The sequence below is a fragment of the Streptomyces lonarensis genome, assembly GCF_012033735.1.
Classification (GTDB): Bacteria; Actinomycetota; Actinomycetes; order Streptomycetales; family Streptomycetaceae; genus Streptomyces; species Streptomyces lonarensis.
In genome coordinates this window covers 1-48121 of record NZ_JAAVJD010000013.1, presented here as the reverse complement: position 1 = coordinate 48121, position 48121 = coordinate 1, and the positions used below count along the sequence as shown (strand labels likewise).

The 48121-nt window shown below is 72.5% G+C and carries 38 protein-coding genes, 1 tRNA gene and 3 pseudogenes; 27 read left to right on the top strand and 15 right to left on the bottom strand.

Translation table 11 applies throughout. The annotated features are described in order from the left end of the window. Positions 1-191 precede the first annotated feature (191 nt). Complete coding sequence (locus HCN56_RS03825; protein ID WP_167968027.1) at positions 192-1217, bottom strand: TerC family protein; 1026 nt, start codon at positions 1215-1217, stop codon at positions 192-194. 576 nt (positions 1218-1793) lie between these two features. Between HCN56_RS03825 and HCN56_RS03820 the strand changes: the two genes are divergently transcribed. Then, positions 1794-2714 carry an AEC family transporter gene (locus HCN56_RS03820; protein ID WP_167968026.1) on the top strand — a complete coding sequence of 307 codons (921 nt, stop codon included), beginning with the start codon at positions 1794-1796 and terminating at the stop codon, positions 2712-2714. Positions 2715-2765: 51 nt separating this feature from the next. Here the strand turns inward: HCN56_RS03820 and HCN56_RS03815 are convergent, their stop codons facing one another. After that, positions 2766-3407 (bottom strand): TetR/AcrR family transcriptional regulator, encoded by a 642-nt coding sequence (locus HCN56_RS03815; protein WP_167968025.1) that lies wholly within the window; start codon positions 3405-3407, stop codon positions 2766-2768. A gap of 111 nt (positions 3408-3518) precedes the next feature. Here HCN56_RS03815 and HCN56_RS03810 point away from each other — a divergent pair, with 111 nt between their 5' ends. Next, positions 3519-4844 carry an MFS transporter gene (locus HCN56_RS03810; RefSeq protein WP_167968024.1) on the top strand — a complete coding sequence of 442 codons (1326 nt, stop codon included), beginning with the start codon at positions 3519-3521 and terminating at the stop codon, positions 4842-4844. 81 nt (positions 4845-4925) lie between these two features. Here the strand turns inward: HCN56_RS03810 and HCN56_RS03805 are convergent, their stop codons facing one another. Beyond that, on the bottom strand, positions 4926-5735 hold the full coding sequence (locus tag HCN56_RS03805) for a carbonic anhydrase (protein ID WP_312871030.1): 810 nt from the start codon (positions 5733-5735) through the stop codon (positions 4926-4928). Positions 5736-6686: 951 nt separating this feature from the next. Here HCN56_RS03805 and HCN56_RS03800 point away from each other — a divergent pair. Both HCN56_RS03800 and HCN56_RS03795 read left to right on the top strand, forming a co-directional pair. Next, complete coding sequence (locus HCN56_RS03800) at positions 6687-7862, top strand: helix-turn-helix domain-containing protein (RefSeq protein WP_167968023.1); 1176 nt, start codon at positions 6687-6689, stop codon at positions 7860-7862. Positions 7863-8026: 164 nt separating this feature from the next. Then, the gene (locus HCN56_RS03795) at positions 8027-8317 is read left to right on the top strand and encodes a hypothetical protein (RefSeq protein ID WP_167968022.1); all 291 of its coding nucleotides are present in this window, start codon (positions 8027-8029) and stop codon (positions 8315-8317) included. Between the two features lie 127 nt (positions 8318-8444). Here HCN56_RS03795 and HCN56_RS03790 read toward each other — a convergent pair whose 3' ends face one another. Further along, the gene (locus HCN56_RS03790; protein ID WP_167968021.1) at positions 8445-9287 is read right to left on the bottom strand and encodes an alpha/beta fold hydrolase; all 843 of its coding nucleotides are present in this window, start codon (positions 9285-9287) and stop codon (positions 8445-8447) included. A 307-nt stretch (positions 9288-9594) separates the two neighbouring features. Here HCN56_RS03790 and HCN56_RS03785 point away from each other — a divergent pair, with 307 nt between their 5' ends. The 5 genes from HCN56_RS03785 (at position 9595) to HCN56_RS03765 (ending at position 14071) form a co-directional block, all read left to right on the top strand. Continuing rightward, entirely contained in the window at positions 9595-10155 is a 561-nt protein-coding gene (locus tag HCN56_RS03785; RefSeq protein WP_167968020.1) for an RNA polymerase sigma factor, read from the top strand. Further along, positions 10152-11183, top strand: coding sequence for a zf-HC2 domain-containing protein (locus HCN56_RS03780; RefSeq protein ID WP_167968019.1), 1032 nt, complete (start codon positions 10152-10154; stop codon positions 11181-11183). The genes HCN56_RS03785 and HCN56_RS03780 overlap by 4 nt, the downstream gene beginning before the upstream one ends. Before the next feature lie 139 nt (positions 11184-11322). Further along, the gene (locus tag HCN56_RS03775) at positions 11323-12129 is read left to right on the top strand and encodes an ABC transporter ATP-binding protein (RefSeq protein WP_167968018.1); all 807 of its coding nucleotides are present in this window, start codon (positions 11323-11325) and stop codon (positions 12127-12129) included. After that, positions 12126-13511: a hypothetical protein gene (locus HCN56_RS03770; RefSeq protein ID WP_167968017.1), complete on the top strand. Its 1386-nt coding sequence runs from the start codon at positions 12126-12128 to the stop codon at positions 13509-13511. Before HCN56_RS03775 ends, HCN56_RS03770 begins: the two co-directional genes overlap by 4 nt. After that, the gene (locus tag HCN56_RS03765) at positions 13508-14071 is read left to right on the top strand and encodes a hypothetical protein (RefSeq protein ID WP_167968016.1); all 564 of its coding nucleotides are present in this window, start codon (positions 13508-13510) and stop codon (positions 14069-14071) included. The genes HCN56_RS03770 and HCN56_RS03765 overlap by 4 nt, the downstream gene beginning before the upstream one ends. A 228-nt stretch (positions 14072-14299) precedes the next feature. Here the strand turns inward: HCN56_RS03765 and HCN56_RS03760 are convergent, their stop codons facing one another. Beyond that, positions 14300-14812, bottom strand: coding sequence for a CGNR zinc finger domain-containing protein (locus HCN56_RS03760; RefSeq protein ID WP_167968015.1), 513 nt, complete (start codon positions 14810-14812; stop codon positions 14300-14302). Positions 14813-14893: 81 nt separating this feature from the next. Between HCN56_RS03760 and HCN56_RS03755 the strand changes: the two genes are divergently transcribed. The 3 genes from HCN56_RS03755 to HCN56_RS03745 all read left to right on the top strand — a co-directional run bounded on the left by HCN56_RS03755 (position 14894) and on the right by HCN56_RS03745 (position 18945). Beyond that, positions 14894-15778 carry an alpha/beta fold hydrolase gene (locus HCN56_RS03755; RefSeq protein WP_167968014.1) on the top strand — a complete coding sequence of 295 codons (885 nt, stop codon included), beginning with the start codon at positions 14894-14896 and terminating at the stop codon, positions 15776-15778. Between the two features lie 1107 nt (positions 15779-16885). Continuing rightward, entirely contained in the window at positions 16886-18421 is a 1536-nt protein-coding gene (locus HCN56_RS03750; RefSeq protein WP_167968013.1) for a DEAD/DEAH box helicase, read from the top strand. 197 nt (positions 18422-18618) lie between these two features. After that, entirely contained in the window at positions 18619-18945 is a 327-nt protein-coding gene (locus tag HCN56_RS03745) for an SCO5918 family protein (protein WP_167968012.1), read from the top strand. A gap of 283 nt (positions 18946-19228) precedes the next feature. On the opposite strand, the gene HCN56_RS03740 is transcribed toward HCN56_RS03745, so the two are convergent. Next, the gene (locus HCN56_RS03740) at positions 19229-21724 is read right to left on the bottom strand and encodes a thioester reductase domain-containing protein (RefSeq protein WP_312871031.1); all 2496 of its coding nucleotides are present in this window, start codon (positions 21722-21724) and stop codon (positions 19229-19231) included. 21 nt (positions 21725-21745) lie between these two features. On the opposite strand from HCN56_RS03740, the gene HCN56_RS26125 reads away from it, so the two are divergent. Then, positions 21746-22015, top strand: coding sequence for a hypothetical protein (locus HCN56_RS26125; protein WP_245245881.1), 270 nt, complete (start codon positions 21746-21748; stop codon positions 22013-22015). 106 nt (positions 22016-22121) lie between these two features. Here HCN56_RS26125 and HCN56_RS03735 read toward each other — a convergent pair whose 3' ends face one another. Continuing rightward, positions 22122-23084: an AraC family transcriptional regulator gene (locus tag HCN56_RS03735; RefSeq protein ID WP_167968011.1), complete on the bottom strand. Its 963-nt coding sequence runs from the start codon at positions 23082-23084 to the stop codon at positions 22122-22124. Between the two features lie 94 nt (positions 23085-23178). Here HCN56_RS03735 and HCN56_RS03730 point away from each other — a divergent pair, with 94 nt between their 5' ends. Further along, entirely contained in the window at positions 23179-24012 is an 834-nt protein-coding gene (locus HCN56_RS03730) for an NmrA family NAD(P)-binding protein (RefSeq protein ID WP_209312314.1), read from the top strand. 141 nt (positions 24013-24153) lie between these two features. Here the strand turns inward: HCN56_RS03730 and HCN56_RS03725 are convergent, their stop codons facing one another. Beyond that, entirely contained in the window at positions 24154-25797 is a 1644-nt protein-coding gene (locus HCN56_RS03725; RefSeq protein ID WP_167968031.1) for an MFS transporter, read from the bottom strand. After that, positions 25797-26468 carry an NADPH-dependent FMN reductase gene (locus tag HCN56_RS03720; protein ID WP_167968010.1) on the bottom strand — a complete coding sequence of 224 codons (672 nt, stop codon included), beginning with the start codon at positions 26466-26468 and terminating at the stop codon, positions 25797-25799. The genes HCN56_RS03725 and HCN56_RS03720 overlap by 1 nt, the downstream gene beginning before the upstream one ends. Positions 26469-26656: 188 nt before the next feature. On the opposite strand from HCN56_RS03720, the gene HCN56_RS03715 reads away from it, so the two are divergent. Together HCN56_RS03715 and HCN56_RS03710 are read left to right on the top strand one after the other, a co-directional pair. Beyond that, positions 26657-30061 (top strand): AfsR/SARP family transcriptional regulator, encoded by a 3405-nt coding sequence (locus HCN56_RS03715; RefSeq protein WP_209312313.1) that lies wholly within the window; start codon positions 26657-26659, stop codon positions 30059-30061. A gap of 359 nt (positions 30062-30420) precedes the next feature. Continuing rightward, a protein-coding gene (locus tag HCN56_RS03710) for an IS5 family transposase (protein ID WP_376770836.1) occupies positions 30421-31238 on the top strand; the annotation gives its coding sequence in 2 pieces (ribosomal slippage) (positions 30421-30763 and positions 30763-31238; 819 coding nt in all). Positions 31239-31320: 82 nt separating this feature from the next. Here the strand turns inward: HCN56_RS03710 and HCN56_RS03705 are convergent. After that, entirely contained in the window at positions 31321-31803 is a 483-nt protein-coding gene (locus tag HCN56_RS03705) for an NUDIX domain-containing protein (protein ID WP_312871027.1), read from the bottom strand. A gap of 10 nt (positions 31804-31813) precedes the next feature. Continuing rightward, positions 31814-33034 (bottom strand): helix-turn-helix domain-containing protein, encoded by a 1221-nt coding sequence (locus HCN56_RS03700; RefSeq protein WP_167968008.1) that lies wholly within the window; start codon positions 33032-33034, stop codon positions 31814-31816. A gap of 191 nt (positions 33035-33225) precedes the next feature. On the opposite strand from HCN56_RS03700, the gene HCN56_RS03695 reads away from it, so the two are divergent. The 8 genes and pseudogenes from HCN56_RS03695 (at position 33226) to HCN56_RS03665 (ending at position 40401) form a co-directional block, all read left to right on the top strand. Next, positions 33226-34119, top strand: a complete 894-nt coding sequence (locus HCN56_RS03695) for an aminoglycoside phosphotransferase family protein (protein WP_167968007.1) — start codon at positions 33226-33228, stop codon at positions 34117-34119. Between the two features lie 79 nt (positions 34120-34198). Further along, on the top strand, positions 34199-35449 hold the full coding sequence (locus HCN56_RS03690; protein WP_167968006.1) for a methionine adenosyltransferase: 1251 nt from the start codon (positions 34199-34201) through the stop codon (positions 35447-35449). Continuing rightward, positions 35449-36381 (top strand): aminoglycoside phosphotransferase family protein, encoded by a 933-nt coding sequence (locus HCN56_RS03685; protein WP_167968005.1) that lies wholly within the window; start codon positions 35449-35451, stop codon positions 36379-36381. Before HCN56_RS03690 ends, HCN56_RS03685 begins: the two co-directional genes overlap by 1 nt. Next, a pseudogene (locus HCN56_RS27170) lies at positions 36378-36704 on the top strand (histidine phosphatase family protein); the annotation flags it as partial. The gene HCN56_RS03685 and the pseudogene HCN56_RS27170, both read left to right, overlap by 4 nt. 52 nt (positions 36705-36756) lie before the next feature. Further along, positions 36757-37092, top strand: a complete 336-nt coding sequence (locus HCN56_RS27165) for a hypothetical protein (protein ID WP_312871032.1) — start codon at positions 36757-36759, stop codon at positions 37090-37092. Beyond that, positions 37085-38377, top strand: coding sequence for a serine--tRNA ligase (gene serS, locus HCN56_RS03675; RefSeq protein WP_167968004.1), 1293 nt, complete (start codon positions 37085-37087; stop codon positions 38375-38377). Before HCN56_RS27165 ends, serS begins: the two co-directional genes overlap by 8 nt. Then, entirely contained in the window at positions 38378-39397 is a 1020-nt protein-coding gene (locus tag HCN56_RS27160) for a glycosyltransferase (RefSeq protein ID WP_167968003.1), read from the top strand. 329 nt (positions 39398-39726) lie between these two features. Further along, positions 39727-40401, top strand: a complete 675-nt coding sequence (locus HCN56_RS03665) for a hypothetical protein (RefSeq protein ID WP_167968002.1) — start codon at positions 39727-39729, stop codon at positions 40399-40401. Between the two features lie 42 nt (positions 40402-40443). Here HCN56_RS03665 and HCN56_RS26105 read toward each other — a convergent pair. Beyond that, positions 40444-40641, bottom strand: a pseudogene (locus HCN56_RS26105) (mobilization protein); the annotation flags it as partial. Positions 40642-40648: 7 nt separating this feature from the next. After that, a pseudogene (locus HCN56_RS03655) lies at positions 40649-40939 on the bottom strand (IS630 family transposase); the annotation flags it as partial. Positions 40940-40951: 12 nt separating this feature from the next. On the opposite strand from HCN56_RS03655, the gene HCN56_RS03650 reads away from it, so the two are divergent. Continuing rightward, positions 40952-41236: an integrase gene (locus HCN56_RS03650; RefSeq protein WP_245245878.1), complete on the top strand. Its 285-nt coding sequence runs from the start codon at positions 40952-40954 to the stop codon at positions 41234-41236. A gap of 127 nt (positions 41237-41363) precedes the next feature. On the opposite strand, the gene HCN56_RS03645 is transcribed toward HCN56_RS03650, so the two are convergent. After that, positions 41364-41437: transfer RNA gene (locus HCN56_RS03645), tRNA-Thr, on the bottom strand. Positions 41438-41540: 103 nt separating this feature from the next. Here HCN56_RS03645 and HCN56_RS03640 point away from each other — a divergent pair. Beyond that, positions 41541-42215, top strand: a complete 675-nt coding sequence (locus tag HCN56_RS03640; protein ID WP_167968001.1) for a histone deacetylase — start codon at positions 41541-41543, stop codon at positions 42213-42215. A gap of 122 nt (positions 42216-42337) precedes the next feature. On the opposite strand, the gene HCN56_RS03635 is transcribed toward HCN56_RS03640, so the two are convergent. Next, entirely contained in the window at positions 42338-45556 is a 3219-nt protein-coding gene (locus HCN56_RS03635; RefSeq protein WP_167968000.1) for a glycoside hydrolase family 3 C-terminal domain-containing protein, read from the bottom strand. Between the two features lie 734 nt (positions 45557-46290). Between HCN56_RS03635 and HCN56_RS03630 the strand changes: the two genes are divergently transcribed. Beyond that, positions 46291-47946, top strand: a complete 1656-nt coding sequence (locus tag HCN56_RS03630) for an extracellular solute-binding protein (protein WP_209312311.1) — start codon at positions 46291-46293, stop codon at positions 47944-47946. Positions 47947-48121: the final 175 nt, after the last annotated feature.

Below are 48121 nucleotides of genomic sequence, written 5' to 3'. Positions count from 1 at the left end.
GCCCTCGGCGCGGCCGCGTCCGGTCGGGGCCCGGCGCCGGTGCACCCCCCCGCCCCCGCGGTCGCAGCCGGGGCGGTCCGTCGGGCAGCGGGCAGCGGGCAGCGGGAACGCGGAACGCCCCGCACCGCGGGGTCGCGGTGCGGGGCGTTGCCGATGTCCGCGCGGGGCGTGGGGACACCGCGGACGGGCCGTCAGGGCGCGTGGGTGAGGCTGTCCTCGTCCTGCCCCGAGCCGTCCTCGCCACCGCCGACGGCGGCCTCCGCCTCGGCTCGCCGGGCCTTCTTGGAGGCGGTGAGGCTGGTGATCGTGGTGATGACCAGGACGCCGCAGATGACGGCGAGCGAGACCTGGGTGGGGATCTCCGGGACCGGGACGTCGTACTCGTGCAGCGCGTGGAAGAAGAGCTTCACGCCGATGAACCCGAGGATGATCGACAGGCCGTAGGAGAGGTGGACCAGCTTCTGCAGCAGTCCGCCGATGAGGAAGTACAGCTGCCGCAGGCCCATGAGGGCGAAGGCGTTGGCGGTGAAGACGATGTACGGGTCCTGGGTCAGGCCGAAGATCGCCGGGATGGAGTCCAGCGCGAACAGCAGGTCAGTGGTGCCGATCGCCAGCATGACGACGAGCATCGGCGTGATCAGCCGCTGCCCGTTGCGGACGATGGTCAGCCTGGTGCCGTGGTACTGGTCGGTGGAGGGGAAGCGCTTCTCCACCATCCGCATGAAGCGGTTCTCCTGGAACTCCTCGTCCTCGTCGTCGCCGCGCGCCTCCTCGATCAGCTTCCACGCGGTCCAGATGAGGAAGGCGCCGAAGAGGAAGAAGACGAAGGAGAAGTTCGAGATCAGCGCGGCGCCACCGGCGATGAAGCCGGCGCGCAGCACCAGCGCGATGAGGATGCCGATCATCAGCACCCGCTGCTGGTAGATCGTGGGCACGGCGAACTTCGTCATGATGAGGATGAAGACGAAGAGGTTGTCGACGCTGAGCGACTTCTCGGTGATGTAGCCCGCGAAGAACTCGCTCGACGCCTGCCCCTCGCCCATCCAGAGGAGGCCCAGGCCGAAGAGCGCGGCCAGGGCGACCCAGACGGCGGTCCAGATGCCCGCCTCCCTGGTGGTGACCTCGTGCGGTTTGCGCCCGCCGATGAAGAAGTCGGCGGCGATCAGGGCACACAGGCCGACGATGGTCAGGACCCAGATGTTCAGCGTGACGTCCATACAGCTCTCCTAGCGGCTGCCGGGCGACGTTTGCCGGCGGTGTCGAACCACGGTCCGGGGGGATTCCGGCCACGGTCCGGCGGCGCCGGTCGGGCCGCTGCCGGTGTCGCCACCGTGCGTGCCGTTCTCCGGACCACCGGCCGATTCTAGGGAGTCGAACGTGCGAAATGGGGGGTTGGGCCAGAGATATCCCCCACCTTCACGACGCCGCGTGACCCGGCGTGATCCCGGCGTGGCCGCATCGGCGCCGGGTGTCGGGGTGCAGCGACACAAGGCCCGTTCAGATGGGCGGAGGGTGACGGACCGGGCACCAGGGGCCCGACAGGCGTCCGACTGGTGGGCGGGGTGCGTGATGAAGGACACAGCGCGTCCGGTTCGTCGCCGCCCGAGCCGTGACCGCCAGGAAAGATGCGGGCTGCATGATGAATCGGCCGCCCTCGCGCGCCCGCGTGCGCGCCGTTCCCGGCGCGGTGCCGAGCGGGCAGGCGCTCGTCGTTCGCGACGCGCCCCGGGCGGCTCCGCGGCTGCCCGGCCCACGGGCGGCCGAGCAGGACGGATCGTGAGGAGCGACAGGTCATGGGCGGCGTCATCACGGGGTTCGCGACGATCTCGGTGATCATCGCGGTCGGCTACGCCGCCGGCCGGTTCGACGTCCTCGGCGACAACGGGCGGCAGGTCCTCACCCGGCTCGCGTTCTCCATCGCCACGCCCGCGCTGCTCTTCACCGTCATGGCCGAGGCCGACCTCTCGGTGATCCTCTCCGCCCCGCTGGTCGTCACGGCGCTCTCCACCTTCGCCGCGGCGCTGCTCTTCGTCGTCGTCGCCTCCGTGCGCCGCTGGGGCGTCGGCTACTCGACGATGGGCGCGTTGTGCGCGAGCTACGTCAACGCGGGCAACCTCGGCATCCCGATCGCGGCCTACGTCCTCGGGGACGCCTCCCTCGTGGCGCCGGTGCTGCTGCTGCAGCAGCTGTTCATCGCCCCGGTGGCGCTCACGATCTTCGACATCACCACGGCGGAGGAGCGGCCCGGGGTCTGGCGGCAGCTGACCTCGCCGTTCCGCAACCCGGTGGTGGTCGGCTCGCTGCTGGGGTTGGCGGTGAACGTGGCGGGGGTGCCGGTGCCGACGGTGGTGATGGACCCGGTGGCGCTCATCGGTGGGATGTCCGTCCCGGCCGTGCTGCTGGCCTTCGGCATCTCGCTGCGGGGGCGGGCGCTCCCCGGGCGGGGGCCCGACCGCTGGCCGGTGCTGCTGTCGGTGCTGATCAAGGTCACCGTGCAGCCCTTCCTGGCCTGGATCATCGGCGCCGGGCTCTTCGGGCTGTCGGGCGAGACGCTGTTCGCCGTCGTGGTGGTCGCCGCCCTCCCCGCCGCGCAGAACCTCTTCACCTACGCCTCGCGGTACGACATCGGCACCACGCTGGCCCGGGACTCGGTGCTGCTGTCGACGATCCTCGCCGCCCCGGCGCTGGTCGTGGTGACGGTGCTGCTGCGCTGACCCCGGGCCTGCCCGTCGGGACGGGGGGCGGGCACGGCGGGCACGGTGGGCTCAGCCCGGTTCGCCGCCCGCCGGCGCCGGCGCCGGTGCCGGATCGGGAGCCGACGGGCGCGTCCCGCCCGGCTCCCCGGGCGGAGGTGCCGCCGGCGCGGCGCCGACGATCAGCCGTGCCACCGCCGCCCGTGCCAGTCCCTCGGAGTACGGCCCCGGGTCCAGCGCGTGGTGGATGGACAGCCCCTCGACCAGTCCGTCGAGCTGCCGTGCCATCTCGGGCGCGACGTGGCGCTCCAGGGAGGCGCGGCTGCGCGCCATCCAGGCGCGGGTGATCCGGCGGAACTCCGGGCGCCGCGCGGCCAGCGTGTACAGCTCCAACGTGACGACCAGCGAGTCCCGGTCCCCGAAGGTGTCCCGCAGGATGATCTGCACCACCGCGTCGGCGACCTCGGGGAGGGACCGGGCGCCTGCCATCCGCCGCTCGAAGCGCTCGCTGATGCGCAGCGAGAACCGGGTGAACGCCTCATGGAGCAGCTCGTCCATGCCGGTGAAGTGGTAGGTGACCGAGCCCAGTGGCACGTCGGCGCGGGCGGCGATCCGCCGCGCGGAGGCGCCCACCACGCCGTCCTCCGCGATCACGTCGAGGGCGGCGTCGATGATGCGGTCCCGCCGACCGGGGTCGTTCCGCCGCGTGCTCATAGTCGCGTCAGTGTAGGGCGCGCACCGCGCCGGGCCCCCGCGCCACCCGTTGCCGCGACGGTTCCGGACGGGCCCTCCCGCCACCCGGGAGTCGTGCGTACGATCGTACGCATGCTCTCGACCTCCCCCACGCCGCAGGTGATCCGCCGCTGGCGGCTCTCGCTCTTCGTCTTCATGCTGCTGGTCGGCGTCTCGATGTCCTCGTGGATCGTACGGACGCCCGCGGTGCGGGACGCGATCGAGGCGTCGACCGCGCAGATGGGGCTGGTCCTCCTCGGTCTGTCGGCCGGGTCGATGTCGGGCATCCTCAGCTCCGGCGCCGCCGTCCGCCGCTTCGGCGGCCGGAACACCATGGCGGTGGGCGGGGCCCTCGTGGTCGCCGGTGTGCTCGTGGTGGGGCTCGGCAGCGAGGCGGCCTCCGCGCCGCTGGTCGCCCTCGGGCTCGCGTTCTTCGGCGGCGGCGGTGGCCTCTCCGAGATCGCGGTCAACATCGAGGGCGCCGACGTCGAACGGCGACTCGGACGCTCGGTGCTCCCGGCGCTGCACGGCTGCTTCAGCGCCGGAACGGTGGTCGGCGCGCTGGCCGGCATCCTCTGCACCTACCTGCGGGTGCCGGTCCTGTGGCACCTCGCCGTGGTCGCGGCGCTCGCCGCCGCGGCGGTCGCCTGGGCGCTGCGCTTCATCCCCACGGGGACCGGCCGCCGGGCCGCGGTTCCCGGCCACGGCGGCGGCTTCCGCGCCCAGTTGGCGGTCTGGCGCGACCGGCGAATCCTGCTGCTCGGCGCGGTGGTGCTCGCACTGGCACTGGCCGAGGGCTCGGCCAACGACTGGCTGCCGCTGATCATGGTGGACGGCCACGGCACGGGGCAGACGGTCGGCTCGATGGTCTTCGCCGCGTTCGCCGCGGCCATGACGGCGGGCCGGTTCGCCGGCGCCGCGCTGCTCCGGCGCTTCGGCGCGGTGCGGGTGCTGCGCGGCAGCGCCGTCATCTCCTCGGTTGGCCTGGCGCTCGTGGTGTTCTCCCCGAGCCCCGCCCTCGCCGGGGTGGCGGTGGTGCTGTGGGGGCTGGGTGCGTCGCTGGGCTTCCCCGTGACGATTTCCGCGGCCGGTGACTCCGACGACCCGGACGCCGCGGTGGGTGCGGTCGCCACCGCCGGGTACCTCGCCTTCCTCGCGGGGCCGCCGGTCCTGGGGTTCGTCGGCGAGCACGTGGGGCTGCGCGGGGCGATGGTGCTGGTGCTGCTGGTCGTCGCCACAGTGGTGGTGACCTCTGCCGCGGCGCGCCCCCGAGACGCGGGCGACGGCCCGGCGGGGGAGACGCCGCCACCGGGCAGCGCCGGGGAGGCGGTCGGCGTGCGACCCGCCGCCGACGGGGCCGACGGTGCGGGCGGCGTCGGAGACGAAGGAGCGGAGGGGCGGCCCGCCCCGGTGGGCTGACTCTCCGGGACGGGACGCCGCCGCTACTGCCCGGGCCGCCACCGGTGGGTGGCGGCCCGAGCGGCGCCGCGCCGCGGGACGTCAGGCCAGGCCGTGCACCCGCTGGGTGGTGAGTTGGTAGCGCGCGGATATGACCTTGATCCGCCCGTCCGCCACGCGCGGGGCTATGTCGACCTCGGCGCTCAGGGTGTCGCGGACCGAGCGGGTGAACGCGTTGGTGGTGGCGTCCACCTGCGCCTCACCGGTGGTCGTGTGGTCGATGGACGGGATGATCTGGTCCACCAGGTAGTCGAGGTGCACGGGCATCTGGGCGCCCGTCTCCTCCACCTGGATGGCGGCCTTGACCGCACCGCAGTGCTGGTGCCCGAGGGCGACCAGCAGCGGGATGCCGAGCTCCAGCACGCCGTACTTGAGGCTGCCGATCACCGCTGAGTCCAGGACGCAGCCGGCGGAGCGGATCACCATGAGGTCGCCGAGCCCCTGGTCGAAGACCAGCTCCGGCGGGACCCGGGAGTCGATGCAGGCCAGGATCAGGGCGAACGGCTGCTGTCCCGACACCGCCTCCAGGCGACGGGCCGGCGTCTCGTTGGGGTGCTGCTGGTTCCCGGCACGCCAGCGGTTGTTGCCGGCGACGAGGCGCTTGAGTGCCTGGTTGGGCGTCACGGTGGCCGGGGTGGTGGTCAGCGGGTAGGGGACGGAGACCGGGCGGGCCGGGGCGGCGACGGCCTGACCGGCGCCACCGAGCGTGAGGGCGGCGCCCAGCGCCGCCGTGCCGGTCAGCGCGGTGCGCAGGAAGGTCCGGCGACCGTTGCCGTGGGTGGCGGCAGTGGTCGGGGCGGACGAGTCGGAGGGGGTGGGGAGTGGACCTGTGGCCTCACAGTTCGAAATCACGATCGGAAACTAGATACTTGCTCAACTCTTCTGATTGATCTGGTAATTACTTGATCACTGCTTGGTGAAACCGTGGTCAAGGACCAGTGGGAATTGACCGAAGCTTGGCCCGCCCGGCCCTTGCGCCCCGCTTCGCCCCGGGCCGGCGGTGCTCCGCACCGCAGCGTCAACCAGCCAACTCACGGCCGCCGTTGGGTGCACGCTGAGCTACCGCCGCAGGGCATTCCGGCCGGTACGTCCCCGAGCGCCGCTCGCCGCGCCGTCCGCCGCCCGCGGACCGCCGACGCGCGTCCGTGGTCGCGCCCGCCGATCCCCGGCCGCCTGCCGGCGCGTCGCCCCGTGCCCGCCGCTCGGCGTCCCTGCGGGCGCCTCGCCGCCGACCGCCGGTGGGCCCGACGCCCTTTCCGCGGTGTGCCCTGTCACGGCCGGGCCGGCCGTCGCCGGTGAGCGCCAACTGTCGGTCGAGCGGCAGCGCCCGCGGTTGCGCCTCGTCTCGCCCGGTGTCCCACGCGGTCACGGAACCCCAGGTCAGCCCCGTGATCTCATCCCATCGTCCCTCCGAGGCCGACCCGCGTTGACCGCCGGTGAGACGGCGCAGCACTCTGCTTCCGGCGCCGATGGAACGGCGCCACCGGGCCCGTCCCGACCCCCTCGTGCGGGGTCCGGCGGGCGTGGGCGCCCGCCCCGTCACGGGGGGCGGAGGCGGGCCCCGCGGGGGAGCGTGGGCGGCGAGAGGAGGAACGAGATGTCCCGGATGACGCATCACCTGTCGCGCCGAACGGCGCGTGGTTGGAGCTGGAGCTGACGCGGCCGGCGGGGAACGGCTGACAGCGGAGTGCACCATGGGTATTTGACGCAAGGTCACCGCTTCGGTGACGCAGGGTAGTCAGGGGTCGGTGGTGATTGCTACGCTCTGCGGTGGATGACGACTATCACCGCCGGGGGTGGGTTGTGGCCGGCGTACGCGAGAACACCGCTGCCATCGAGGCCTTTGCCGAGAAGCTGCGCGAGCTCAAGGGCAACACGAGCCACAGCTTCGAATCGATAGCGCGCCGAACCGGCGTGAGCCGCTCCACGCTGCACCGCTACTGCTCCGGCAAGGGAGTACCGGCGGAGTTCGCGACCGTGGAGCGGTTCGCCCGGTGCTGCCGCGCCGACCGTGCGGACCTGACGGAGCTGCACCGGCTGTGGGTGCTGGCCTCCGAGCCGCTGCACCTCCCCGCCGATCCGGCCGGCGATCCGGCCGGCGAGACGTCCGGCACGCCGGGTGCCTCGACGGCCGGTACCGCGGCGGAGGGCGGCAGCTCCGCTGATGACGCCCCGGGGGAGGGCGGCGCCGAGGAGCAGGCTGCCGGCGATACCGCCGCCGCGGCGCGGCGGCTGCGGGGGCGCCTGCCGGTAGTCCTCCTCGTCCTGGCGCTCCTCGTCGGAACCGCCGTCGCCGTTGTCGCCCTCGCGGGCGGGGGACCGGACGACCGGGCCGGCGGAGACGAGGCACCGGGGTCCGGGGGCGGCGCCCTGGCCGGCACGAACGAGCAGCGGGCGCTGCTGCGCCACCCCTGCGACGAGCCCATCACCATGGGCCGCCACGACGGCTGCGTCGAGGAACTCCAGGAGCTCCTCGTGGAGCGTGGCCTTCCGATGGTGGTCGACGCCCAGTTCGGCCCCGAGACGCTGCGCCGCGTCACGGCGTTCCAGGTCTTCGCAGGCCTGGGGGTCAACGGTGTCGTGAACGACGAGACCAAGCTCGCTCTCTACGAGTCGGACGTCGCGATAGAGACCCCGGAGGAGGAGGAGCTGGCGGAACTCATCCGGGAGGTCTTCCCGGGCGAGGACGCCGACACCGCCGTCGCCGTCGCGGCCTGTGCCACGAAGTTCGACCCGCTCTACGTCCTCGGCAACGAGAACGGCACCCGCAACTGGGGGCTCTTCCAGATATCCGACAGTCGGCTCAACGACCTCCGGAGCAGTCCGCTCGAAGCGCTCGACTGGGAGACCAACGTCCGACTCGCCCACCAGCTGTGGGAGTCGGACCAGAGCTTCGAGCACTGGTCGTTCTGTTTCGCCGGCATCGACCGCGTGCGGGAGGAGATGGCGGCCCGCGAGAACGGGGAGCGGGAGGAGTAGGCGGGTGCCGACGCCCCGCGGCGACCGGCGCTCGACCAGGGGCCGAGGAGGCTTCCGGTGCGCAGGGCGGCTCGGCGTCCTATGCTCGGAGCCGCTGCCGCACGGCGGCGCCGGAGCCGTCCGCACACCCCGCGGCCGGACCGGACCCCGTCACGAGGACTCCCATGCCGGACCAGGAAACGGTCGATCCACCGGGGCAGCGCAACCGCCCCGGCGAACTGTCGCTGTCCCTCGGGCTCGTCGCCCTGGTCTTCTCCTTCGTACCGACGCTCGGTGAACTCATCGCCGTGCCGGCGGGATTGGCGGCGCTCGTGCTCGGCGTCATCGGGGCACGCCGCTGCGAGCGGGGCGAGGCGGGCAACCTCGGCTGGTCGCTGGCCGGCGCCACCCTCGGCGTCATCGCGCTGCTGATCGTGGTCCTGGTCATGGCGGTGGTGGGCAGCCCGGTGCGGTGACCCCGGCCCGCCCGCCCGGCCCGCCCGCCCGGCCCGCCCGGCCGCCCAGCCCGGCCGAACCGCGATCCCCACCGCCCGCTTTGCCACCGCCCGCCCGCTCCGCCGTGCCGGGATCAGGCCCCTGCCGCTACTGGGCGAGGAACCGGAGCAGCTCCTCGTTGAACCGGTCCGCGTGGGTGACGTTCAGCCCGTGGGGCGCACCCTCGATCACCACCAGCTGGCTGCCGGTGATCGCCTCGTGACTGCGCTTCCCGCTGACCTCGAACGGCACGATGCCGTCGGAGTCCCCATGGATCACCAGTACCGGCACGTCCACCGCCGCCACGTCCTCGCGGAAGTCCGTCCGCGAGAAGGCGCCGATGCACTCCAGCGTCGCGGTGGGGGAGGCGGGCAGCGCCATCTCGACCGCCTCGGCGTGCTGCGCCGGGGAGACCAGGTCGGTCCGGTCCCCGGCCTGGAAGAACTGGGTGACGAAGCCGTCGAGGAACCCGGCGCGGTCGGTGCGGACGCCGTTCTCGAACTCCGCGATCGTGGCGTCGTCCAGCCCGCCGTCGGGGTTGTCCCCGGTCCGGTGCAGGTACGGCGGCACCGCGGCCGCCAGCACGGCGCGGCTCACCCGGTCGCTGCCGTGGCGTGAGAGGTAGCGGACGACCTCGCCGCCGCCCATCGAGAACCCGACGAGCGTCGCGTCGCGGACGTCGAGCGCCTCCAGCAGCGCCGCCAGGTCTGCGGCGAAGGTGTCGTAGTCGTACCCGTTGGCCGGCTGCGAGGACTCACCGAACCCCCGCCGGTCGTAGGTGATCACCCGGTGTCCGGCAGCGGTCAGCACGTCCGTCTGCGCCTGCCACGACCGCCCGTTGAGCGGCCAGCCGTGGATCAGGACGACCGGGCGGCCGGAGCCGCTGTCCTCGTAGTGCAGTTCGACGTCCTCGACGCCGGGCCGTTCGCTCTTGACCGTGATCTGGGGCATGCTGCTCAACCTTTCCTCGGACCGCGGGACGCGGGGCGTGTCGCCCCGGCACGCGCCGGGTTCGCGGGTCCCCGGTGGTGACGGGATTCCGGTCCCGGTTACCCGCCTCACCCGCCGGGGGTTCCGGAAACCACCCGCGCCCCGCAGTGCCACCGCCCGATCGGACGCGCCGGCCACCCGTACGGCCCGCCCGGGCGGCCGCGCCGGCTCCGCCCGAGAGGGCCGTCGTGACCCACCGGCGCGCGCGACGGTGACGCACGTCACTCCCGAAGGAGAACCCCGCGGCCCCCTGCCACGTCTGGCGGGTGTGAGAGCACGCAGGAAAGCGCCGCACGAGCTGGACGAGGAACGCCTCGTCCGGCTGGTCGCCAAGGGCGACCGGGGAGCGTTCGACGAGTTGTACCGGCGCACGTCGCCCTGGCTCGCGGTCCGGCTGCGCCGTCGCTGCGCCGACGAGCAGATCGTCGCCGAGGTCATGCAGGAGACCTATCTGGCCGTCTGGCGGGCCGCCGGCGCCTTCGCGGGCAGCGCAGTCGGGGGTACGGCCGTCGGCTGGCTGTGGACCATCGCCGCCCGGCGGCTGGTCGACGCGTTCCGCCGCCGCGCCCACCACGCCGAGCCGCCGCTCGCCGCCGGTGAACGCGTGGCGGCGCCCGCCGCGGAGGACGAGGTGCTGGCCGCCACCGTCGGGGGCGACGTGGGCGACGCGCTGCGCGACCTCGCTCCGGAGCTGCGGCAGGTCCTCCAGGCGCTGGTTCTCGACGGGCTCTCCGTCCGGGAGACCGCCGTGCTGCTCCACCTGCCCGAGGGCACGGTCAAGACCCGCGCCCGCCGGGCCCGGGTCGCGATGAGGAAGGCGCTGACATGACCGGGGACCACCCCGCCGAACGCTTGCTGGCCGCCTACGTCTCCACCGGCGGACCTTCTCCCGGCCCGTCGGCCGCCGGTGACCGCGCCGGGCACGGTCGCGCCGGCACACCACCGCCCGTCGGGGCGCCCCGGGCCGGGGTCACGCCGGACGGGACGACGCCGGGCGGGACGAGCCGGGCCGGGGTCACGCCGGACGGGACGACCCCGGGCGGGACGAGCCGGGCCGGGACGAGGCCGGGCGGCCCGGAGGCCGCCCCCGGTGCGCTCACCGCCGACGAGCTGTGGGCGGTCGAAGCCCACCTGGAGGGGTGCGCGGCCTGCCGCGCGCGGCTCGCGGTGGTCGTCGGCGAGCACGAGCCGGCCGTCACCGCGCTCCTCACCGCCGTCCGCCTCGACCTCGAACCCACGCTGGCCGCCGTCCGCCCGGCCCCGCCGCGCCGTCGGCGCCCCTGGCCCGCCGCGTGGGCGACCCCCGCGATGGCGCCCTGGCTGGTGATGATCACCGTGATCACGCTGGCCGCGCTGCTGCTGGACCTGCTCGCCACGCACACCCTGCCGATCCCGCCGCTGCTGCTCGTGGCCCCCGCGCTGCCGCTTCTCGGCGTCGCCGCCGCCTGGTCGCGCGGTCTGGACCCGGCCTTCGAGCTGACCGCCGTCACCCCGCGCTCCGGACTCGGACTGCTGCTCGGGCGCACCCTCGCCGTGCTGCTCGTGCTGTTCCCGCTGCTGCTGGCCGGCGGGGCGATCACCGGCGTCGGGACGGCGCTGTGGCTGCTCCCCGCCCTGGCCCTCACCGCCACCGCGCTGGGACTGGGCAGCGTCATCGGGGTGACCCGCGCCGTCGTCGTGCTGGGGATCGGGTGGTCCGGCGCCGTCCTGGTCCCCGCCCTCGCGCTCGACACCGCTCCGGCGGTGCTCCAACCGGAGCATTTCACCGGCTGGGCACTGCTGCTGGGGCTCGGGGCCGGCGTGGCGGCGCTGCGGCGGCGTGCGTTCGCCCTCCCGGGGGCCGGCGGCCGAAGGTGACCCCGGCCCGCCCCTCCTCCCCTGCCACCGCCGCGCGAGCCGCGCCCGGACGGCGCTGACCGCCGTCCACCCGGCCCCGCCTCACCACCACCCCACACCCGAGCCATGCCCCGCCCCCTCCCACGAGAGGAACCCGCTCATGACCACCGCGACCGGCGCCGCCGACCTCGCGCCCCGGCAGTACGCCTGGGAGATCGAAGCCGACGCCCTGAAGGTCCGCGTCGGCAGGAACCGGATGGCCGTCGACGGCCTCACGCTCTCCCTCGGCACCGGCACCCACGGCCTCCTCGGCCCCAACGGAGCCGGCAAGACCACCCTGATCAGGGCTCTCGCGACGGTGCTGCGCCCCGCCGAGGGCGACCTGCGGCTCTTCGGCGCCTCGGTGCGCGGCGGAACCGAGCAGCGGGAGACGCGCCGCCGCATCGGCTACCTGCCGCAGGAGTTCGGCTACTACAAGCGGTTCACCGTCCGCGAGTTCGTCGAGTACATGGCCTGGCTCAAGGAGGTCCCGAAGCGCGACATCCCCGGTGCCGTGCAGCGCGCCGTCGAACGCGTCGGGCTCGCCGACCGCGCCGACGAACGGATGAAGGCGCTCTCCGGGGGCATGGTCCGCCGCGTCGGCATCGCCCAGGCCATCGTCAACGACCCCGCCGTGCTGCTGCTCGACGAACCCACCGTCGGGCTCGACCCGGCGCAGCGGCTCCGGTTCCGTGAACTCCTCCAGCAACTCGGCCGGGACACCTGCGTGGTGGTCTCCACCCACCTGGTGGAGGACGTCGCCGCGGCCTGTTCGGACGTCGTGCTCTTCGCCGAGGGCCGGCTCGTCTTCCAGGGCACCCCGGCCGAGTTGGCCGCCGCCGGCAGCGACGACCAGCCGGGCGACAGCCCGTTGGAACGCGGCTACTCGGCACTGCTCGACACCTCCCGCGGAAAGGGCGCCTGGTGAACCTGCGCGTACTCCGTACCGAACTGCTGCGCTCCGCCGCGCCCTGGGTCGGCCTGGCCGTCCTCGGCGGCGGCCTGGTCCTGCTGCACCTGCTCGGCGCCGCCGGGCCGAGCAGCGGAACGACCGAGTGGACCGGCCAGTGGAACTCGCTGGCGCTGTGGACCCGCACCACACTTGTCGTGCTGCTGCCGCTCGTCGTCGGCATCGGCGCGCTGCACGGGCTGCGGGACCACCGCTCCCGCACCGGCGAACTGCTCGCCGCCACCCCCCTGCCCGCGTGGCGGCGCGCGGCGCTGCCAGCGGCGGCCTTCGGCCTGGCGCTCGTCCTCGGCTTCGGCGGGCTCGTCGCCGGGGGCGCACTGCGGGTGGCGACGGGGGAGACCACCCACCACCACCTGGGGTGGCTCCCGATCACCGGGGTGGCGCTGCTCGCCCTGGCGGCGGGGGTGGTGCTCGGCGCCGGAGTCGCACGGGCGCTGCCCTCCCCGCTGACCCCGCCGGCGCTGGTCGTCGTCTGCCTCGTCGCCAACGTCCTCCTCGTGCAGCACGCCGACGCGGCCCATCCCACCTCGGGAATCGCTCCCCACCTCCTCTCACAGCTCACGCCGGCGGTCGCCGTGCCCCGCCAGGTGCTGCTGACGCTGACCGGCGCCGTGCACCTCGGCCAGACGGTGTTCTTCCTCGGCCTGCTCGTCTGCGGGTTCGTGCTACTGGCGGCCGCGTCGACGCGGGCTCGGCTGGTGGCCCTGGTCCCCGCGGTGGTCGGTGCGCTCCTGGCGCTGCACCTGCTCCCCGCCGCACCCCGCGACGGCTACCGGGTCGACGCGGCGGCTGCCGCCTGGGTGTGCGAAGGCGAGGTGTGCGTCAGCGAACTGCACCGCCACCGCCTCGCCGGACTGGCCCCGGAGGGAACGGAGGCGCTCGCCGTCCTGTCGGACGCCCTCGGCGAGGGCGCCCCGACCCGGCTGCGGGAGGAGACGGCCCTGCGCGCCGTCGGCACCGACCGGCCGCTCGAAGTCGACCTGCTCCTGGTGCACTTCGAGGACCCGACCGTCGCCGCGGCGACAGGGGACCAGCTGCTGCGCCGCCTGGTGGGCGAGGGCCTGGCACCGGACTGCTGGCCGCGCACCACGCGGGAGAGCGGCAGCGACACCTCGCTCGTCGTGCAGAGCGTGCTGGCGAGCTGGGCGCTCGGCAGCTTCGAGCTGATCGAGGCGGAGGTGTACGACGCCGACGACTACCGCAGTTCGGCCGAGGCGGCCTGGGCCGAGTTCGCCGCGCTGGGCCCGGAGGCACAGCGCGCCCGCGTCGCGGAGATCCGTGCCGACGCGCTGGTGTGCGAGTACACCTGGCCCGAGGAGCTCGCGGGCGGTCCGGCATGACCGCTCGGATCGTGCTCCACCTCCGCTCCCGGCGAGTGCCGTCCTCGGCTGCGGCCCTGGCCGCCGTCGCGTGCGCGCTGTGGCCGGTCGGCCTGCTGGTGGACGGCCCCGCCGACCCGCGGCTGGTGGCGCTCGCGGTGGCCGGCGGCGTCACGGCGGGGTCGGTCGGACTCGCCGGTCAGGACCCCGACCTGGACCGGACGGCGGCGCTGCGCTGGGCGCCGCGCCGTGCCGTGCACCTGCTGGCCGTCGGTGCCACGGTCGCGGCGGTTCTGCTGCTGGTCGGGGCCGTCGGGGTGCAACTCGGGACCGTGGAGGTGCTGTTGCGGACCTGCGCCGGTGCCGCCGGGCTGGTGGGGCTCGGCGCGGCCCTCTGGGGTGCGCGGCAGGCCTGGCTGCTGCCGCTCGGGTGGTTCGCCGTGGTCGTCTTCGCGCCGGTCCGGGACGGCTTCCCGGACTGGGTGCTGGCGCCCCCGGGCAGCACGGCCGCGAGCTGGACCGCCGCCGTGCTGCTCACGGCCGGGACGGCGACGTACGCGGTGTTCGGCCCGCGGCGGTAGCCGCCCGCGCGGGGCGTCCCGTGCCGTGACCACCCCGGCGCGCGAGGCCGCCCCGCAGGCGTCCCGGTCAGCGGGTGCGGCGCTCGGTGACCGGCCCCCGCGCGTCCGGGCCCCCGCGCGTCCGGGCGCCGGTGGGTCCGGGCGTCGGTGGGTCCGGCGGACCGCAGCACGCGGCGCCGGGCGTCCCGGTCAGCGGGTGCGGCGCCCCGGCGACCGGCCCGCCCGTGGTCACTGCTCCGAGCGGCGCTTGCGGGCGTGGGTGCGGGCCTTCATGCGGTTGCCGCAGGCGGCCATGGAGCACCACCGGGCGGTGGCGGGCCGGCTGCGGTCGACCAGGAAGAGGTTGCACTCCGCGTTGGCGCACGGCCGCAGCCGCCCCGGCAGGCCGGTGGCGACGCGCGACCACGCCAGGACGACGCGGACCGCGAGCTTCTCGTCGGCCGGCGTCTCCAGTTGCCAGGTGACGCCGGCGGGCGAGACCGCGGGGTGCAGCCGTGCCTGTCGGAGCACGGTGTCGAGGGGGCCCACATCGCGGGTGCCGCCGCGGATCAGCTGCTGCAGCGCGTCGCGCACCTGGCAGACCCGCTCGCGCTCCTCCGCCGAGCCGTCTCCCCCCAGCCCGCGCAGCCGGTCCTCGCCCCCGGCGGCGCGCAGTGCGTCGGTCGGGTGCCCGTCGACCACCGGGGCGCTGTTGAGCACGGCGATCAGCAGGTCCTCGTCCTCGATGACGGCGCCGGCCATGGATCACTCTCCTTGACGTGCCGATTCGGGGTGTGCATGATCAGCATAACCTAACCGTTTAAATTCGATTAAGGGGTTACCGTGGTTGCTGTCCACCACCGCACCGTCGAGGTCGACGGGCTCACCGTCTTCTACCGGGAGGCGGGGCCCGCCGACGCACCCGTGCTGCTGCTCCTGCACGGCTACCCGACCAGCTCGCACATGTTTCGGCACCTGATCCCGGCGCTCGCCGGCCCCTACCGGGTCATCGCCCCCGACCACATCGGCTTCGGCCGCTCCTCCGCCCCCGACGTGGACGCGTTCACCCACACCTTCGACGCCCTCGCCGAGGTGACCCGCAGCTTCCTCGCCGCCCTCGACGTCGACCGGTACGCGATCTACGTCCAGGACTACGGCGCGCCCATCGGCTGGCGGCTCGCACTCGCCGCGCCCGAGGCGGTCACCGGTGTCGTCTCGCAGAACGGCAACGCCTACGAGGACGGCTTCGTACCGGAGTTCTGGGCACCCGTCTGGGCCTACGGCGCGGACCCCGGCCCCGAGAACGAGGCGCGGCTCCGCCCCGCGCTGGAGCGAGAAGCCGTGGAGTGGCAGTACACCCACGGCGTCCCCGACCCCTCGCTGATCGCCCCCGACACCTGGGAGCACGACCTCGCGCTGCTCGCCCGCCCCGGCGTCGACCGCGCCCAGCTCGCCCTCTTCGCCGACTACCGCACCAACCGCGCGATCTACCCGGCGGTCCACCGCTGGCTGCGGTCGAGCGGCGTGCCGCTGCTGGCGATCTGGGGCCGCAACGACGAGATCTTCGGCCCGGCCGGCGCGGAGGCGTTCCGCCGCGACGCCCCGGACGCCGAGATCACCCTGGTCGACGGCGGGCACTTCCTGCTGGAGAGCCACCTGGAGACGGTCGCCGAGGCGATTCTGCGGTTCCGGCCCCGGGTGCTCGACCACCGCGCGAGGCAGCGGTGACGGAGGACGCCTGACCCGCGGACGAGGCCGACCTCGACGACGCCCCCGGGCAGGGGGCGGTCGCCGGCGATCACCCCGGCCTCGCTGCGCTGCGGGCGGTGGCGTCTGCCGCACCCCGCGCCACCGCGCCGGAGCACGCCTACTCACCGGGCCGCCGGTCTCCGGCCGCCGGTCTCCGGCCCCGGCCACGGCCGCCGTCGGCTCGGTGGTGGCGGAGGGGGGGCTGGACGCGGCCGCTGCGGCGGGCGCGATCGCCCGCAGGGCCGGGGAGCCGGGCGGGCCACGGAAATGCTGCGGCGCCCCCGCGACACGGTGTGACAGGATTCGGGGGTGAGGTCGTGCCCTGCGTATTTCCGGGCCGCGGAGTGAAATTCTTCACCGTACACCGCTCGCTACCTCGTGCTACTCTCGGTACCGGCTGTGTGGTTGTCGTCTCCCGGAACTCCGGGCTTCTTCGGCCCCATTCCTCCGCTCGGTCGGAGGTCCTTTTGTCACCGCTGTCCCGGCACGGGACGTCATCGCGACGAACATCGATGACCAGGTGTCCGCGCATCGCGGGTCGTCGGTGCAACTGCCCCGAAGGAGACGTGGCGTGGCGTCAGGTACGGTGAAGTGGTCCGGGACGGCGAAGGGTTCGCACCTCGTTGCGTAGGTCGACGGAACCGCTGACCGGTTCGAGCAGCGGCCGGACGCCGCAGCCGAAGGCCGCACCCGGCCGTCGGAACACCCAGGGGCCCGCGCCGCACGCGCTGTCGCCCCGGTCCGGTAGGGTCCGACGGACGACGACATCGGACACCCGCCCCGCAGCGCACCGCTCGGCGGCGGACCGAAGCCCTCGGGGTTCGCGCCCCGGTCACGGGCGCTCCCCCTGACGGCGCCGCCCAGGCGCCCGTCCCAGGCCCCGGAACCACGGGGGCCACAACCAGCACCCCGACGTCGGAACTCGATGTTCGCCTCGACGTCACCCCATTGTCCTGTGTGTTTCGCGCCGGTGTCATTGCGATCCGGAGCAACTCCGCATTCCACCCGGCTCGTACCTGTGATTCCCCGCGCTGCTCGATCGCTGCGGATATTCCTTGATGCGCGCCGTATCAAGGAAGGTTCTCCATGAACCCCGCACGTACGAATGGCCGCTCTTTCCGTTCTCGCCGGTCCGAGGGCGGGTCCTACGGCCCCGGCCCCGGCGCCGGCTCCCGGCGCGGCGGCCGCTTCGGCTCGTCCGGCAACGGCCGTTCCGAGGCGCCCAACCGCTCCGGCGGTGGCGGCCGCAACCGCCGACCCGCCGCCGTCCAGGGCGAGTTCGCCCTGCCGGAGACGATCACCCCCGCGCTGCCGGCCGTCGAGTCGTTCGCCGACCTCGACATGCCCGCGGCCCTCCTCACGACGCTGACCTCGCAGGGCGTCACGGCGCCCTTCCCGATCCAGGGCGCGACCCTCCCCAACACGCTCGCCGGTCGCGACGTCCTCGGCCGGGGCCGGACCGGCTCCGGCAAGACCCTCGCCTTCGGCCTGGCGATGCTGGCCCGGACCGCCGGCCAGCGCGCCGAGCCGCGGCAGCCGCTGGCGATGGTCCTGGTGCCCACCCGCGAGCTGGCCCAGCAGGTGACCGACGCGCTGACCCCCTACGCCCGCGCGCTGAAGCTGCGCATGGCGACCGTCGTCGGCGGCATGTCGATCGGCCGCCAGGCCGGCGCACTGCGCGGTGGCGCCGAGGTCGTCGTCGCCACCCCGGGACGGCTGAAGGACCTCATCGACCGCGGTGACTGCCGTCTCAACCAGGTGGCGATCACCGTCCTGGACGAGGCCGACCAGATGGCCGACATGGGCTTCATGCCGCAGGTCACCGCCCTGCTGGACCAGGTCCGTCCCGAGGGGCAGCGGATGCTGTTCTCCGCGACGCTCGACCGCAACGTCGACCGCCTGGTGCGCCGCTACCTGACCGACCCCGTCGTCCACTCCGTCGACCCCTCCGCGGGCGCGGTGACGACGATGGAGCACCACATCCTCTACGTGCACGGCGCGGACAAGCACCGCACCACGACCGAGATCGCGGCGCGCGACGGCCGGGTGATCATGTTCCTCGACACCAAGCACGCCGTGGACCGCCTCACCCGTGACCTGCTCAACAGCGGCGTCCGGGCGGCCGCGCTCCACGGCGGCAAGTCGCAGCCGCAGCGGACCCGTACCCTGGCGCAGTTCAAGACCGGGCACGTCACCGTGCTGGTGGCGACCAACGTCGCCGCCCGCGGCATCCACGTCGACGACCTGGACCTCGTCGTCAACGTGGACCCGCCGACCGACCACAAGGACTACCTGCACCGCGGCGGCCGCACCGCCCGCGCCGGCGAGTCCGGCCGCGTGGTCACCCTGGTGACGCCGAACCAGCGCCGCGACATGAGCCGCCTCATGACGACCGCGGGCATCGTGCCGGAGACCACGCAGGTCCGCTCCGGTGAGCAGGAGCTGACCCGCATCACCGGCGCCCAGGCGCCCAGCGGTATCCCGGTGACGATCGCGGCACCGCCCGCCGCGGAGCAGCCGCGCAAGCGCAGCAGCAGCTCGCGCGGGCGCCGCAGCCCCGCCTCCGGTGCCCGCCGCCGCGCGGGCGCCGGCCGGCAGTCCTCCTCCGGCAGGGCCGCCTGACCCACCCGGACGCGACAGGGGGCACGGCGCCCCCTCCGCCGAGGTCGAGCACACGACGTGCGACAGCTGAGTCGGTGCTCTGTCCGCAGCCGTGGACCACGGCGGTGTCAGGTGCCTTCCGGCACCCGGCACCCGGCGCCGACCGCCACGGCCGCGGTGGAACCATCCCACTCCGCCCCTCCACCCTGTGAGGCAACATGCGCTGTGTCATCGCCCGCTTCCCGTTCGAGCTCACCGAGAACAGCGTTCTCGCCTCGATGAAGGGCGTCGAGCCCGAGGAGGTCACGGGTGCCTCCGTGACCATCGGCGACCGTGTCTACCCGGTCAAGCAGGTCGGGCAGATCGTCACCGGCCAGGACCGCCGGGACTTCAGCGCCGGCGAGGTCACGCGGGCCATGACCCGGCTCGGCTTCACCTGCAGCGAGGCTCCCGCGGCCCCCGCCGCCGCCTCGGCCCCCGCGGCGCCGCGCAGCCCCATGGAGGAGGCCAACGCCCTCTTCGGCCCGCCCGCCACCTCGTCCTGACGAGGCGCTCCGCACGACGCAGCCGTGGGGCCGACCGGAACACCGGTCGGCCCCACGGGCGTTCCCCGGCGGACGGCCCCCCCCGGCGCCTGCCGCCGGTCAGCCCGCCGAGTCCGACGTCTCCCCGCCCCGCCGCAGCCGCCGCGTCGGCGTCGCGAGGTTCCGCGCAGCAGTGGCGAACGGCCACCGCCGCGTCGGCCTTCCTCCGCTTCCCGGCGGGCACGTGCTCCGGCGCCCGTGCGGCCGACATCCGCCGGAGTCCTGGCCGGAGACCGGGCACGCCCTACCCGCGGGCCGCTGCGGGGTGCGGCGGCAGATGGCCGCGAGCGACGAAGAAATCGATGTACCGGTCGAACAAGTCGTCCGTCAGCTCGGGGCAGGTGATCCCGCGCTTCGCGAGTACTTCATCGGTGGAGGTGGTGTCGATCGGCGGATAGAAGGCTTCCGGGTCGGACGTCATCAGCTCGAAGGCGTGCAGCAGCGGATAGAGCGCGTTGTCGCGATCACCCGCGATCCGCTCGCGCCACACCTCGGGTCTCAGTTCCTCCAGTTCGTACCCGCGCGCTCGCAGGCGGGCGACGCAGTGCGCGAGGGTGTAGGCGTTGGGGTTGTACAGATGGTATGTGCCGTCATGCGTCCCGGGGTTGGCGGCGATCTCCGTGATTGCGGCGCTGACGTGGTCCACGGGCAGGAGATGGAAGCGCCCGCCTGTTCCCTGCGGCACGGCCCGTGCCTGGATGAGGCCCTTGAGACTCAGCCACACGAAGTCACGTGTCTGGCAGGCGCCGTTCACACGGTCACCGGAGACGACATCGACGCGGGTGATCGAGACGGGCAGCCCCCGCTGTCGTGCCAACCCGACAATGCCTTCCGCGACCCATTTGCTGCGGAGGTAGCCACTGGCCAGCTTCTCAGGAGGCCCGGTCGGGTCCGACGGGCGCAGCGGGGCGCCGTCCGCCCTCGCCCCGTCGAAGACGCCGACGGTCGAGACGTAGTGGACCGGGGTCGTGCGGTGCCGGGCCGCGAGGCGCAACACCTCCACCGTGCCCAGGACATTGGCCGCTTTCAAAGCGGCGTACGGCTGCAGCCAGTTGACCTGCGCTCCGTTGTGGACGACCACGTCGGTCCGGCGGGCGAGGTGGTCGAAAGCGTCCTCGTCCAAGCCGAAACGCGGGCGGGCGAGGTCCCCCACCACCACGGACAGTCGTGACGGGACGATGTCGTCCCAGACCTGGTACCACTCCAGGGACGCCTGGAGCCGTTTGAAGGCCTCGGACTCGTCCGAGGCGCGTACGAGACAGTGCACCGTGGCGTCGGTGGTGCGGCACAGGTCACGCAGGAGGAAGGCCCCGAGAAAGCCGGTGGCGCCGGTGAGCAGGATGTGGCGGGCCCCTTCCCGGGGAGAGGCGCCGGTGGCTGCCGGCCGGATGTCGTCGGGTAGCACCACCTCCGCGGCGAGGTCGATGTCCGCGTCGGAGTCGTAGCCGCTTTGCGCGGGGTTCGCGCCGCTGCTCGCGCCCCCGGCGCGGGTCAGGCGGTCGTGGAGGAAAGCAGCGAGGGCCGACGGCGTCGGGTGGTCGAACACCACCGTCGGGGGCAGCGCCAGTCCCGTGGACCGCGCGAGCCGGTTGCGGAGCTCCACCGAGGTGAGGGAGTCGAAACCCAGGGTCGGGAACGAGCTTCCGGCGGGCACACGCTCCGGGTCCGGGTGCCCCGCGACGGCTGCCGCCTCCGCGCGGACCGTCGCGAGGAGCGCCGCACGGTGTTCCTCGGGCGGTAGCCCGGAGAGTCGGCGCGCGAGTGCGCCCGTCTTCGATCCGCTGTTCGCGGCCGTGCGGCGGCCGGTCGCCCCCGTCACGGCGGCGAGCAGCCGGGGAGCCGGCGCGTTCCGGCGGACGGCCGGCAGGTCCAGCGGCGCGGCGACGAGCATCGGCTGGTCGGATGCCAGGGCCGCGTCGAGGAGGTCCATGCCGTCTTCGACCGCGAGTGGAGGGAAGCCACTGTCGGCGATGCGCTCCCGGTCCCGTCGGCTCAACTGTGCGGTGATCCCTGTGTCGACGTCCCACAACCCCCATGCGACCGACGTGGCGGCGAGGCCGTGCGCGGCCCTGTGCTCGGCTAGCGCGTCCAGATAGGCGTTGGCGGCTGCGTAGTTGCCCTGGCCCGGGCCTCCCACCAGCCCGGCGATGGAGGAGAAGAGCAGGAAGACGGCGAGGTCGAGGTCCCGGGTCAGCTCGTGGAGGTGCCAGGCGGCTGTGGCCTTGACGCGCATCACCGAGCGGAGCCGTTCCGGGGAGAGGTCGGTGACGAGGGCGTCGTCCGTCGCCCCGGCGGCGTGGACGACGCCGGTGAGGGGGCGGGTCGCCGGAATGCGGTCGAGTGCTGCCGTGAGTGCGGCCCGGTCCGACGCGTCGCAGGCGGTGAACGACACGGTCTCGGCTCCCGCGGTGCGCAGCTCGGCGGCCAGAGTGGCAGCGCCGGGGGTCTCCCCACCGCGGCGGCTCAGGAGCTGGAGATGACGGACCCCGTGTTCGCGCACGAGACGGCCGGCGACGAGCGCACCGAGGCCGCCTGTACCGCCCGTGACGAGCACCGTGCCTTCCTGCCGCAGCTGCCTCCGGCCCGGGCCGGGGTTCCGCTCGCCACCGCGGACCAGGCGGGGGACGAGTATCCGTCCGTCACGAAGGGCCACCTGTGGCTCGTCCGAGGCGACGACCGCAGCCAGCTGGTCCTCGGGCGGGGTCTGCCCGCCGGCCGACGAAGCGATGTCGACGAGCACGATCCGGCCGGGGTGGGGCTGATGCTCGGCTTCGAGTTCGCCGAGCAGACGCACTCCGAGGTGGACGCCTATCGTGCGGTGGCGGAACAGGGGTTCTTCGGCTACGCGGTCGCGGGTTATCTGCTCCGTGCCCACCGCATCCGTACCTTCCCGACTGCCAGTGCACTGAACACGCTCCGTTTCGAGCCCTCGGTGCTTCTGGCGGACGAGGCGATCGACCGGCTCGAGGTCGCGCTGCGCGACGTCTGCGGGCTGCTGCGGGCGGGCGACCCGCGGCTGGTGTCGAACTGACCGACGCGCGACGTGCTGCGGAGCGGCCCTTCCGAGGTGAGCGGTGGGGCCGCTCCGGCGCGCTCGGGCCCACCGGCCGCGGTGGCCGCGAAGGCGCCGTCCCCGGTCACCCGTCGCCGGCCCCGCCGCCGGCTTCCTGCGACCCGGCCAGCCGGTACGCGCTCGGCCACATGCCGCAGATGCGTTTGAACGCTGTGCTCAGCGCGGCGGCGTTGGCGTACCCGACCTGCCGGGCGATGCCCTCGAGCGTCGCGTCGGAACTGCGCAGCAGGTCCGCGGTCAGACTGATGCGCAGCCGGGTCAGGTAGGTCATCGGGGGCTCGCCCATCTGTTGCGCGAAGCGGCGCGCGAACCAGGCGCGGGACACACCGGCGTTGTCCGCGAGCTGCTGCACCGTCCAGGGGAAGGCGGGGTCGGAGTGGAGCAGCCGCAGAGCTCTGTTCACCAACGGGTCCTCGGCGAGCGCGGTCGCGCCGGCCCCGTCCGGTCCGGAGCTGTCGAACCACTCCCGCAGGCTGGAGGTCATCAGCAGGTCCAACAGCCGGTCCAGCACCACCTGTTGATGGCGTGCGTTTTTCGTGACCTCGGACGAGAGCAGGTCGGGGAGGGAGAACGGGAAGGTCTCCGCCGGGACGAGCACCACGCGCGGCAGCACGTCCAACAGGCGCCTGCCGATGGTCGTGTGGGGCCGGTAGGCGGCTCGGAGCAGCGTGTCTCTACCCTCCGGGTTCCTCCCGCAGGTCCGCGTGGAGAGCCGCAGGTCGTCGGCGTCCGCGCCGTTGGGGCCGGTGCAGCGTTCGCCGTCGTGCGTGAGCAACTCCGGAGGCGAGTCCGGACTGTCCGCGAGCGTGTAGTGCCCCGGGCCCACCACCACGGCGACCGCCCTGGGGCGAAGCAGCACGGGAGGGCTGTCGTCGGGCACGATCCAGCACTGCCCTTGTTCCATGGCGACCAGGGTCAACGGGGGCAGGTCGGCGAAGCGCAGCGACCACGGTGGGCTGAGGACGAAGCGGTGGAAGAACGCGCCGTGCGCCCGGGTGCCGTGCAGAAGACTCGCCAGGGTCGACATGCGCCGATCGTAGGTCACCGGGGTAGACGGACGGACATCAACCGGACACCCGGAGCCATCGACTCGAATGCCCTGATGGACGTTGGGTGAGGGCATGACTGACAAGCCTATTCTGGTGTTGGGCGGCACGGGGAAGACCGGCCGCCGTGTGGTGAGCGGACTTCAGCAGCGTGATGCGGCCGTGAGGGTCGCCGCCCGCTCCGGACCGTGCACGTTCGACTGGCACAAGCGGGAGACATGGGACGCGGCGGTGAACGGCGTCCGTGCCGTCTACGTGGTGGACTCCCAGACCGAGGACGCCGGCTCGTTGCTCAGCGAGTTCGGCGACGTGGCGGTGGCCGCGGGAGTGAGCCGGTTCGTCCTCCTGTCGGCGAGGGCGTGGCAGGACATCGACGAGCCGGAGTGGTTCGCCTCCGAGAGCGCGGTGAAGGCGACCGGCGCCGAGTGGACCGTGCTGCGGCCGACGTGGTTCGGACAGAACTTCAGCGAGGACCCCTTGTTGCGTCTGCCGTTGCGGGACGGCCGGGTGGTCCTGCCGACGGGTGAGGGGCCGGAGCCGTTGATCGACGCCGAGGACATTGCCGCGGTGGCCGTGGAGGCGCTCACCTCGGACGGTCACGCCGGGGAGACCTACGCCCTGTCCGGCCCCCGGCTGCTCACCTTCGCCGGCGCGGTTCGGGAGATCGCCCAGGCGACCGGTCGGGAGATCGAGTACGTCGACGCGACGGGGGACCAGTACCGCGACCACCTGATCGAGCGGGGCTTCCCGCTCGATCATGCCGAGCTGGCTGCCCAGCTACTGGGGTGGGTGCGCGAGGGACGAGGTGCCTACCTGTCCGACGGGGTCCAGCGCGTACTGGGCCGCGAGCCGCGGGACTTCGGCGACTTCGTCCGGGTGACGGCGGCCACCGGGGTCTGGCGTCCCTGAGCCGCGGCGGTTCCCGGAAACCCTCGAGCCTCCGGGAACCGCACGGTTCCGCCGCCCCCTCGCCCCCTCGCCCGCGCGGCCGTGGCTGCCCGCGGGTGCGGTCAGTGGTGCACGGCGGCGAGGGGACGGACGGGCCGACCCCTAGCGGGCGCCCACGTCCGCGGCGGTCGTCATCGACCGGTCCGCCGCGGTCTCCGGGGAGTCGTCCGCCGGCGGGCTCGGCTCCTCGGCATCGGCGCGGGCGCCGCGTACCAGGGTCAGCGCCACCACCACGCATCCGACCGCCAGGACCGCGCTGACCGCAGCGGCGGCGTGGAACCCGCTGGTGAAGGCAGTCCTCGCCGCAGCGAGAAGCTGCTCGCCCAGCGGGCCGGGCAGCTCCTCCGCGGTGGCCAGGGCGCCCCCGATGGTGTCGCGAGCTGCCGCCAGGGCCTCCTCGCTCACACCCTCGGGTGCCGAACTCCCCAACTCCGAGCGGTAGACCGCGGTCGCGATGGAGCCGGTGACCGCGATGCCGAAGGCGAGCCCGAGCTCGTAGCTCGTCTGGCCGGCCGCCCCCGCCGACCCCGCCTTCTCGCGGGGGACGGCGCTCACCGCCAGGTCGGTGCCCAGGACGGTGATCGGTGCCAGGCCCAGCATCATGACGGTGAAGCCGGTGATGCCGAGGACGACTCCCGCATCGTCGTTCCCGACCCGGAGCAGCATGAGCGAGCCGATGAGGGACAGCAGCGCACCTGCGGCGATGACGTACGCGGGCCGTGTCCGGGCCGCGAGGCCGGGAGTGAGCTGGCTGCCGATGATCAGACCGACGGCTGGCACGATGAGCCACAGCCCCGCACGCAGCGGTGACAGCTCACTGACCATCTGCAGGAACTGCGGCAGCAGGTACTGGACGCCGTTCATCGCGGCGAGGCCGAGCAGCAGCAGGACCATCGCCCCGATGAAGACCCGGTCGGTGAACAGCCTGGGGTCGAGGACGGGCTGAGCGACCCTGGTCTGCCAACGGGCGAAGAGCACACCGAACAGGATGCCGACCGCCAGCGAGAGCAGGACGAGGCCCGACACGCCGTCCTCCGCCACCTTCTTGATGCCGTACACCACCGGCAGGATCGCCAGCAGGAAGAGCACGATGGAGACGACATCCAGCCGCCCCGCGTTCTCGTCGCGCGACTCGGGGAGCAGCGCCGGTGCGGCGACCAGCGCGAGCGCCATGACCGGCACCGCCAGCAGGAACACGGAACCCCACCAGAAGGAGTTCAGCATCACGCCGCCGACGCTGGGGCCGACGGCGATGCCCAGCGAAAGGGCGGTCACCCACATCGCGATGGCTGTCGACCGCTGCTTCGGGTCCTCGAAGACGTGAGCGATCAGAGCGAGGGTGACCGGGAGGATGGCCGCGCCGGCGATGCCGAGCAGCCCGCGCGCCCCGATCAGCATGCCGGGGGAGGTGGAGTAGGCGGCGAGGAAGGACGCCACGATGAAGAGGGCGGCGCCCAGCATCAGCAGCTTGCGGCGTCCGATACGGTCGCCGAGCGTCCCCATCAGCACCAGCATGCCGGCGATCACGAATCCGTAGATGTCGGTGATCCAGAGCAACTCGGCGCTCGTCGGCCGGATGTCGGCTGTCAGGTACGGCGTCGCCAGCCACAGGACACCGAGATCGACGGTGAGCAGGAACGTGGGAAGCAGGAGCAGGGCGAGCCCCGCCCACTCCTTGGGGCCGGCGCGCACGGGGGCCGGCGTCGGGGTGTTCACGGACACAGGGATGTCTCCTCGCGTACTCATCATTCGGAAAGATTCCGGGTGGTGTCGTCCGAGGTGCAGTGGCAGGGTGTTCGACCGCAGGCGTTCCCGTTCCGGGCCTGCGTGCGGGCGCGGACGCCGTAGGGGTGTTTCTTGCGCGCCTCGCGCAGGGCGCGCGCCCACCAGCTCAGCTGGTCGAGCATGGCCGCCGCGGCGCGTTCGCACCGCTCGACCACGGCCGGGCGGCCGCCCGGCGGGAACGGAGCCTCGTGGGCGCGGAAGCTGACGGCGTCCCGCACTGTCACCATGTGCAGGTGGGCGAAGACCTGCCGCAGTTGGGTGACGGCACAGAGCCCTTCCGTCGCTTCCCCGTAGGAGACGAAACCGATCGGTTTGGCCTGCCACTCCTGGTCGTACCAGTCGATCGCGTTCTTCAATGCACCCGGAAAGCTCCGATTGCGCTCGGGCGTGATCAGGACGAAGGCATCCGCGGCAGCCAGCCAGGGCGCCAACGCCCTCACCTCGTCGGTACCGGGGCCGTCCGTGGGCCCGAAGGCGGGAAGCCATGCTTCCGCCAGGTCCAGGACGTCCACCTGGAAGTCACCGCGAACGTGTGCCCGGCCGCTGATCCACTCCGTGGCCAGTCGGTTCAGGCCGGCCCGTCGGACGTCGTCGACGACGATGGCCAGTCGGGCACCGTCCTCCCGCAGCATCGTGGTCCTCTCCTCGGCCGTTCTCTCGACCGCCCGGTCGTGTCAGGCGCTCCTCGAAGCCCGACGGGAACCACTGTGGTCCGCGCGGCTTACGGCTTCCTTGGGGTCGACTCACGGTCCTCGGTGGGAAGGCGGGCAGTACTCCGGTTCTCCTTCGGGGGCCACCCGGCTGCAGTACTGTGACTGCCATGCGTTTCGGGGTGCTCGGCCCGCTGGAGGTGCGGACGGCCGACGGCAGACCGGTCCGGGTCCCTGAGCTGAAGGTCCGTGGTCTGCTGGCGGCGTTACTCGTCCGCCCGGGCCGGCCCGTGCCGGTCGACCGCCTCATCGAGGACGTGTGGCCGGGCCGCGCGCCGGCGAATCCCGTGGCTTCCCTGCACAGCAAGGTCTCCCAACTCCGCAGGGCGCTCGAGAACGCGGAGCCGGGTGGGCGGCGATCGGTCGTCCATCGACCACCGGGCTACGCGCTCGACACCCCCGCCGAAGCAGTTGACGCCTGCCGGTTCCAACAGCTCACCGCGGAGGCCCGGGCGTCCGCCGAGCTTTCGGTGCGCGCCGGGCTCCTGTCGGAGGCGCTCGGACTGTGGCGGGGAGCGGCGTTCGCGGACTTCGCCGACGAACCCTTCGCTCGGGGCGCCATTGCCCGGCTCGCGGAGGAGCGCCTTGCCGCGCAGGAGGATCTCGGCGAGGTCCGTCTGGAGTTGGGCGAACATCACGAACTCATCGGCGAGCTGTCGGATCTCGTCGGCCGACACCCCTTGCGCGAGAGGCTGCGCAGCCTCTTCATGCGGGCGCTGTACCGCGCGGGACGCACCGCCGAGGCGCTGGAGAGCTATCGGGAGCTGCGCGGCCTGCTGGACGAGGAACTCGCGCTGGCCCCGGGGCCCGAACTCGTGGCCCTGCACCTGGCGATCCTGCGACAGGAGCCGCTCGGTGCGGCATCTCCCCACGGGCGCCCCCGCGGCGCGGTGCCGCACTCCCGGACGCCGCTCGACCCGCACCGGCGTCCCGCGGCTGACGAACGACACGAACCTCCGCCCGGCAACATCCCGCAGCCGCTGTCGGGCCTGATCGGGCGCGAGTCGGCCGTCGCGGAGGTCGGTCGCCTGGTCTCGGCCGAGCGGCTGGTCACGCTGACGGGCCCGGGTGGTGTCGGTAAGACGCGTCTCGCACTGGCGACCGCCACCCACCGGGCGGCATCCTTCGACGACGGCGTGTGGCTGGTCGAGTTCGCGGGCTCGCTCCGCCCGGGCGACCCGTCGGACGCCGGCACACTCGCCGAGGTGGTGATGGGCGCACTGGGCATCCGGGAGGGTACGGGGGCCGGGACGCTCCCCGTCCGCGAGCCCATCGCGCCGACCCGGCGCCTCCTCACCGCGCTCGCGACGAAGCGCCTGCTGCTCGTGGCGGACAACGGCGAGCACGTGTTGGCCGCGCTCGCCGACCTGGTGCAGTCGCTGCTCCCGCACGCCCCTCACCTTGCGGTGCTCGTCACCAGCCAGGAACCGCTGGGCGTGCCCGGCGAGACGGTGTGGGCCGTGCCTCCTCTCGAACTGCCGCCGGCTAAGACGCCCCGGGCTGTGCGAACCAGCACCGCCCGGGCGCCGGAACCGCTGCCGCCCGACGTCGACCCCGCCGTGCTGGAGCAGTACAGCGCTGTCCGCCTCTTCGTGGCGCGCGCGACCTCCGCGGACGCCGCCTTCGTGCTCGACGCCGAAACCGCCCCCGCGGTGGCGGCCGTCTGCCGTCATCTCGACGGTGTGCCCCTCGCCCTGGAGCTGGCGGCAGTGCGCACCCGCGCCCTGGGCGTCCGGACTCTGCTCGAACGGCTCGATGATCGACTGCACCTGCTGACCAGAGGGAACCCGAGCGGGCCGGAGCGGCAGCGGACCCTCAGAGCCATGATCGGCTGGAGCTGGGACCTGTTGGACGCCGCGGAGCGGACGGTCCTGCGCCGGTTGTCGGTCCATGTCGGCGGCTGCACCCTGGGAGCCGCCGAGCAGGTGTGCAGCTGGGGCGGGGTGGCCCCGCACGACGTGCTGGAGCTGCTGCCCCGCTTGGTCGACCGGTCGCTCGTCGTCAGGGCGGAGAGCGGTGCCGGAACACGGTACCGACTGCTGGAGTCCGTGGCTGCCTACGTACGCGAGCGGCTCGACGAGGCAGGCGAGACCGAGGTGGCGGAAAGCCGCCACCTCGCCTACTGCGTCCGGCTCGCCGAGGAAGCCGAGAGCCGGCTCGGCGGGAGCGATCAGGAGAAGGCCCTGGCGCTGCTCGACGCGGAGGCAGGCAACCTCGCCAGGGCCCTCGAGTCCGCCGAGAGGCGCCGCGAGCCCGAGATGGCGCTGAGGCTGGTGAACGCCCTCTCCTGGTACTGGTTCCTGCGGGGCAGACCAGAGGAGGCGAAGCGATCACTGGAAACCGTGGCTCGGCTCATCCACGGTGCGGATCGGTCGTGTCCGGCTGCACCCGGCCAGGACGAGGCCCTGGCCAGGCACGCCGCGTTCTCTCTTCTGACAGGCGAAGACCCCGCGGCCGTCGAGAAGAGCGCCAGGCCACTGCCTGCCCCGGAGTCCGTCGGCCCGCACCGGGCCCGCGCCGAGTGGTTTCTCGGACACGCCTGTTGGAGCGTGGGTGCGTTGGCTGCCGGGGAGCGCCGCGTCGAGTGGTCCTTGGACGTCTTCCGGGCCGCGGGGGATCGGTGGGGGGTGGCGGCGGCCCTCACGACCCGCGCCGCTCTCGCCATGGCGCGGGGCGATCTGGTCTCGCTGCGTCGCGACGGCGACGAGGCTTTGGCGCTCTTCCTGGATCTCGGGGACCAGTGGGGGCGGCTGAAGGCCACGGACATGTTGAGCGTGCTGGCGGAGGCGACGGGGGACTACGAGTCCGCGACCCGGCTGCACAGCGACGGCGTCGCCATCGCCGAGGCGCTGGGGCTGTGGTCGGAGGTCTCCCGCAAGTTGGCCGGACTGGGGCGCATGGCCCTGCTTCAGGGAGCTTACCCGCGCGCAGAGGAACTGCACGGCCGAGCACGCCTGCTGGCCGTCGAGCAGGCGAATCTTCCGGTCGAGCAGTACGCCGAGGTGGGCATTGCGCTGGGGGCGAGGAGGCAGGGGGACCTTGATCGCGCGGAGGCACATCTGCGGCCTTGGCTCGACTGGAACCGCGAGCGGGGTGCGATGACCGGACTGGCTCTGGTGCTGGCAGAACTCGGCTTCGTCGCTGAGCTCCGGGGCGACGTCGAGTCCGCGCTGGCCCTGCACGGTGAGGGGCTGTCCGCCGCGCGCAGCACCGGAGATCCGCGCGCCGTGGCGCTCGCGCTGGAGGGGCTCGCGGGGGCGCACGCCCTCGCCGGCGGTGCGGAGCGCGCCGCGTGGCTGCTGGGGGCGGCAGACGCCATGCGCCGATCCGCGGGTGCTCCGCTGCCCCCCGCGGAGCGCGGCGATGTCGAGAGGATCACCGCTGCGATCGGCGCGAGATTGACGCCGCCTCGGCTCAGAGCCGCGTTCGCTGCGGGAGGGCTGGCCGGCGCCGGCGCCGGAGACGCCCCGGAGGCGGTCGCGATCCCGGCAGGCGGGCCGGAGCGCCGACGATGACCGTGTCTCCCGCCCGACGGTGCCGATGCGTCATCCGACCGTTCCCGCCGCGCAGCCGTTCCTCGTGTGGTGAGATGCCTTCATGGAACGAGATGCATATCTGGTCCTCGGCGGCACGGGAAAGACGGGACGCCACGTCGCTGCGATGCTGGCGGAGAGAGGCGCGCATTCCCGGCCTGCCTCCCGTTCGGGAGAGAACCGGTTCGATTGGTACGACGAAAGCACGTGGGAACCGGTCGTCTCGGGCGTACGTGCCGTTTACGTCGTCGATTCGCAGCGGGGGGATTCGGCCGAGAGGCTGCGGGCCTTAGAGGTTGTCTCACGTGGTGGTGTTGGGAGCTGCGGCATGATGTCTCTTCGTGAGTGTCGATCTGTCGCAGCGGCTGGTTCCTGACGGTCTGTGGGAACTGGTTGCCCCGTTGCTGCCGTCGTTCAACTCTCGTCCGCAGGGCGGTGGGACGGCGCCGCTGGACGAGCGCGCCGTGTTCGCGGCTGTGGTGTACGTGCTGACCAGTGGGTGTGCCTGGCGGTATCTGCCGGAGACGTTCGGGGTGTCGCCCGCTACGGCGCACCGGCGGTTCACCGCGTGGACCGAGGCGGGACTGTGGCGCCGGTTGCACCGGGCGGTCCTGGACGAACTTGGCGCCCGGGGTGAGATCGACTGGACCTCGGTGATCGTGGACGCCGCGTCGGTGCGGGCGAGAAGGGGGGCTCGCTGACCGGGCCGAACCCGGTCGATCGCGGCAAGAAGGGCAGCAAGCTGCACGTGTTGTCCGAGGCCCAGGGCCTTCCGCTCGCCGTGGCCGTGTCCGGCGCGAACATGCACGACAGCCTCGCCCTCAAGCCGCTGATCCGCGCGATACCCGCCATCCGCTCCAGGCGCGGACCTCGTCGGCGCCGCCCGGTCAAGCTCCGGGCCGACAAGGCGTACTTCTCTGCTGACCACCTCTCCTGGCTGCGTGAACGGGGACTTGTCCCGCGCATCGCCAGGCCGGGAATCGAGTCCGGCGAACGTCTCGGCCGGCACCGCTGGAAGATCGAGAGATCGATCGCCTGGCTCTTCGGCTACCGACGGCTCACCGTCCGATACGAGCGAAAGGGCTCCCACTCTCTCGCCTTCCTCGGCCTGGCCGCCACGCTGACCTGCTACAAGAAACTCACGAAACTCACCACGTGAGACAACCTCTTAGCACGTCAGGCAATGGGCGAGCGGCGTGTCAGGCAGACCTGCCTGACGAGGCAGCCCCGACGCTCCCTCGCTACGCGGCCGCCTCCGGCGCCGCTCCACACTCCAGGTAGGCAGTCGCCCCGTTGGCACGGACCTCAATGCCCGCAGTGATGCGGCGCACGAGGCGAGGGATCGTGAGGTCCGGCAGCTCTCGGGAGTCGTGGAAGGCGTAACCGCGAAGCTCGTCGGCCTGAAGCTCGATGTGCCGGCACTCGTCCGCGGTGAGGCGCCCCCCGTCGAAGAGGTAGAGCACCTTGTCGCCCTCCCCCGGGTTCGGCGCCCAGTCCACGACGAGCAGACGGCCGATCGCGGGCTTGATACCGAGCTCCTCCTGGACCTCACGCACGCAGGCTTGCAGGGGTGACTCCCCCGTCTCGACGTACCCGCCGGGGATATCCCGATAGTCCTTGTACGAGGGTTCGACGAGCAGGACCCGGTCGGCGTCGTCGAAGAAGAGCGCGCCGGCGGCCATGCGCGGGTGGGCCATCTTCGCTTCGTGCTCGTTCTCGGTCACGGAACGGACTCTAACCGCCGACCACGCCGAGCCGACGAGCCAGGTCGGCCACTGGTTGGGACGGGCGGCCTCGGGTGCCGCGGATCCAGCCGATGACCAGTTCGCGGCTCAGGTAATGGTGGCGCACCTGCTCGGGTGCGGCTCGCTCGGCGTCCAGCAGAGTGGCCAGGGCCTCGTCGGTCCGGTTCCAGGCACTGAGGGCTCGGGCGACTTCCAGGCTGTGCCTCACGCGCCGTTCGACAGGCAAGCCGCTGGTGTCGATGCGCTGCCCGAGATCGGCCGCGATCTGGCTGTCACCGAGTTCTCCGGCGGTGGCGACGCAGTGAATGGCCACGTTGGTCGGGCCGAAGGCCGTCCAGAGGTGGTTCGCGTCGGCACCCAGTCGCTGTGCGACCTCATCCGCTTCGCGGAAGAAGGCCTGGGTGGTCGTACGGTCCTCCGCTCGGGCGGCCGCCATGGCGCCGGCGAGGAAGAGCGTGCCGTAGACCGAGAGGTATTCGTCGTTCGCGGTGCCCAGGCCGGGCTGCATGACGGCCGCCGCATCGTTGACCAGCTGGATCGCCGCGGTGAAGCGGCCAGTGGCCATCAGGCAGTGCGTGACCGCCCGGAAGAGCGAGCCCGTCACCGTGCTCTGGCCGCTCCGTTGCGCTGCCGCCAGGCCCCGGTCGGCGGCGATCCACGCCAGTTCCGACTCCCCGACCTTGCCCAGCACCATGGCCGCACCGTGGTAGGCCAAGGCGAGTTCGGCATGGGCCTCCTCCCCTTCACGCCCTAAATACGAGCGGGAGGCCGCGAGGGCGTCGGCGAGGACGAGGGGGAGCCGTCGGGTCGCGAAGCCGTACTGAGACACCTGGTAGGCGTCGAGGACTTCCTTCACTGCGTCCCGCAAGCCTTCCAGGGTCGGCGGTTCGTCGTCGGGTGGGAGCCCCAGCAGGGGCGTGAGCTGCTTGTAGTCCATGAGCGCATCCCGCAGAGCGGGTACCGTACGGCGACCGCTGTCACTCGACCACTCCAGGAGCGTCGGCTCGGCGAGGAGATCCCCGAGCGAGACGTCGAGAGCCTCGGCGAGTGAAGTGATCACCGAGAGGCGGTCGAGCTCGATCCGGTTGTTCTCCGCTTTGCTCAGCCAGTCCGTGGTGCGGCCGACGAGGCCGGCCAGGACCTCTTGGGAAAGTCCACGTCGGCGCCGGTACCAGGCAACGCGTTCGCCGATGGTCAGGTTCTCTGTCATCCCTCGCATGTCCTGAGCATCACCTCGTGGCCGGAATCGACCCCGGAAGGTTTTTCCGGGGTGCTGCGGGGCGCCGCGCCTACTGTCGCAGCAGACCGAGAAAGCCGCAGGGCGATGGTGGTAACTCCCCTCATTCCAGCGGGCATTGGCGATCGGTTCTGCTTCTCGACCGGGACGGAGGTGTGTGGAGGATGCGCAGCACGAAGACGGCGGAGCCATGGGGCGGACAAGGGCTGGGGCCGTTCGGCGTGGCAGTCCGCAAGCCGTACTCCAGAACGCGGTTCGCCACGGACGGCAGTGCCGTACTGAAGGTCTACGTCGGCATCGACCCCGAGGGCCGACGTCGACGGGAGGCCGCCACGGTCCAGCGTGCTGCCCTGCGCGGCATCTCGGTTCCGACCGTTCAGGCGACGGGATGCGACGAGGCCGGGTCCTGGACAGTGTTCCGGGCGGTGCACGGGACGCCATGCTCGGTGGCCAGCCGCAAGGCGACGGAGGACTACATCGGTCACGTCGTGGCGGTGAGCGGCATGCTTCACCGGCCCACTGCCGGCGCCACTCCTGGCCCCGGCTGGGCGGCACGGGCCGGCAGCCCTGTTTCCGCGAGCCATTTCCTGCTGGATCAGTTCTCGGCCCGCTGCCGGTGGCTGCCCTGGTGGGCCGTGTTGCGGGAGGCCCTCCCAACGATCGACGCCCACCCAACCGTCCACCTACATGGCGATCTCAAGCCCGAGCACCTCCTCGTCGACGGAGAGCACCTGCACGTCGTCGACTGGGAAGCGAGCGCCTGCGGCCCGGCCGTTCTCGACTACACCGATGTCGTCTTCCACCTCGTACGGGACCTGCTGTACGAGGACGTAGTACCGGCCCACATTCCAGTCGAGCTCGCGGACCGCTTGCCGTTCTGCGGGCCGGTGCTCGCCTGGCGTCTGCTCCTCTGGCTCGATCGCCGCCGGACCCAGGACATCGACCTCGTCACGACCCACGACATCGTCCGCCTCACCGCTGAAGAACGAGCCGTTTCCGCGTACCAGTCGCTCGCAGCGATCGTGGCGCATCTCCGCGCTGCCGGAGTCCCTCGCTGAATCTCGACCGCACCGCTCGTCCAGGCGTGCTGACGCCTGCGCTCATCCCCTTCTTCCCATCCCTGAACGGGAGTTCGTGATGCCTCGTACGAGCACGATCATCGGCAACAGCCACCTCGTCATCGACACCGCCATGGCCACACCGGACGCGACGACCATCGTCGAGCGGAAGGGCCTCGGCCACCCGGACACCCTCGCCGATCACCTCGCCGAGCGGCTGTCCCGCGCCTACAGCCACCACACCGTCGCGCGCTTCGGTGCCGTACTGCACCACAACTTCGACAAGCTCGCTCTCCTCGGCGGCGCCAGTGAAGTCCGTTACGGGGCAGGCGAGATGACCGCCCCGGTCCGTGTCCTGGTCAACGGCCGCGCGGCGCCGATGTGCGGGGGCGAGACGATCCCGGCCGAGGAGATCGTCGAGGCCGAGGTGCGGGCGTTCTTCGCCGAGCGGCTTCCCGAGGTGTCGGACCACCTCGACATCGTCTTCAACATCACCAGCAACTCCAGCCCGGGGGCGGTCCTCACCGGCGACGGGACTCCCGACCGCACGCGCTGGTTCAACCCCCGCTCCGTCGACGACCTCCGTGAGCGCCGTGTGCGGCTCTCGAACGACACGTCGCTGGGGACCGGCTGGGCCCCCGAGAACGCCTTCGAGTCGTTCGTCCGCGACCTGGTGAACCACTTCTCCGGCGAGAGCGAGTTCACCCTCTCCCACGCCTGGTGCGGATCCGACGTCAAGCTCATGGGCTTCTGGGACAGCCACGAGGCCGACATCGTCCTGTGCGTGCCTCAGAAGTCGCGGCACGTGGCCAGCCGGGCGGAGTACATCCGCAACAAGGAGTCCGTCCTGGCCGAGTGCCACCGGCTGGCCGGCCTTCGGCTGCCGGGCGCCCAGGCGCGCTTCCGGCTCAACGCCCGCGACGTCCCGGAGAAGGACGAGCTGTACCTGACCTATACCGGTAGCTCGATCGAGTCGGGGGACGAGGGCGTCGTCGGGCGCGGCAACCGAGTCAACGGTCTGATCACGCCGCTACGTCCGATGAACTTGGAGGGCGCCAACGGCAAGAACCCTGTCTACCACGTCGGCAAGCTCTACAACATCGCCGCGCAGCGCCTGGCCCACCGCCTGCACGAGACCACCGACGGGCACGCGGAAGTGCATCTGGTCAGTACCACCGGCCAGCGTCTGGACGAACCCTGGCGCATCCTCGTCCGCCTCTCCGCCCCGGACGCCGAGATCGACAAAGTGCAGGCCCTCGTCGCCGAGGTCCTGGGCGAGTTCCCCGCCCTGACCGATGAGCTCGTCTCGGACGGGATCGAGCTGAGCTGATGACGAAGCGGACGCTCGGAGAGACCCCCGCGGGGTGCAGGCAACGGCTGCTCGCGCACTACGGGCCCGCGGTCAAGCCGTGGCTCGACGCCGTCCCGGGGCTGCTGGCACGTGCGGCAGGGAGGTGGAAGCTGGCGCTCGTGGCGTACCACGACGCCGGCCACGCCTCGGTGATCGCGACCGCGGCCCGTCCCGACGGGCGTCCGCTACTCCTCAAAGCATGGGTTGATCCATCTCGTTTTCGCCACGAGGTGGAAGCTTTACGGCTCTGGGCCCGTGGCCCGACGGCGGAGGTCATGGAGGCCGCGGACGACCTGGCCGTGGCCGCGCTCGAACTCATCGGCGGGCAACCCGGCGGCGCGGATCGGCCGCGACGGGAGTTGCAAATGGTGGCGGCGGCCGTCCACGGGCTCCACACCTTGGGGCGCCACAGACTCCGGTCAAAGCAGCTTCCACTCCTCACCGACCACCTCGCCCACGACGTCCGTCCGCAGATCGAGCGACGGATGCGCGAACTCGACCTTGGCGGCTGGCAGCCCCTCGTCGAAGCAGGGTTCGCTGCCGTCGCCGATCTGGAGGAGGGCTCCCGCCGAGCGACGGTGCTGCACACCGACCTGTACCGGGAGAACGTGCTGTTCGACTGGCGGGGGCACCCCCGGCTGATCGATCCGCTCCCCGTGCTGGGCGACCCCGCGTTTGACTGGGCGTTCTGGACCGTCTACTACGAGCTCGGACGCGGGACGACCGCACGGCTGGCCATCGCCTCACGTACGTCCCGGGTCCCCGTCCCCGTGCTCGCACCCTGGTGCCGACTCCTGGCGGTCCACGGCCTCCTCTTCTACGTGGAGTCCGGCGACCCACGCGCGACGCACATGGCCACCGTGCTCAGCGAGCTTCTGGCGACAGCGACAACCCCTCGGAGCGGATCGTGACGACGTACGTCCTTCGCCATGGCCAGACCGACTACAGCAAGCGGTACCTCGTCAACGGCGACCCGGCCAAGCAGATCCTCCTGACCGACGAAGGCCGACAGTCGCTCAGCCGTGCGTGGAACGTCCTCCCCCTCCATTCCGTAACCACCTGGCTGAACAGCGAATTTCCACGGGCTCGGCAGACCGCCTCGCTCCTCATGGGCGTCCCCTCGCCCGAGCTGGTTGTCGACGCCCGGCTGAACGAACTCGACTACGGGGAGTGTGAGGGCAAGCCCTTCCTCGACTACGCGGCCTGGCTCGACGAGCACGGTCCGCGTCGGCGCCCGCCGGGCGCCGCGGAGTCGCAGCACGGGCATCCGCAGGCTGCTCACCGGCGTGCTCGCCGCTCTGGAGCACCCAGGGCCCCGCGTCCTGGTCGGGCACGGCCTGCTGGTTTCCGTCCTCCACTGGCATGGAGATCGCGCGGCCGGCGAGTCCATGCCGCTGTTCTTCCCCGAGGCTCCCTACATCGAGCCGCTCGCCATCGGCGACGACGATCTTTCCCTCTTGGTCACGGAGCTCATGGATGATCTTGAATCGGCCACTCTGCGCGAGATCACCGCCGATGGTGACGCGTCGATATTGCGGATCGGTGAGGGGCCGGCGGTTGCTACCGTCGATGCGGTATCCCCATCCCACTCGCCGGATAAGAAGGATCTTCCTCATGCATGATGCCCGCGCCCTGATTGAAATGGGTGCCGAAGCGGTACGTCGGCTCGCTCGTCGCGGTTACTCCCTGGACCTGTCCCGGCTGGAAGACCTCCAGTCCCGGCGCAACCAGAGCATCCGCTCGGCCGACGAGCTGCGGGCGGAGTCCAAGCGAGTGGCGAGCGAGGTCCAGCAGACGGCCAAGCAGGGTGGGGACATCTCCAAGCTGAAGGAGCGCGCCCGCGAGCTGAAGGACCAGATCCGCGACATCGAGGCCGCGCAGGAGAAGGTCCAGGAAGAGCTCACCGAGCTCCTACTGACCATCCCGAACCTCCCCGACGACGAGGCCCCGGACGGCGACTCGGAAGAGTTCGCGGTCGAGATCCGGCGCGTCGGCAACCCACCGGCGTTCTCGTTCGAGCCGAAGGACCACGTCGACCTGGGCGAGGCCACCGGCATCCTCGACTTCGCCCGCGCCACCAAGCTGTCCGGTTCGCGCTTCGCTGTCTCCCGCGGCGCCGGCGCCGCCCTGGAGCGCGCTCTGGCCACGCTCTTCCTCGACATCCACACGCGCCGCCACGGCTACGTCGAGCACGGTGTCCCGTACCTGGTGACCCGCAAGACGATGACCGGCACCGGCCAGCTGCCGAAGTTCGAGGAGGACCTGTTCAAGACCGGCGCCGCCGATCGCGACCTGTTCCTCATCCCGACGGCCGAGGTCCCACTGACCAACCTCTACGCCGACGAGATCATCCCGCCCGCCGAGCTGCCCCTGGCCCTCACGGCCCACACCCCGTGCTTCCGCTCGGAGGCCGGCTCATACGGACGCGACACCCGCGGCCTGATCCGCCAGCACCAGTTCTCCAAGGTCGAGATGGTCAAGATCGTCGACCCGGAAACCGCGGACACCGAGCTGGAGACGATGGTCGGGCACGCCGAGGCGTGCCTGAAGGAGCTCGGCCTCGCCTACCGCGTCGTCAAGCTGGCCGCCGGCGACACCGGCTTCTCCGCCCAGCTCACGTACGACATCGAGGTCTGGATCCCGAGCCAGAACACCTACCGAGAGATCTCCTCGATCTCCAACTTCGGCACCTTCCAGGCCCGCCGAGCCAACATCCGCACCCGCGGCGAGGACGGCAAGCCCAAGCTCGTCGCCACCCTCAACGGCTCCGGCCTGCCCGTCGGCCGCACCCTGGCCGCGCTTCTCGAACAGTGCCAGCAGCAGGACGGCTCGCTCGTCCTCCCCGAATCTCTCTTCCCGTACCTCGGCTCCCGCCGGATCTCGGCGGACGGAACACCGGAGGCATAAGTGCTCGTCGGCGTCTGCGACTTCCCCGGTAGCTACGCCTTTCCACCCGCCGGATACGGCGGGATCGAACGATGGCTGTGGGCGGTCGCCGTAGGCGCCCGAACCGCAGGCGCCGACGTACACCTCCTCGGGCCGAGCTGGCTCACGGACCTGGAACACGACTGGGTCCGCAAGCCGGTCCGCCTGGAGGACCTCACTCCCGGATCGCTCGCCGAGCGCGAGCTCCGCAGCGCCGGATACGACCTCCTGGTCGTCGGGCACGAATACCCGTCGCTGCCGGCCTGGACGCGTACCTGGAACAAGCTGGACTGCGACATGGCCACGTTCCAGCATTCGCCCGTCTTCCAGCACACGGACACGGCCTTCGACGGCAAGCGGTCACGGCTCTACTGCTACTCGCCCGAGATGATCGAGCGGTACGCAGCCCACCAGCCGATCCCCGAACTCGCCGTCCACCTTGGCCTGGACGAGGAGGAGCCGCCGGCTGTCGCCGGTAGCGACCTCATATGGCTCGGCCGAATAGACGAGGAAAAGGCCCCGCACATCGCCGTCCGAGCCGCCCAGATCCTCGGACGCCGGATCCAGATCGTCGGACCCGTCTTCGACGACGCGTACGTACGACGCCACCAACGCCTCTTCAGCGCGGACCACGTGAAGTGGGTCGGTGAACTCGGCGGCACCGCCAAGACGGCTGTTATCCGCGACGCCTCCGTCTTCGTCTACACCTACGCCCGTGCATACGTGGAGGCCGGCGCCGCGGTCTTCGGCGAGTCTCTCCGCGCCGGCACCCCCGTGGCCGCGCTCACCTGGCGCGAGGGCACATGCGCCCAAGCCGCTCTGTGCGATCAGACCGGCGTGGTTGCGGTGGCCGACCCTGCCGTGGACGACGAGACGGCAGCGGAACTCCTCGCGCGGGCGATCGAAAGGGCTGAGGACCTGAAGTACGCGGTGGTCCAGGAGATCGGGATGAACCGCTTCGATCCGGCCCGCCACTTCAGGGCGATGGCGAGCCGGCCGTGATGTCGAGTCATCCCAGAGAACGCCCGTTCGTGCCATCACCTCCTTCAGGCGTCCTCATACCTGAGGTCCTTCAGCGCATCCTCGGGGCCCACTGGGAGTTCACCGTCTCCGACAGACAGGTCAAGATCGAGCACGCACACAGAGGCTCCCCATACCGTCCGCCTCGTCAGGCGCCGTCGTGGGAGGAACTACTGGCGGGGCTCACGACGGGTTTCGCGGCGCTAGGCGTCCCGCAGGACACCTGCCTGCCGCTTCAGTGGGGCCGCGAGACCGAGTTGACGATCTCAGCAGTCCAAGCCCTCGATCCCTATCTCAAGGACGGGCGTCCGGTGACCTACCGCAGCGGCTTCCTGCCTCAGCCTGTTGTCCGCTTCACCGGACAGCGCGACGCATCGGGTGATCTTCGGCCAGGGTTCCTGACCTCGTTCGTCAACGTCTCCCGTGTCCAGCCGATCCAGCACATGGACGAGTACGGAGGAATCTTGGACGGCTGGTTCAGCGTGCTGTCACGACTCGGTTTCCACGCGCGCCACATCAGCGTCCACGGCACACTGACCACTTGGAAGCGCCGCCAAGTCGAGGGCATCACACTTCGCTTCAAGCACTTGGACCTGCCTGTCGGTGACATCGTCCTCCTGTGGAACGCCGACAACCCTGCCCGTCTGGCCGTGGACCTCGGTACCGGTCTTGAGCGACTGGCCTGGGCACGGACTCGGTTGGGGTGGAGGGATCTCATATTCGGCAGGTTCGCATCCCTGGCCCCACCACCGACCCTGGATGCCGTCCGCACCGCCACTCTCCTCCTCGCGCACGGCATCCGTCCCGCCTCGCGAGGAGCAGGCGGAATCACTCGCCGAGTGATCGCAACGGTCGATCCTGGTGCGGCGAGGTTGGGCGTCAGTTCCCTGGTTCGCGCGTCGTACCGCTACTGGCGGCTGTTCGGCGAGCTGAAGGCACCTTGGCCAGCCGTGGCCATGGCAATGGAGGAGGAGCTGGGTGCCTGAAGGGCTGGCCGTTCGCGTCGCCGTCGGCCAGACCGACTGGGACTATCGGCGCCGTCCGAACTGTCGTTCGGCGGGTGCCGTGGGTGCCGCTGCAGGTTGTGGATTCAGGTGAGCCGACACCGAAGACGTCATGGTCGAGCGTCGGCGAGCAGCCTCTGCCCGGCGGTTGGGCACAGGGTTTCGGCTGGTGTGCTGGATGCGAGTGGTCAGGACGCGGGCGGGCTGACGGGCGGTGTCTAGTGCCGCATCAGGTAACGTTCGCCCTGTCGATGATCTCACGGAGGCGTTCGTCGGCGGCGTGACGGTTTCGCCAGATGATGTAGCGGCGGATCATGCTGCGCTGCTCTTTGTGGCTGGTGTGGTCGGTCCCGTCGAGGGTGAAGTAGCGCAGGGCGGTGAACTGGGCCTCTATTCGGTTCAGCCAGGAGCTGTTGGTCGGGGTGTAGGCGATCTCCACGTTGTTCGCTTCCGCCCACGCCCCCACTCGCCGGCACCGCTTCGTCGTCAGGTGCGGTGAGTAGTTGTCGCAGAGGATGGCGCGGCCACCCTCATGCTCGCCGCCGGGGTCGACGTGAAGATCGTCTCCGACACCCTCGGGCACAGCGACACCCGGATCACGCGCGACATCTACCAGAGTGTCCTGCCCGAGGTGGGCAGGAACGCCGCCGAGGCCACCGCCAAGCTGGTCCCTCTCCAGCGCAAGATTGAGGAAGAGAAGAAGGAGAAAGAGAAGGCCGCCCGCAAGGCCGCGAAGAAGACCGGCAAGGGCAAGGCGAAGCCCAAGTCCGGGAAGAAGGCCAGGCCGGAGAGCAAGACGAGGAAGCCTCGGAAGTAGGGCACTGGGCGCTCCCGCTCACGCATCGCTCACGCAAGCCATCTCGCGGCACCCCGGCTGTGTGACTCGTCATGCCCGAGCAATACAAAAGGCCAGGTCACGGGCTATGTGACCTGGCCTTTGCCGGAGCCGCCTAAGGGAATCGAACCCTTGACCTACGCATTACGAGTGCGTCGCTCTGGCCGACTGAGCTAAGGCGGCGTGTTCCGGGGCAAGTCTACACACGTCCCGGAGTGGTCCGTGCGGGCCTCCGGGGGCGGGGCGGGTGGCGTCCCGTGGCCGGTGGGAGCGAGGGGTGGAGTCCGTGGCGACAGGTGCAGCGGCGGGGTGGGACGGGGACCGGCTCTGGTACGCGGCGTACGGGTCGAACCTGCACGTCGAGCGCTTCGACCGCTATCGGCTGGGTGGGGAGCACCCGGGCGGGGCGCGGGTCTACCCCGGGTTCCGGGACGCGTCACCCCCGGCGGGGACCGTGCCGTTGACGCTGACCGGCGCGGTGTACTTCGCCACCGAGTCGCCGATCTGGCACGGCGGCCGTGCGTTCTACGACCCCGACGCCGAGCCCACCGGCGGCGGTGGGACGGCGGGTGTCGCGGCGCGGGGGTACCTGCTCACCCGCGAGCAGTTCCTCGACCTGCTCGCCCAGGAGATGTACCGCCTGCCCGGGGACGGCCCGGAGCCCGACCTGGCCGAGGCGGTCGCCACCGGCCGTACCCGAGCGGGGGACGGTCGGTACGAGACGGTGGTGCGCGGCGGGGAGGTGGAGGGCCTGCCGGTGCTGACGTTCACGGCGCCGTGGGGCGTGCGCGATGTGCCGGGGAACCCGCCGTCCGCCGCTTACCTGCGGCACCTGCTGGCCGGGCTGATCGCCGCCCACGGCTGGAGCGTGGCACGGGCTGCCGCGTACCTGGTGGCCTGCCCCGGCGCGGTCGGGCACTGGCGCACGGACGCGGTCGCCGCGCTGGCGGAGGGCAGCTGACCGGCGGGCCAGCGGGCCGGGGGACCGGGCGGCGGGCGGCGGGCGAGCGCGGGCGTCGGGCCCCGCCCGGGGTGGCATGGGCCCACCGGGCGGGAGCCGTGTGCTCGGGTCGCGGGCCCCGCTCAGGGCCTGCGCGCCGGTGGTTCCTCCGCGTGCAGGGCAATGCGGTCGAGTCGCAGGCCCCCGTCGAGGGTGAGCAGCACGTCGCGCCGGGCGTCGGCACTGCCGCCCGGTGCCGGCGCACCCGCCTGCGCGCCGGGCAGCCGCGCCGTCCGCTCGCGATAGACGTACCGGTCCGGGGAGGCGTCGTCGAAGACGATCCGCGCGGCTCCGGCGTCGGCGGGGGCCGAGAGCCCGCCGTCCCCGGCCGGCAGCAGCTGGACGGTGACGGTGCCCCGACCTGCGGCGCGGGCGGTGACGGCGGCCGCCGCGCCGATGTCGCAGTTCCGGAAGAGCAGCCGGCCCGGTGCGCCGGGGTCCGCCGGGGCGACCGCGTCGCCGTCGGTGCGGCTGAGGTCCACCAGCTCGGTGCCCCACTGCTCGTCGTAGTCGGCGGCGGCCAGGCCGCGCACGGCGGCCGGGTGCGGGATCGGCGCCTCGCCGGGCACGTCCAGGGTGGTGGTGGCGCGGATGTCATCGGAGGCGGCGCCGACGTCGATCGCGTAGCGTCCGGCGGTCACCGTCCAGCGGCGGCGCGCGGTGTCCCAGTGGCCCAGCTCGGCCAACTCCACGGTGGCGCTGACCCGCACCGTGGCACCGGCCTTGATGCGGACACGGCTGAAGTCGAGCAACTGGCGCTTGGGGCGCGGCACATGGGGGTCGTGGGCCCGGCCGTAGAACTGCACGACCTCGTCAGCCGTCCGGCCGCCGGTATTGGTGACCTCGCAGCTGATGTGCAGCTGCGCGCCGCCGGTCGGGTCGTCCGGGGCCGGGGCCGGGGCCGGAGCCGGGGCAGAGGGAGAACGCGAGGGGTCAGTGCCGGCGGGTGCCAGGGTGACGGTCGGGGTGCCGTAGCGGAAGGTGGTGTAGGAGAGCCCGTGGCCGAAGGCGTACAGCGGCGTCGCCTCGCTGTACAGGTAGGTCTGCCGCGAGCCGATGATGTCGTAGTCCAGCAGGTCGGGCAGGTCGGTGTCGCGGGCGTACCAGGTCTGGGGGAGCCGCCCGGCGGGGGAGACGTCGCCGGCGAGGACGCGCGCCAGCGCCGAGCCGGCCTCCTGTCCGCCGTGCGCGGTCCACAGCAGCGCGGGGAGCGCGGCGTCGGCCTCGGGCACGGCGTACGGGTAGGAGGAGCAGAGCACCAGCACGGTGCGGGAGTTGATGTCGTGCACGGCACGCCACAGCCGCTGCTGGTGCTCGGGCAGCCGCAGCGTGGTGCGGTCCTCGGTCTCGCGGCCGTTGACGTGCGGGTCGTTGCCGGTCACGACGACCACGGTGTCGGCGTTGCCGGCTTCGGTGGCAGCGGCGGCCACCCCGTCCAGCGTGGTCTCGACGGTGAGGACGGTGGCCTGCTCGACGCCGAGCGGCGTGCCGTCCGGGGTGGCGACGCGGCCGCCCTCGGGCGTGAGGCACAGGTGGCCGCCGCTGGCGAGGTGGTGGAGCAGCCGCTGCGGCTCGGCGGCCTCGTGTCCCGGCCGGACGGTCTCGCCCGGGACGGGCAGCAGCCGGAAGGTCTCGCGGACGATCCAGCCGCCCGGTTCGCGGGACGAGGCGCGCAACACGCCGTCCTCGCCGGCGGCGAGGTACGGTCCGCCGGGCAGCCGCAGGGTGAGGACGCCGTCGCCCCAGTCGTCGACGACGAGTTCGGTGGCCTCGTCGGCGGTGCCCTCGACGACGCGTTGCGGTTCGGCGGACGTCGTGCCGGCGGGCGGCAAATCGGCGGGCGTCGGATCGGCAGGTGTTGTCCCGGGGGTGGGTTCCGGCGGTGCGGCGGCGCTGCCGGGGGTGGCCGGTTCGGTGACGTCGGCCGGGTCGGGGACGTGGAGGCCGCCGGTGGTGGTCCGCAGCCGTATCCGGTCGTTGCCGTCGTGGTGCCGGACGGCGGCGGAGCCGTAGCGGGCGCGGATGCCGTCGAGCGGGCTGATCGCGTAGGGCGGGGTCCCGCTGTACCAGTCCAGCCGGCAGGAGTCGGCGAGCGGACCGACCACGGCGATCTGGCGGGCCTCGGTCAGCGGCAGCAGGCCGTCGTTGCGGAGCAGGACGACGGCCTTTTCCGCGGCTTCCCGGGCCAGCGCGCGGTGGGCCGGGCGGTCGACGGCGCCGCCCGCCGTCCAGGGGTCGTCCTCGGGGTCGAACTCACCGAGCAGGAAGCGCATGTGCAGCAGCCGCCGGACGGCGGTGTCGATGTCGCCGCGGTCGATGAGGCCGAGGTCGAGCGCCTGGTGCAGCCGGGCGGTCATGGTCGTCGGGTCGTCGCCGTGGTCGGTGAAGCTGTCGACGCCGGCCCGCAGCGCGGCGGCGGTGGCCTCGGCGTGGGTGGCGAGGTAGTGCTCGGAGTCGACGAGGTTGGAGGGCGCGCCGGCGTCGGAGCAGACGACCAGCGGCAGCTCGGTCCACCGCCGAAGCTCGCCTGCGAGCAGCGGCGAGAGGTGGTTGGGCCGGCCGTTGACCAGGTTGTAGGCGGGCATGACGCCGGCGACGGCTCCGGCCCGCACCGGCCGGCGGAACGCCCGCAGGTCGTACTCGTGCAGGACGCGGGGGCGCACGGAGGAGGAGGTGGTGTCGCGCCGGGTCTCGTTGTTGTGGGCGAGCCAGTGCTTGAGGACGGGGGCGGTGCGCCAGAACTCGGGGTGGTCGCCGCGCAGTCCGCGCGTGTAGGCGGTGGCCATGGCCGCGGTGTGTGCGGGGTCCTCGGAGTAGCCCTCCTCACCGCGGCCCCACAGCGGGTGGCGCAGCAGGTTGACGGTGGGGGACCACACGTTCAGTCCGACGGCGGTGTCATCGCGTCGCTTGGCACGGATCTCGGTGCCGACCATCTCCCCTGCGCGGTGCAGAAGTTCGGCGTCCCAGGTCGCGCCGAGCCCGACGGCCTGCGGCAGGACGGTGGCGGTGCCCGCCCAGGCGACGCCGTGGAGCGCCTCCTGCCCGGTGCGGAACGCGGCCAGTCCGACGCGCGCCACGGCGGGGGCGTACTGGTGCAGCAGGGCGACGCGCTCGTCGGTGGTGAGGCGGCCGAGCAGCTCCTCGACGCGCTCCGCGGTGGTGGGGCGTCGGGGGCCCGGGGGTCCCGCGCCGGGGTGTCCGGGCGCGAGCCCTCCGGGCTCGCCGGCGGGGCTGCCGGGCCCGGCGGGAACGAGCGGTGCGCCGTGCGCGCCGGGTGTGGCGTGTGCTCGGTGGTCGGTCACGGGCGGTCCTCACATGCGGCGGGTGCGTGGGAGTGCGGGGCCGGGCGTGACGCCCCGGTGGTGCGCGGTCGTCCGATCGTGCGGCCGGGACCGACTGTCCCCCGGGACCGGCCGTCCGCCGATCCCCCGGCCGTCGGCCCACCGACCGCGACCCGGTGGCCCACCGACCGCGCCTCGGTCGCCGGCCGGCCGCGTCGCGGCAGGCCTCCACCTCCCGCCCGGACAGCCTCCACCTCCCGCACAGCCCCCGCCGCCCGTGCCGGCCACGGGGGAGCGCGGTCGGCAGCGGCGCGGGGTGCGGTGGGACGGAGCCGCGCACGGCCGTGACGCTCACTGCCGCCGCGCCGCGGGCCCGAAGGGGCGCTCGGCACAACGGAGTCGAAGCGCTTCGATCGTGAGCCCGTCCTCACCCGCTGTCAAGGGGGCCGCGACGGGCAAGCCCGCACGAGTGCCAACACCGCTACCAGGGCGCGCAGTTGAAGGATCGGAATAACGCTGCACGGCTCTTGTGCGCCGCGGAGGGCTCAACCTAGCCTTCGTCGACATCGAAGCGCTTCGAGCGCGATCCGCATGGGATCGCTCCCATGGCGCGCCGTCAGCTGAACGTGCGGGGCTCGTCGCCTCCGCCGTCGAAACGCTTCAACGGCCTTCGTGCACCCCGGGCCGCAGCTCTCCTGTTCGAGCCGACACGCGCGCCCCGTCCCGATCCGGCGCGCCCCCGAAGGGTTGACGCCATGACGACGAAAGCCTCCGCTCCCAGCCGCCGGACCTTCCTGACCTCGACGGCGGTGGCGGCGCTGGCCGTCTCCGGCGCCGGGTCGGTGCTCACCGCGTGCGGCAGCGGCGGGGGCGGCGGGGCGTCCTCCCGCGAGGGCGCCACCGCGGGGAAGGCGCTGCGCGACCTGCTGCCGGAACACATCCCCTCCGACCTGGTGGAGCCGGACTTCGCCGGGGTGGACGGCTCCAGCCCGGGATTCACCCACCTGCCCGACCCGTTGGCGACCTCCGTGCCGGAACCCCGGGGCAGCGGCGCGACGTTTCGCGTCATGACGCCGCTGTGGGGCACCGTCCCGCGGCGGGAGAACGACTACTACACCGCGGTCAACGAGGCGTTGGGCTCGACGCTGACGTTCGACCCGCAGGACGGCAACACCTACCAGGAGAAGATCGGCGCGGTCCTCGCCGGCTCGGACATTCCGGACGCGGTGACCATCCCCGGGTGGAACATGCAGGGGCAGATCCGCAACGCGATCACCTCCCGGTTCGCCGACCTCGCGCCGTACCTCGCCGGCAGCAAGGTCCGCGACTACCCCAACCTCGCCAACATCCCCACCGCCGCCTGGCAGTACTGCGTCTTCGGCGGCGCGCTGCGGGGGTTGCCGATGCCGGCGCCGGTGCTGGGCGACGCGATCTTCTACCGCCGCGACATCGTCGGTACCGGTACGCCGCCGGGGAGCGCGGACGACCTGCTCGCGTTCGGCGCGGAGTACACCGACGCGCGGGCCGGCCGCTGGGCGTTCGACGACCTGTGGACCGGCATCCAGAAGATCTTCGGCGTGCTGCCGGACGCCCCCTCCTACTGGCGGGAGGAGGGCGGCCGGCTGGTGCACAAGATCGAGACCGAGGAGTACCGGGAGGCGCTGGCGTTCGCCCGCAAGCTGCACGACCAGAAGTACGTGCATCCGGACGCCGAGGCCAACAAGGACGCCGACGCCAAGATGCGGTTCACCGGCGGCCAGGTGCTGATGTACAACGACGGCACCGGCGGCTGGAAGGGCATGGTCAGCGAGCAGGGCGACGACTTCGACATGCAGCCCGTGGACTACTTCTTCCACGACGGCGGCGCGCCCCGGCTGTGGCAGGACCCGGCGGCGTCGATCTTCACCTTCCTCAACAAGGACCTGCCGGAGGAGAAGATCCGGGAGCTGCTGGCCGCCGCGGACTTCGCCGCCGCGCCGTACGGCACCCGGGAGTTCATGCTCACCTACTACGGCGTCGAGGGTGTCCACCACGAACTGTCGGACGGCGTGCCGGACTTCAGCGAGCAGGGGTTGCAGGAGGCGCAGCCGGCGACGCTGGTCTTCCTCGCCTCGCCGCCGCACACCGTCGCCTTCCCCGACGAGCCGCAGCTGGTGGAGGACTACGCGGGGTGGATGGCGCGGCAGGCGCCCCACGTCAGCCAGCCGTTGTTCTTCGGCATGCAGGTGGTGGAGCCGCAGCGGTACGCGACGCTCTACACGCCCTTCGACGACCTGCAGAAGGACATCCGCCGGGGCCGCAAGAAGGTGTCCGACCTCGAACAGGCCGTCTCCACCTGGCGGAACAGCGGCGGCGACGAGCTGCGCGACTGGTACCAGGAGCTGCTGGAGAGCAACGGCTCCGGAAACTGACCCGCGCCACGTCCGCACCGACCGGGAGGAGCTGAGGTTGAGCCCGAACCCCGCGACCGATGCCGCCGGCGACGGCCCGGAGCCGCCCAACGGCGGGCAGCCCGCGGGCCGGGCCGGGGACGCCGCACCGACGGCGCCGGTCACCGTGCCGGCGGCCGGCCCGACGGCCCCGGCC

Coding starts and splice junctions, on each gene's coding strand:
- HCN56_RS03825 (WP_167968027.1), bottom strand. CDS start 1,217: ATGGACGTCACGCTGAACATCTGGGTCCTGACCATCGTCGGCCTGTGT.
- HCN56_RS03820 (WP_167968026.1), top strand. CDS start 1,794: ATGGGCGGCGTCATCACGGGGTTCGCGACGATCTCGGTGATCATCGCG.
- HCN56_RS03815 (WP_167968025.1), bottom strand. CDS start 3,407: ATGAGCACGCGGCGGAACGACCCCGGTCGGCGGGACCGCATCATCGAC.
- HCN56_RS03810 (WP_167968024.1), top strand. CDS start 3,519: ATGCTCTCGACCTCCCCCACGCCGCAGGTGATCCGCCGCTGGCGGCTC.
- HCN56_RS03795 (WP_167968022.1), top strand. CDS start 8,027: ATGCCGGACCAGGAAACGGTCGATCCACCGGGGCAGCGCAACCGCCCC.
- HCN56_RS03790 (WP_167968021.1), bottom strand. CDS start 9,287: ATGCCCCAGATCACGGTCAAGAGCGAACGGCCCGGCGTCGAGGACGTC.
- HCN56_RS03780 (WP_167968019.1), top strand. CDS start 10,152: ATGACCGGGGACCACCCCGCCGAACGCTTGCTGGCCGCCTACGTCTCC.
- HCN56_RS03775 (WP_167968018.1), top strand. CDS start 11,323: ATGACCACCGCGACCGGCGCCGCCGACCTCGCGCCCCGGCAGTACGCC.
- HCN56_RS03765 (WP_167968016.1), top strand. CDS start 13,508: ATGACCGCTCGGATCGTGCTCCACCTCCGCTCCCGGCGAGTGCCGTCC.
- HCN56_RS03760 (WP_167968015.1), bottom strand. CDS start 14,812: ATGGCCGGCGCCGTCATCGAGGACGAGGACCTGCTGATCGCCGTGCTC.
- HCN56_RS03750 (WP_167968013.1), top strand. CDS start 16,886: ATGAACCCCGCACGTACGAATGGCCGCTCTTTCCGTTCTCGCCGGTCC.
- HCN56_RS03745 (WP_167968012.1), top strand. CDS start 18,619: ATGCGCTGTGTCATCGCCCGCTTCCCGTTCGAGCTCACCGAGAACAGC.
- HCN56_RS26125 (WP_245245881.1), top strand. CDS start 21,746: ATGCTCGGCTTCGAGTTCGCCGAGCAGACGCACTCCGAGGTGGACGCC.
- HCN56_RS03735 (WP_167968011.1), bottom strand. CDS start 23,084: ATGTCGACCCTGGCGAGTCTTCTGCACGGCACCCGGGCGCACGGCGCG.
- HCN56_RS03730 (WP_209312314.1), top strand. CDS start 23,179: ATGACTGACAAGCCTATTCTGGTGTTGGGCGGCACGGGGAAGACCGGC.
- HCN56_RS03725 (WP_167968031.1), bottom strand. CDS start 25,797: ATGAGTACGCGAGGAGACATCCCTGTGTCCGTGAACACCCCGACGCCG.
- HCN56_RS03720 (WP_167968010.1), bottom strand. CDS start 26,468: ATGCTGCGGGAGGACGGTGCCCGACTGGCCATCGTCGTCGACGACGTC.
- HCN56_RS03715 (WP_209312313.1), top strand. CDS start 26,657: ATGCGTTTCGGGGTGCTCGGCCCGCTGGAGGTGCGGACGGCCGACGGC.
- HCN56_RS03700 (WP_167968008.1), bottom strand. CDS start 33,034: ATGACAGAGAACCTGACCATCGGCGAACGCGTTGCCTGGTACCGGCGC.
- HCN56_RS03695 (WP_167968007.1), top strand. CDS start 33,226: ATGCGCAGCACGAAGACGGCGGAGCCATGGGGCGGACAAGGGCTGGGG.
- HCN56_RS03690 (WP_167968006.1), top strand. CDS start 34,199: ATGCCTCGTACGAGCACGATCATCGGCAACAGCCACCTCGTCATCGAC.
- HCN56_RS03685 (WP_167968005.1), top strand. CDS start 35,449: ATGACGAAGCGGACGCTCGGAGAGACCCCCGCGGGGTGCAGGCAACGG.
- serS (WP_167968004.1), top strand. CDS start 37,085: ATGCATGATGCCCGCGCCCTGATTGAAATGGGTGCCGAAGCGGTACGT.
- HCN56_RS03650 (WP_245245878.1), top strand. CDS start 40,952: ATGCTCGCCGCCGGGGTCGACGTGAAGATCGTCTCCGACACCCTCGGG.
- HCN56_RS03630 (WP_209312311.1), top strand. CDS start 46,291: ATGACGACGAAAGCCTCCGCTCCCAGCCGCCGGACCTTCCTGACCTCG.